The 52,301-nt window shown below is 44.2% G+C and carries 56 protein-coding genes, 1 tRNA gene and 1 other RNA gene (1 of these 58 only partly in view); 31 read left to right on the top strand and 27 right to left on the bottom strand.

Annotated elements, in window-relative coordinates:
• Positions 1 to 1,661, top strand: the 3' portion of a protein-coding gene (barA, locus tag ACFI6G_RS10595; protein WP_462710269.1) for a two-component sensor histidine kinase BarA. 1,153 nt of this gene lie to the left of the window's left edge; 1,661 of the gene's 2,814 nt are visible here — the last part of the coding sequence; its start codon lies beyond the left edge, outside the window; its stop codon occupies positions 1,659 to 1,661.
• A gap of 115 nt (positions 1,662 to 1,776) precedes the next feature.
• Here the strand turns inward: barA and acpS are convergent, their stop codons facing one another.
• The 11 genes from acpS to rpoE all read right to left on the bottom strand — a co-directional run bounded on the left by acpS (position 1,777) and on the right by rpoE (position 11,066).
• Positions 1,777 to 2,157, bottom strand: a complete 381-nt coding sequence (gene acpS, locus ACFI6G_RS10600) for a holo-ACP synthase (RefSeq protein WP_010435769.1) — start codon at positions 2,155 to 2,157, stop codon at positions 1,777 to 1,779.
• Between the two features lie 95 nt (positions 2,158 to 2,252).
• Positions 2,253 to 2,990, bottom strand: coding sequence for a pyridoxine 5'-phosphate synthase (gene pdxJ / locus ACFI6G_RS10605; RefSeq protein ID WP_009847651.1), 738 nt, complete (start codon positions 2,988 to 2,990; stop codon positions 2,253 to 2,255).
• Positions 2,987 to 3,715, bottom strand: a complete 729-nt coding sequence (gene recO, locus ACFI6G_RS10610) for a DNA repair protein RecO (protein WP_010435765.1) — start codon at positions 3,713 to 3,715, stop codon at positions 2,987 to 2,989. The genes pdxJ and recO overlap by 4 nt, the downstream gene beginning before the upstream one ends.
• Positions 3,716 to 3,818: 103 nt before the next feature.
• Entirely contained in the window at positions 3,819 to 4,790 is a 972-nt protein-coding gene (era, locus tag ACFI6G_RS10615) for a GTPase Era (protein ID WP_010435762.1), read from the bottom strand.
• Entirely contained in the window at positions 4,783 to 5,460 is a 678-nt protein-coding gene (rnc, locus tag ACFI6G_RS10620) for a ribonuclease III (RefSeq protein WP_010435759.1), read from the bottom strand. Before rnc ends, era begins: the two co-directional genes overlap by 8 nt.
• A gap of 26 nt (positions 5,461 to 5,486) precedes the next feature.
• Positions 5,487 to 6,383, bottom strand: coding sequence for a signal peptidase I (lepB, locus tag ACFI6G_RS10625; RefSeq protein WP_016790040.1), 897 nt, complete (start codon positions 6,381 to 6,383; stop codon positions 5,487 to 5,489).
• 97 nt (positions 6,384 to 6,480) lie between these two features.
• Complete coding sequence (gene lepA / locus ACFI6G_RS10630; protein WP_010435753.1) at positions 6,481 to 8,274, bottom strand: translation elongation factor 4; 1,794 nt, start codon at positions 8,272 to 8,274, stop codon at positions 6,481 to 6,483.
• 137 nt (positions 8,275 to 8,411) lie between these two features.
• Positions 8,412 to 8,882 (bottom strand): SoxR reducing system RseC family protein, encoded by a 471-nt coding sequence (locus tag ACFI6G_RS10635; RefSeq protein WP_010435750.1) that lies wholly within the window; start codon positions 8,880 to 8,882, stop codon positions 8,412 to 8,414.
• Positions 8,879 to 9,841 (bottom strand): sigma-E factor regulatory protein RseB, encoded by a 963-nt coding sequence (gene rseB / locus ACFI6G_RS10640; protein WP_010435746.1) that lies wholly within the window; start codon positions 9,839 to 9,841, stop codon positions 8,879 to 8,881. Before rseB ends, ACFI6G_RS10635 begins: the two co-directional genes overlap by 4 nt.
• Entirely contained in the window at positions 9,838 to 10,461 is a 624-nt protein-coding gene (locus ACFI6G_RS10645) for a sigma-E factor negative regulatory protein (RefSeq protein ID WP_010435744.1), read from the bottom strand. Before ACFI6G_RS10645 ends, rseB begins: the two co-directional genes overlap by 4 nt.
• 26 nt (positions 10,462 to 10,487) lie before the next feature.
• Positions 10,488 to 11,066, bottom strand: a complete 579-nt coding sequence (gene rpoE, locus ACFI6G_RS10650; protein ID WP_008223963.1) for an RNA polymerase sigma factor RpoE — start codon at positions 11,064 to 11,066, stop codon at positions 10,488 to 10,490.
• Between the two features lie 389 nt (positions 11,067 to 11,455).
• Here rpoE and nadB point away from each other — a divergent pair, with 389 nt between their 5' ends.
• Complete coding sequence (gene nadB, locus ACFI6G_RS10655; protein ID WP_010435737.1) at positions 11,456 to 13,072, top strand: L-aspartate oxidase; 1,617 nt, start codon at positions 11,456 to 11,458, stop codon at positions 13,070 to 13,072.
• A gap of 82 nt (positions 13,073 to 13,154) precedes the next feature.
• Here the strand turns inward: nadB and ACFI6G_RS10660 are convergent, their stop codons facing one another.
• A complete protein-coding gene (locus ACFI6G_RS10660; RefSeq protein WP_315897535.1) occupies positions 13,155 to 13,595 on the bottom strand; it encodes a protein YgfX in 441 nt (146 codons plus the stop codon).
• Positions 13,543 to 13,803: an FAD assembly factor SdhE gene (locus tag ACFI6G_RS10665; protein ID WP_004735374.1), complete on the bottom strand. Its 261-nt coding sequence runs from the start codon at positions 13,801 to 13,803 to the stop codon at positions 13,543 to 13,545. The genes ACFI6G_RS10660 and ACFI6G_RS10665 overlap by 53 nt, the downstream gene beginning before the upstream one ends.
• Before the next feature lie 167 nt (positions 13,804 to 13,970).
• Between ACFI6G_RS10665 and ygfZ the strand changes: the two genes are divergently transcribed.
• The 3 genes from ygfZ to ACFI6G_RS10680 all read left to right on the top strand — a co-directional run bounded on the left by ygfZ (position 13,971) and on the right by ACFI6G_RS10680 (position 16,178).
• Positions 13,971 to 14,942 (top strand): tRNA-modifying protein YgfZ, encoded by a 972-nt coding sequence (gene ygfZ, locus ACFI6G_RS10670; RefSeq protein ID WP_010435735.1) that lies wholly within the window; start codon positions 13,971 to 13,973, stop codon positions 14,940 to 14,942.
• A 4-nt stretch (positions 14,943 to 14,946) separates the two neighbouring features.
• The gene (locus tag ACFI6G_RS10675; protein WP_016768186.1) at positions 14,947 to 15,408 is read left to right on the top strand and encodes an aminoacyl-tRNA deacylase; all 462 of its coding nucleotides are present in this window, start codon (positions 14,947 to 14,949) and stop codon (positions 15,406 to 15,408) included.
• Positions 15,409 to 15,971: 563 nt separating this feature from the next.
• Entirely contained in the window at positions 15,972 to 16,178 is a 207-nt protein-coding gene (locus ACFI6G_RS10680) for a DUF1107 domain-containing protein (protein ID WP_010435728.1), read from the top strand.
• Between the two features lie 120 nt (positions 16,179 to 16,298).
• Here ACFI6G_RS10680 and ACFI6G_RS10685 read toward each other — a convergent pair whose 3' ends face one another.
• The 3 genes from ACFI6G_RS10685 to ACFI6G_RS10695 are packed head-to-tail and all read right to left on the bottom strand — an operon-like array spanning position 16,299 to position 19,313.
• Complete coding sequence (locus ACFI6G_RS10685) at positions 16,299 to 17,522, bottom strand: FAD-dependent 2-octaprenylphenol hydroxylase (RefSeq protein ID WP_016783762.1); 1,224 nt, start codon at positions 17,520 to 17,522, stop codon at positions 16,299 to 16,301.
• 12 nt (positions 17,523 to 17,534) lie between these two features.
• Positions 17,535 to 18,713: a 2-octaprenyl-6-methoxyphenyl hydroxylase gene (gene ubiH, locus ACFI6G_RS10690; protein ID WP_010435721.1), complete on the bottom strand. Its 1,179-nt coding sequence runs from the start codon at positions 18,711 to 18,713 to the stop codon at positions 17,535 to 17,537.
• Positions 18,714 to 18,737: 24 nt separating this feature from the next.
• Positions 18,738 to 19,313, bottom strand: coding sequence for a YecA/YgfB family protein (locus ACFI6G_RS10695; RefSeq protein ID WP_010435718.1), 576 nt, complete (start codon positions 19,311 to 19,313; stop codon positions 18,738 to 18,740).
• 309 nt (positions 19,314 to 19,622) lie between these two features.
• Here ACFI6G_RS10695 and zapA point away from each other — a divergent pair, with 309 nt between their 5' ends.
• From zapA to serA, 5 genes are all read left to right on the top strand, one after another.
• Complete coding sequence (zapA, locus tag ACFI6G_RS10700) at positions 19,623 to 19,931, top strand: cell division protein ZapA (protein ID WP_004735366.1); 309 nt, start codon at positions 19,623 to 19,625, stop codon at positions 19,929 to 19,931.
• 11 nt (positions 19,932 to 19,942) lie between these two features.
• Positions 19,943 to 20,126, top strand: a non-coding RNA gene (ssrS, locus tag ACFI6G_RS10705) — 6S RNA.
• Positions 20,127 to 20,132: 6 nt separating this feature from the next.
• The gene (locus ACFI6G_RS10710) at positions 20,133 to 20,732 is read left to right on the top strand and encodes a 5-formyltetrahydrofolate cyclo-ligase (RefSeq protein ID WP_016768182.1); all 600 of its coding nucleotides are present in this window, start codon (positions 20,133 to 20,135) and stop codon (positions 20,730 to 20,732) included.
• A 102-nt stretch (positions 20,733 to 20,834) separates the two neighbouring features.
• On the top strand, positions 20,835 to 21,491 hold the full coding sequence (gene rpiA / locus ACFI6G_RS10715; protein ID WP_009847664.1) for a ribose-5-phosphate isomerase RpiA: 657 nt from the start codon (positions 20,835 to 20,837) through the stop codon (positions 21,489 to 21,491).
• A gap of 261 nt (positions 21,492 to 21,752) precedes the next feature.
• The gene (gene serA / locus ACFI6G_RS10720) at positions 21,753 to 22,982 is read left to right on the top strand and encodes a phosphoglycerate dehydrogenase (protein WP_010435707.1); all 1,230 of its coding nucleotides are present in this window, start codon (positions 21,753 to 21,755) and stop codon (positions 22,980 to 22,982) included.
• Between the two features lie 119 nt (positions 22,983 to 23,101).
• Here the strand turns inward: serA and ACFI6G_RS10725 are convergent, their stop codons facing one another.
• Together ACFI6G_RS10725 and ACFI6G_RS10730 are read right to left on the bottom strand one after the other, a co-directional pair.
• Positions 23,102 to 23,815 carry an oxidative stress defense protein gene (locus ACFI6G_RS10725; RefSeq protein ID WP_016798247.1) on the bottom strand — a complete coding sequence of 238 codons (714 nt, stop codon included), beginning with the start codon at positions 23,813 to 23,815 and terminating at the stop codon, positions 23,102 to 23,104.
• Between the two features lie 110 nt (positions 23,816 to 23,925).
• Positions 23,926 to 24,822 carry a LysR family transcriptional regulator ArgP gene (locus tag ACFI6G_RS10730; protein ID WP_010435702.1) on the bottom strand — a complete coding sequence of 299 codons (897 nt, stop codon included), beginning with the start codon at positions 24,820 to 24,822 and terminating at the stop codon, positions 23,926 to 23,928.
• A gap of 142 nt (positions 24,823 to 24,964) precedes the next feature.
• Between ACFI6G_RS10730 and ACFI6G_RS10735 the strand changes: the two genes are divergently transcribed.
• A complete protein-coding gene (locus tag ACFI6G_RS10735; protein WP_462710270.1) occupies positions 24,965 to 25,594 on the top strand; it encodes a LysE/ArgO family amino acid transporter in 630 nt (209 codons plus the stop codon).
• 99 nt (positions 25,595 to 25,693) lie between these two features.
• Here the strand turns inward: ACFI6G_RS10735 and mscS are convergent, their stop codons facing one another.
• The 5 genes from mscS to tkt form a co-directional block, all read right to left on the bottom strand.
• Entirely contained in the window at positions 25,694 to 26,560 is an 867-nt protein-coding gene (mscS, locus tag ACFI6G_RS10740; RefSeq protein WP_010435697.1) for a small-conductance mechanosensitive channel MscS, read from the bottom strand.
• A gap of 376 nt (positions 26,561 to 26,936) precedes the next feature.
• Entirely contained in the window at positions 26,937 to 28,013 is a 1,077-nt protein-coding gene (fbaA, locus tag ACFI6G_RS10745; RefSeq protein WP_010435694.1) for a class II fructose-bisphosphate aldolase, read from the bottom strand.
• Between the two features lie 155 nt (positions 28,014 to 28,168).
• Positions 28,169 to 29,332: a phosphoglycerate kinase gene (locus ACFI6G_RS10750; protein WP_010435691.1), complete on the bottom strand. Its 1,164-nt coding sequence runs from the start codon at positions 29,330 to 29,332 to the stop codon at positions 28,169 to 28,171.
• 166 nt (positions 29,333 to 29,498) lie between these two features.
• Positions 29,499 to 30,548: an erythrose-4-phosphate dehydrogenase gene (gene epd / locus ACFI6G_RS10755; RefSeq protein WP_462710271.1), complete on the bottom strand. Its 1,050-nt coding sequence runs from the start codon at positions 30,546 to 30,548 to the stop codon at positions 29,499 to 29,501.
• A 214-nt stretch (positions 30,549 to 30,762) separates the two neighbouring features.
• Positions 30,763 to 32,757, bottom strand: coding sequence for a transketolase (tkt, locus tag ACFI6G_RS10760; RefSeq protein ID WP_010435685.1), 1,995 nt, complete (start codon positions 32,755 to 32,757; stop codon positions 30,763 to 30,765).
• A gap of 389 nt (positions 32,758 to 33,146) precedes the next feature.
• Here tkt and metK point away from each other — a divergent pair, with 389 nt between their 5' ends.
• The 9 genes from metK (at position 33,147) to ACFI6G_RS10805 (ending at position 40,123) form a co-directional block, all read left to right on the top strand.
• A complete protein-coding gene (gene metK / locus ACFI6G_RS10765; protein WP_010435682.1) occupies positions 33,147 to 34,301 on the top strand; it encodes a methionine adenosyltransferase in 1,155 nt (384 codons plus the stop codon).
• A 369-nt stretch (positions 34,302 to 34,670) separates the two neighbouring features.
• Positions 34,671 to 35,468 carry a DUF2189 domain-containing protein gene (locus ACFI6G_RS10770; RefSeq protein ID WP_010435681.1) on the top strand — a complete coding sequence of 266 codons (798 nt, stop codon included), beginning with the start codon at positions 34,671 to 34,673 and terminating at the stop codon, positions 35,466 to 35,468.
• A 79-nt stretch (positions 35,469 to 35,547) separates the two neighbouring features.
• Positions 35,548 to 36,048: a SprT family zinc-dependent metalloprotease gene (locus ACFI6G_RS10775; RefSeq protein ID WP_010435678.1), complete on the top strand. Its 501-nt coding sequence runs from the start codon at positions 35,548 to 35,550 to the stop codon at positions 36,046 to 36,048.
• 96 nt (positions 36,049 to 36,144) lie between these two features.
• Positions 36,145 to 36,876: an endonuclease gene (locus ACFI6G_RS10780; protein ID WP_010435675.1), complete on the top strand. Its 732-nt coding sequence runs from the start codon at positions 36,145 to 36,147 to the stop codon at positions 36,874 to 36,876.
• Positions 36,877 to 37,020: 144 nt separating this feature from the next.
• Positions 37,021 to 37,752: a 16S rRNA (uracil(1498)-N(3))-methyltransferase gene (gene rsmE / locus ACFI6G_RS10785; RefSeq protein ID WP_010435671.1), complete on the top strand. Its 732-nt coding sequence runs from the start codon at positions 37,021 to 37,023 to the stop codon at positions 37,750 to 37,752.
• A 9-nt stretch (positions 37,753 to 37,761) separates the two neighbouring features.
• The gene (gene gshB, locus ACFI6G_RS10790; protein WP_462710272.1) at positions 37,762 to 38,712 is read left to right on the top strand and encodes a glutathione synthase; all 951 of its coding nucleotides are present in this window, start codon (positions 37,762 to 37,764) and stop codon (positions 38,710 to 38,712) included.
• A gap of 116 nt (positions 38,713 to 38,828) precedes the next feature.
• The gene (locus ACFI6G_RS10795) at positions 38,829 to 39,392 is read left to right on the top strand and encodes a YqgE/AlgH family protein (RefSeq protein WP_010435668.1); all 564 of its coding nucleotides are present in this window, start codon (positions 38,829 to 38,831) and stop codon (positions 39,390 to 39,392) included.
• 48 nt (positions 39,393 to 39,440) lie between these two features.
• Positions 39,441 to 39,863, top strand: coding sequence for a Holliday junction resolvase RuvX (ruvX, locus tag ACFI6G_RS10800; RefSeq protein WP_004735480.1), 423 nt, complete (start codon positions 39,441 to 39,443; stop codon positions 39,861 to 39,863).
• A 98-nt stretch (positions 39,864 to 39,961) separates the two neighbouring features.
• Entirely contained in the window at positions 39,962 to 40,123 is a 162-nt protein-coding gene (locus ACFI6G_RS10805) for a hypothetical protein (protein WP_016785941.1), read from the top strand.
• A 56-nt stretch (positions 40,124 to 40,179) separates the two neighbouring features.
• Here ACFI6G_RS10805 and ACFI6G_RS10810 read toward each other — a convergent pair whose 3' ends face one another.
• Both ACFI6G_RS10810 and ACFI6G_RS10815 read right to left on the bottom strand, forming a co-directional pair.
• Positions 40,180 to 41,289 (bottom strand): PilT/PilU family type 4a pilus ATPase, encoded by a 1,110-nt coding sequence (locus tag ACFI6G_RS10810; RefSeq protein WP_010435664.1) that lies wholly within the window; start codon positions 41,287 to 41,289, stop codon positions 40,180 to 40,182.
• 14 nt (positions 41,290 to 41,303) lie between these two features.
• Positions 41,304 to 42,341 (bottom strand): type IV pilus twitching motility protein PilT, encoded by a 1,038-nt coding sequence (locus ACFI6G_RS10815; protein ID WP_010435660.1) that lies wholly within the window; start codon positions 42,339 to 42,341, stop codon positions 41,304 to 41,306.
• 26 nt (positions 42,342 to 42,367) lie between these two features.
• Here ACFI6G_RS10815 and ACFI6G_RS10820 point away from each other — a divergent pair, with 26 nt between their 5' ends.
• From ACFI6G_RS10820 to hemW, 7 genes are all read left to right on the top strand, one after another.
• Positions 42,368 to 43,072 (top strand): YggS family pyridoxal phosphate-dependent enzyme, encoded by a 705-nt coding sequence (locus tag ACFI6G_RS10820; RefSeq protein ID WP_010435657.1) that lies wholly within the window; start codon positions 42,368 to 42,370, stop codon positions 43,070 to 43,072.
• Between the two features lie 112 nt (positions 43,073 to 43,184).
• The gene (gene proC / locus ACFI6G_RS10825; protein ID WP_010435654.1) at positions 43,185 to 44,003 is read left to right on the top strand and encodes a pyrroline-5-carboxylate reductase; all 819 of its coding nucleotides are present in this window, start codon (positions 43,185 to 43,187) and stop codon (positions 44,001 to 44,003) included.
• Positions 44,004 to 44,079: 76 nt separating this feature from the next.
• Complete coding sequence (locus ACFI6G_RS10830) at positions 44,080 to 44,637, top strand: YggT family protein (RefSeq protein ID WP_372039411.1); 558 nt, start codon at positions 44,080 to 44,082, stop codon at positions 44,635 to 44,637.
• Between the two features lie 29 nt (positions 44,638 to 44,666).
• Complete coding sequence (gene yggU / locus ACFI6G_RS10835; protein WP_010435651.1) at positions 44,667 to 44,957, top strand: DUF167 family protein YggU; 291 nt, start codon at positions 44,667 to 44,669, stop codon at positions 44,955 to 44,957.
• Positions 44,958 to 44,987: 30 nt separating this feature from the next.
• On the top strand, positions 44,988 to 45,419 hold the full coding sequence (locus ACFI6G_RS10840) for a DUF4426 domain-containing protein (RefSeq protein WP_016768173.1): 432 nt from the start codon (positions 44,988 to 44,990) through the stop codon (positions 45,417 to 45,419).
• Positions 45,420 to 45,467: 48 nt separating this feature from the next.
• Entirely contained in the window at positions 45,468 to 46,067 is a 600-nt protein-coding gene (locus tag ACFI6G_RS10845) for an XTP/dITP diphosphatase (RefSeq protein ID WP_010435646.1), read from the top strand.
• Positions 46,067 to 47,254 (top strand): radical SAM family heme chaperone HemW, encoded by a 1,188-nt coding sequence (gene hemW, locus ACFI6G_RS10850; RefSeq protein WP_016788326.1) that lies wholly within the window; start codon positions 46,067 to 46,069, stop codon positions 47,252 to 47,254. The genes ACFI6G_RS10845 and hemW overlap by 1 nt, the downstream gene beginning before the upstream one ends.
• Before the next feature lie 253 nt (positions 47,255 to 47,507).
• Here the strand turns inward: hemW and glsB are convergent, their stop codons facing one another.
• Positions 47,508 to 48,428: a glutaminase B gene (gene glsB, locus ACFI6G_RS10855; RefSeq protein WP_462710273.1), complete on the bottom strand. Its 921-nt coding sequence runs from the start codon at positions 48,426 to 48,428 to the stop codon at positions 47,508 to 47,510.
• Positions 48,429 to 48,611: 183 nt separating this feature from the next.
• The gene (trmB, locus tag ACFI6G_RS10860; protein WP_010435641.1) at positions 48,612 to 49,331 is read right to left on the bottom strand and encodes a tRNA (guanosine(46)-N7)-methyltransferase TrmB; all 720 of its coding nucleotides are present in this window, start codon (positions 49,329 to 49,331) and stop codon (positions 48,612 to 48,614) included.
• A 165-nt stretch (positions 49,332 to 49,496) separates the two neighbouring features.
• Here trmB and mutY point away from each other — a divergent pair, with 165 nt between their 5' ends.
• From mutY to ACFI6G_RS10880, 4 genes are all read left to right on the top strand, one after another.
• Positions 49,497 to 50,558, top strand: coding sequence for an A/G-specific adenine glycosylase (gene mutY / locus ACFI6G_RS10865; RefSeq protein ID WP_010435640.1), 1,062 nt, complete (start codon positions 49,497 to 49,499; stop codon positions 50,556 to 50,558).
• A gap of 28 nt (positions 50,559 to 50,586) precedes the next feature.
• On the top strand, positions 50,587 to 50,859 hold the full coding sequence (locus ACFI6G_RS10870) for an oxidative damage protection protein (RefSeq protein ID WP_010435637.1): 273 nt from the start codon (positions 50,587 to 50,589) through the stop codon (positions 50,857 to 50,859).
• A gap of 69 nt (positions 50,860 to 50,928) precedes the next feature.
• Positions 50,929 to 52,062: a membrane-bound lytic murein transglycosylase MltC gene (gene mltC / locus ACFI6G_RS10875; protein ID WP_010435635.1), complete on the top strand. Its 1,134-nt coding sequence runs from the start codon at positions 50,929 to 50,931 to the stop codon at positions 52,060 to 52,062.
• Positions 52,063 to 52,165: 103 nt separating this feature from the next.
• A tRNA-Phe gene (locus ACFI6G_RS10880) sits at positions 52,166 to 52,241 on the top strand.
• The last annotated feature ends 60 nt before the right edge of the window (positions 52,242 to 52,301 follow it).

Here is a 52,301-nt window from a genome sequence, read left to right on the forward strand (position 1 = left end):
GGCTAGAGCTGACGCTTAAGATCGATCCGAAAGTTCCACCAGGTGTGGTAGGAGACCCACTCCGAATCCAGCAAATTCTAACCAACCTAGTAGGTAACTCAATTAAATTCACTGAGCGTGGCAACATAGACATCAGTGTTGAACTACGCTCTCAAACCGAAGATAGCATTGAGCTACAGTTCATGGTTCGAGATACCGGCATTGGTATCTCTGAGCGCCAACAAGCTCAACTATTCCAAGCGTTCAGCCAAGCCGATGCAAGTATTTCTCGTCGTTATGGAGGTACTGGTTTAGGCCTAGTTATTACCCAAAAGCTGGTGAGCCAGATGGGAGGAGAGATAAGCTTAACCAGTCGCCTACACCAAGGTTCTACGTTCTGGTTTACGTTGAGACTTTCTTCTACCGATATGCCAATGACAGAGCTTATCGAAACACAGTGCCTACAAGACAAACAGCTCCTGCTGATCGAACCAAATATGCAAGCGGCATCGATCACTCAGCAGATCTTGACCCAAGAAGGCTTAGTGGTCACTTATCGTTCGGTGATGCCGGACGAGTCTACCTCGTATGACTACGTTCTACTCAACCTTGCTGCAAATCAAGAATACCAATTTGATACCGTAAGTGGTTGGGCTATTGGCGCTAAGAAGATCGCTCAAAATGTAATTATAGGAACACCAAGTACCGAACTCGCGCTGGGTGAGCAATTAATGAAAGAGGTCGATGTTCAGTGCATAACCAAACCTCTCTCTCGTAAAAAACTGTTGCAAACTCTCGTCTCTAATCAGGCGCCAACTTTGATTGCACCAGCGATTGAGACTCACTCGGAAGAGAAGTTGCCGCTCACGGTATTAGCGGTTGATGACAACCCAGCCAACCTTAAATTGATTACCGCGTTGCTAAAAGAACGTGTAGAAACGGTCATAAGTTGCACCAGTGGTCAGCAAGCGATCGACAAGGCAACAGAAACACACTTTGATATCGTCTTCATGGACATTCAAATGCCTCAAATGGACGGTGTAACCGCTTGTCAGAACATTAAGAAACTGGCTAATAATGCGAATACACCCGTGATAGCCGTGACAGCTCATGCCATGATTGGCGAACGTGATCGACTGCTTGCAGCAGGTATGGATGACTACCTCACCAAGCCAATTGAAGAGCACGTTTTACAACAGGTATTGATACATTGGAGTTCGACATCAGAGGTTGAGCACATTGAAAAAATAGATCCAGCGCATCCGGCGGTATCCACTGAAATAGACAGTAACCAAATATCAGAAACAGAAGCGAACGAACATAAGAACATCATCATTGATTGGCAAGCAGCAATGAAACAAGCCGCCAACAAAGAAGATCTCGCACGCGATATGCTGAAGATGCTAGTGGACTTTATCCCTGAGGTTTATGAGGCCGCAGATAAGGCCATTGAAGACAGTGATTACCCAGTTGAACAGTTGATACACATAATCCATAAGATGCATGGCAGCAGTTCATACAGTGGTGTCCCAAGGCTAAAATCGGTTTGTGCGACGATAGAGAAAGAGTTACGTTCCGGCACTTCCGTTGAAGATATCGAGCCAGAACTTTTTGAACTTCAAGATGAATTAGATAAGGTTCAAGCAACCGCAATTCATTATTTGAAACCGGCCAAGAGATAACAGCGGTAGAATGGCTGAGCGCTCTAAATGTAGACCAATAAAAAGCAGAGCCTATGAGCTCTGCTTTTTTTTCTAATTCTGAATTCGAACTAGATTAAGATTAGCGGTAATTTGTTTATGATTCGAGTAAGACCGTTGCTACTGCATAATGCCGCTCGTCGGAAATAGTCAGATGGATCGACTTGGTTCCACTTGCTTCCGCAATTTCACGCGCTTTTTTATGCAGACTCAATACGGGCTTGCCATGCTCATCATTAGAAACCTCAAAGTCGTGAAAGGTCACACCAAGCGCGATGCCGGTGCCTAACGCCTTAGATGCAGCTTCTTTTGCCGCAAAACGCTTCGCAAGATAACGCCCTTTCTGCTTGAGTTGCTGAAATACTTCAAACTCAGAATCCGTCAAAATTCGCTGTGCGAAAGCGTCACCACTTCTCGACAACGCCTTTTCGACACGTTCAATTTCTGCGATATCTGTACCTAGTCCAACAACAGCCATGTTTACCCTACTACCAAATTTCTATCGATTAACTTTAACTATTTTACTGATTAACCGCTTAACGCTTACTACTAAACTACTTACTCGTTAAAGAACTAAGCGTTGTTGCGTGCTGTCTCCATTACGGCTTTCATGTCTGCAACGGCTTTGTTTAAACCATCAAAGACTGCGCGTCCCATGATCGAGTGGCCAATGTTCAGCTCATAGATCTCTGGAAGTGCCGCAATCGGTGCTACGTTGTGGTAAGTCAGACCATGACCTGCATTAACTGTAATACCAAGATCATCAGCGTAGCTTGCGCCTGCTGCAATTTTTTTCAGTTCGTCTTGTTGGTCTTCTTCTGTTTTCGCGTCAGCATAGTGGCCAGTGTGCAGTTCAATGAACGGTGCGCCACACGCTTTTGCCGCATCGATTTGCTCACGGTCAGCATCGATAAACAGAGATACTTTGATACCAGCAGCCGACAGTTTCTCTGTCGCCGCTTTGATCTTTTCAAGCTGACCAACCACATCCAAGCCACCTTCAGTCGTCAGTTCTTCACGCTTTTCTGGAACCAGACAAACAAACTCAGGGTTAGTATCGAGTGCAATTTGAACCATCTCGTCCGTCACTGCCATCTCTAAATTCATACGAGTTTGAATAGTTTCAGCCAGAATACGTACATCGCGATCAACAATATGACGGCGATCTTCGCGCAAGTGAATGGTAATGCCATCTGCCCCCGCACGTTCAGCAATTTCAGCTGCGTGTACTGGATCTGGGTATTTAGTACCACGTGCATTACGCAGTGTTGCAATATGGTCGATATTAACGCCTAAAAGGATTGAGCTCATTTTCCAATACTCCGTGCTCTAGAGAGAGCTATTGTTGGCATAAATAGCTCTCTACTTTTTAATGGTTTGCCGCCAAGATACGGCTTTAAGGCTATGCGTGTAAAGCGTTTTGCCGCTTTTAACTGCTCTTTAGTGATAAACCTACGTTCGCTGATTGCGATAAGTTCATCGCCCATGAATGTCAGGTTATCTCTGCGTATCGAAGCGATGAAGCCTTTCTGTTCTCGATAGCGATAAGTCATACTAGGATCAATCGTTTCACCGGTGCCCGCGCAATGTAAAAAGTCGACGCCGTATCCCATAGCGGATAATAGAGCCAACTCAAAACGACGCAGCGCTGGCTCAGGGTTCTCATTATGAGCCAGTTCTGTTAAAGCATGAAGATAGTCGTGAAAAAGAGCAGGCATGGCGACTTCAGCCATCAATACTCGGCCGATTAACTCGTTCACATACATAGCTGAATACAGATTGATACCGGCGAGGGGAAGCCCTAAGCTAATAGGCTCAGCTTGGCGTAACGTTTTCATTGAACCATTGCCTGACCACTTAAGCAGTAGCGGCGTAAAAGGTTGCAATGCACCTTTCAAATTGGAACGCTTACTTCGAGCGCCTTTAGACATCAACGTCACCCGACCGAACTCTTCACTGAAGACATCCAGAATCAGGCTCGACTCACTGTATGGTCGACGGTGCAACACAAAGCATCGCTGTAACCCTTCGCTCAATCACTTACCCTTATTACAGATACAAAAAGAGAGAGTTCGCACTCTCTCTTGGATTTATATTTAGTTCAACTTTCTTATCGAAGAAAGTGATACTCAGCCTATATTATAGATCGTCGATGTAACCTAGTGAACGAAGTGCACGTTCATCATCAGCCCAACCAGATTTAACTTTGACCCAAGTCTCTAGGTAAACCTTACGACCGAATAGCTCTTCCATATCGATACGCGCTTCACGACCAATCGTCTTGATCTTCTCACCCGCTTTACCAATCACCATTTTCTTCTGACCAGTACGCTCAACAAGAATCAGTGCATTGATATGGAAACCATCGTTATCTGGGTTGTAATCAAAACGTTCGATTTCAACCGTCACCGAATAAGGTAGCTCATCACCTGTAAAGCGCATTAGCTTTTCACGGATGATTTCAGATGCCATAAAACGTTGCGAGCGATCAGTCACATACTCTTCAGGGAAGTGATGTGTCGCTTTCGGTAAATGCTCACGTACGTGCTTACGCAGTACATCAATGTTTTTACCTTGCTTCGCCGAAATAGGTACAACATCAACGAATTCCATCTTCTTAGAGACTTCCATCATGTGTTGCATTACATCTGTACGGTCTTGAACGTTATCTACTTTGTTAATACAAAGTACCACTGGGAAATCTGTTTTTCTCAGCTTATTCAATACCATTTCATCATCTTCAGTCCAATGTGTACCGTCAACAAGGAAGAATACTAGGTTCACATCACTCAGTGAGCTATTCGCCGCACGGTTCATCAAGCGGTTGATTGCACGCTTTTCTTCAATATGAAGTCCAGGAGTATCAACAAAAATCGCTTGGTAATCACCTTCAGTTTCTACGCCCATAATACGGTGACGTGTCGTCTGAGGTTTACGTGATGTAATAGAAATTTTCTGTCCCAGAATATGGTTCAGAAGCGTCGACTTACCTACGTTTGGGCGACCGACAATAGCGATGAAGCCACAGTGTTGGTTTTCCGGTAGGCCCGTTTTTTTGCTATCAGATGAAAAGAATGCATCGATATCGAAATCTTGGTTGTTATCAGACATTGCTTAGTTGCTCTAATGCTGTTTCAGCAGCCGCTTGTTCTGCCTTGCGGCGGCTAGTGCCTTTACCGATAACAGGTTTATCCACACCTGCCACTTCACACTCAACCGTAAACTCTTGGTTGTGTGCTTCACCTTTAATATTAGTCACTGTGTAGACAGGTAGAGGATTTCTTCGACCTTGCAAAAACTCTTGTAGACGAGTTTTCGGATCTTTTTGAGATACTCCAGGCTGAATAGCATCTAGGCGAGATTGGTACCAGCTTAAAATAATGCCGCGAACCACTTCGGTGTCACTATCTAAATAGACAGCACCGATGATCGCTTCGACAGCATCCGCTAGAATAGAATCGCGACGGAAACCGCCACTCTTCAACTCACCTGGACCTAATTTTAAGTAATCTCCTAGTTCGAATTCACGACCTAGTTCTGCCAATGTATGACCACGTACTAATGTTGCGCGCATGCGGCTCATATCACCTTCGTTTACCTTAGGAAAACGGTGGTAAAGATCATCAGCGATAACAAAACTTAAAATTGAATCGCCCAGAAACTCAAGACGTTCGTTATGTTTACCTGCGGCGCTGCGGTGAGTCAGCGCCAAGTGGATAAGATCGGCATCATTAAACTGATAGCCAATCTTTCTCTCTAGTTTATCAATTGGAGAATTCATGCTCTCTCGATGTGTTATGTGATCGATTAATGAATCCCACCGATGCGATTAAAACGCACACCAGTAGGAATCCATGTTGGAAGTATACTGTCTGAACCGCGTTCGAATTCGAAGCTGATCCAAATAGCAACAGCCTTACCAACAAGGTTTGCTTCAGGGACAAAGCCCCAGTAACGGCTATCGGCACTGTTGTCACGGTTATCACCCATCACAAAGTATTGGCCTTCTGGAACGACCCATTCATTAACACCATTGCGAGGCTGATATGCTTGCACACGATCACGACGTAATGGGTTAACTAAAATCTGGTGCTCTACGTCTCCAAGCTGTTCGTTCAGCTGAATCAGAGGCACACCATCTTGAATAAATTGACTTTCTTCAACGTTACTTAGTTTCACTGGTTCACAGCTACTTGTACCCTTCGCCTGAATACAGATCTCTTTACGACTGCTGTAGCGAATCGTATCACCTGGCATACCGACAACACGCTTAATGTAGTCAATGTTCGGCTGAGGTGGATACTTAAATACGATTGAGTCACCGCGTTCTGGTTTGCCTGTTTCTACCAATTGAGTTCGCCATACTGGGTCTTTCAGACCGTACGCGTACTTCTCTACCAAGATGAAATCACCAACCAAAAGGGTTGGCATCATCGAGCCAGAAGGGATTTGAAACGGTTCATAGATGAATGAACGCAAGATCAAAACAAATGCAATTACCGGGAAAATGGACACACTGTTCTCAACCCACCAAGGCTGAGCCGTAACTTTTGCGCTGATTTCAGCGTCTAGGCCATTCGATTGTGCTTCAACGTCAGCAAGCTTTTGCTGGCGCTTCTTCGCCCACACAAACTTTTCCAACGTCCATACAATGCCGGTTACTAGAGTTACGATCACTAAGATAAGCGAAAATGTGTTAGCCATTGATATCCCTTAAATTTCATTTCTTTAAAAATAACGAAAGTGAAAGAGTAGCGAGCTACTCTTTCACTTTCAATTATTCGTTTAATGCTGGATAAAGTTAGTCTTTTCCAACATGAAGGATTGCAAGGAAAGCTTCTTGAGGCAGTTCAACGTTACCGATCTGCTTCATACGCTTCTTACCTTCTTTTTGTTTCTTAAGAAGTTTCTTCTTACGACTGATATCACCACCATAACATTTTGCGATTACGTTCTTACGCAGTTGTTTCACTGTAGAACGAGCAATGATGTGGTTACCAATCGCTGCTTGAATCGCGATATCGAACATCTGACGAGGGATGAATTCTTTCATCTTCTCTACCAGTAGACGACCACGAGACTGGGCAATATCTTTATGCGTAATGATCGCTAATGCATCAACGGTTTCGCCATTCAGCAATACGTCGACACGTACCATGTTTGATGGCTCGTAGCGTTGGAAGTTGTAATCCAATGATGCGTAACCGCGAGACGTTGACTTCAGACGGTCGAAGAAGTCTAGAACGACTTCTGCCATAGGAAGATCATACGTCACAGCAACTTGGTTACCGTGGTAAACCATGTCGACTTGTACGCCACGCTTCTCAACACACAGTGTAATTACGTTACCTAGGTAATCAGAAGGTACCAGAATATTACAGCGTGCAATTGGTTCGCGAATTTCTTCTAGGTCATTAACTGCTGGCAGTTTAGCCGGGCTATCAACGTACAGAACCGTTTTATCTGTTTTTACAACTTCATATACTACTGTTGGTGCAGTCGTAATTAGGTCTAAGTCGTATTCACGCTCTAAACGCTCTTGAATGATCTCCATGTGAAGCATTCCTAAGAAGCCACAACGGAAACCAAAACCAAGTGCTGCTGAACTTTCTGGTTCGTAGAACAACGATGCATCGTTCAGGCTTAATTTGCCTAGCGCGTCACGGAAGTTCTCGTAGTCATCAGATGATACAGGGAATAGGCCTGCATATACCTGAGGTTTCACTTTTTGGAAACCAGGTAGACGTTCAGTGCTGCCGCCTTTAGCAAGCGTCAACGTATCACCAACCGGTGCACCTAGGATGTCTTTAATACCACAAACAACCCAACCTACTTCGCCAGTATTTAGCTCAGTGGTGTCGATTTGCTTAGGAGTAAAGATACCTAGACGATCAACACCCCAAACTTGGTCTGTCGACATAACTTTAATCTTGTCGTTCTTCTTCAGTTTACCGTTTTTAATACGAACCAAAGAAACAACACCAAGGTAGTTATCGAACCAAGAGTCAATGATCAGTGCTTGTAACGGCGCTTCAGGATCACCTTCCGGTGGCGGGATTGCCGTCACGATGTTCTCTAAAACGTCGTCGACACCCAAACCTGTTTTCGCAGAACAGCGAGTCGCTTCCATCGCATCGATACCAACGATCTCTTCGATTTCTTCTGCAACACGTTCTGGTTCAGCTGCAGGTAAGTCAATCTTATTCAAGATTGGCACTACTTCCAGTTCCATTTCAATCGCGGTGTAACAGTTAGCTAGAGTCTGAGCTTCAACACCTTGGCCAGCATCCACTACAAGAAGTGCGCCTTCACAAGCTGCTAGAGAACGAGATACTTCGTAAGAAAAGTCTACGTGTCCAGGAGTGTCGATAAAGTTAAGTTGGTAAGTTTCACCATCTTTAGCTTTATAATCTAAAGTCACACTCTGCGCTTTAATTGTAATACCACGCTCGCGTTCTATATCCATAGAATCGAGGACTTGAGCTGCCATCTCACGTTCACTTAATCCTCCACAAACTTGGATTAAGCGGTCAGAAAGGGTCGACTTACCGTGGTCGATGTGGGCGATAATCGAAAAATTACGAATGTGCTTCATAGGCTTGGTGTGACTAAACTCTTTGAATAGGGATAATAAGAAAGCCGCGACACGTCCAATCTAGATTCAGCATTGGTGGCGGCATTTCAATCAAGTTGGCAGATTCTACCCAATTTAAGGGCAAGAAGCATCATAAATTAGACGAGAGACTCACCTAGAATTCGAATCAATACGACTTCTTGCTTGGATTTGTCTTCCATAGGTTTGGCCAACCGCTTCGCTAAGGCAATCCCACCAGCAGTAAACAGCGCCGCACTGAGTATGACTATCCCCTCGCCCCCTTGGAGCAAGGGTTGTAACAAGAGTTGTCCAAAACCAGCACCAATCATCAACATGAAAAGTGGGATGAGATAAACGATCGCAGCCGACTGAAGTAGGCTTTTTTCTGGAAAGCCAATTTCTACAATTTGTCCTGCTTTGACTAAACTTTTGGTTTTAAGCTGCCAAAACAAAGATTTATTGCCAACAGCCTTAGTCACAATACCCGTGCCGCAGCTTTTTTGAGAAGAGCAACTGCTACAACTAGTTTGTTGTTCACAGCTCAGCTGAACAAAATATTGCTTACCTGTTCGTTCGACCGAGCTAACAGTCGCTAACGCGGTCATCATTGCGTTGACACCTGTTTGTTGAACGTCACAGATTGAGCTATACGTTTGGCGGTTGCTGGCGGAATATCACCAACGACAGAGATTTCTTTATCGCCAATCACTAAGCTGTGTAAGGTTCTGCGCCCTTGGCGTACCAATTGCCCTTTCAATGAATGCTCATCTTTATCGGCGATATACACAGAAAAGCTAAACAACCCATCACTGAACAGCTGACTTTCGACCATTTTATCGGTCGCTGCCATTTGATAACGACTAAGCTCTTTTGACTTAAACCCTTCCGGAATCCAGGCAGCTTGCCAGTTAGTTTCGCTCACAAGACCTTCTGGCAGTGATAGAACCTTAGGTAACTGAGCTTGATTCAAGCCTCCCATAGCCTCGGCAATCTTGTCACTCACCACGAAAGAGATGGTGCGGTACTGTTCAAGCACTTCGCCATCACGGTCAAGAAGGTCTGCACGCAATGGAAGGCTCGTTTTTTCATCAACCCAAACCACGTAAGAGTAACGAAGGCCGTCTTTCGGCACGACACGTAGGACTTGAGTGGTGCTGCCCGCCTCACGAGAACGTCCAACTTTTACAAAGTCGTAGAACTGATTAAGAGATTCGATATCTCGATTAATCATTGGAATAACAGGTGCAACCATACTGCCAGACTGAATAGTAAAAGGCTCTGTTCCCGGTTCGATATAGCTAACTTCATTGCCACGTCGAATGACTTCACGAACAGGGCCACTCAGATAAACAAGGTGTGCAAGTTGTTGGTCGTCTTTAACTGCATGTCGATAAACCAGAGGTTCGATACTGCTCTTCTTTATCAATATGTAGGAGAGTTCGTAATTTAGATGCTGACTGGCCTCGTTCATTTGATGTAACAATGCCTTTGCAGTAGTTTCCTCTGCAAAGGCTGTTGGAGACATCAAGCTGAACAGTGTCAGTGCACTGACCAGGATTTTCTTCATTCAATGTCCGATTCTAGATGTGCATCTTGCATTGGCGATGCATCACTGTTTAATCTTAGTTGTAGCTCATAATCTTCTAGCATTGCATGAACGCGTTTACGCTGCTCTTGCAAGTTAGCTTCAGATGCAGGCTTTTCAACAGAGTCACGAGTCAAGCTTACTGGTTCAGCAGAGCCCGCAAATGGAATCGTTTGTAGCACAGGCAACTGTTCTGGTGCTGCTGGATCGCTACCACCATATTGCTGAACACCTAGAACAACGGCCAGAGAAACACACGCTGCCACGGCAACTTGTCCAAACTGTTGTAACCACGCAGGAAGCTGACGCTTCGCTTGCTGAGGTTTGGGCTGCTCTTCAATTGGAGTAACAGCCGGTTCTAAATTCACTTGGTGCAGATTCGACATTGAACCATGAGCAGGCTCATTATCAAGCGCTGCCGCAACACTGTTAGCAATGTTCCACTCTGGAGTTTCTGGCGCATCCCCACGCATAACATCACCAATTAAATGGTAACTCTGCCAGGTATCCATGCTTTCTTGATCAGATTCTAAGTCTACTATGAGAGCTTTATCGATCGTTTCACCATCCATGAGTGCCGAAAGCTTTTCTTTATCAGCCATTATTTTCACCATAATTATTACAAGTTCTAGCGTTGCAAAAGAGGCTTAATTTTCTTTTCCACCGCTTCACGAGCTCGGAAAATACGCGAACGTACGGTTCCTACAGGGCAATCCATTACTTCTGCAATCTCTTCGTAGCTCAAACCTTCAAGCTCACGTAACGTCATTGCAGTTTTTAAGTCTTCTGGTAACGCTTCAATCGCTCCAAAAACGACTTGTTTCAATTCTTTTGACAGCGTTAAGTTCTCAGGGTTCGATATTTCTTTTAAAGCGCTGCCTGTTTCGTAATATTCTGCATCTTCTGCATCTACATCTGTTGCTGGCGGCCTACGGCTTTGGGCAACAATATGATTTTTAGCGGTGTTCACGGCAATTCGGTACAGCCATGTATAGAAGGCACTCTCGCCACGAAAGTTAGGTATCGCGCGGTAAGCTTTAATAAAAGCTTCTTGTGCTACATCAGGTACATCACCGGAATTATTCACGTATCGAGAGATAAGATTACAAACTTTGTTTTGATACTTAACCACTAGTAAGTTAAATGCCTGCTTATCTCCACTCTGAACTCGCTCAATCAACACTTGATCGGTTAGCTGCTCGTTCATTCGAGCGGGTACTCCTATTGTTATAACCCTTACCTTCACAGATATGGGTACTAATTATGCGAAATGTAGTATTGACACCACCGTCTACAAGAGCACTATTGTGACTGAGCCAAATACCGAAAGTTCCAACTTTCTTAAAATTATTTGCCATTATTGTTTCACAATGTGATGTAATAAAAACAGCTATCCCTATAAATTTGGGGAAACTTGAGCAAAAGCAATGGTATTGAGCAATTAAATATTTCTAGATAGCTGTCTATATCTTGATTTTGCATAGCGTTTTAGGATGGCTCAAGGAAGATTATAACAGTCTTAGCGCATCTCCTAGAACAAGACAAAGTCAATTGAGAGTGGACAACTCGACTATAGCCCGGGATTGAATAAGTGTTATGAACGCAAACCGTGAACATCAGTGTGATGTATTAGTGGTAGGAAGTGGTGCGGCAGGCTTGTCATTAGCCTTACGTGTAGCTGAACATGCAAAAGTAATTGTATTGAGCAAAGGACCACGCAGCGAAGGATCGACGTATTACGCACAGGGTGGTATCGCCGCGGTGTTCGATGAGTCGGACAGTATTGAGTCTCACGTAGAAGATACTCAAATTGCTGGGGCTGGGTTATGTGAAGAAGATACCGTTCAATTCATTGCTGAAAATGCAAAAGAGTGTGTTCAGTGGCTGATTGATGGCGGCGTTCCATTTGATAAAGATGAGAACAGTACCGAAGGTCAACCGAAATACCACCTCACTCGTGAAGGTGGTCACAGCCACCGAAGAATTCTGCATGCGGCCGATGCCACTGGCATGGCGATGCAAACCTCACTACAAGATAACGTCAATAATCACCCAAACATCGAGATCTTCGAGCGCCACAATGCACTTGATTTGATCACTGAAGATAAAGTTGGTGGTTCAAAAGACAAGGTTATCGGTGCCTACATCTGGAACCGTAACCAAGAACACGTGGAAACCGTGCGCGCTAAATTTGTTGTACTAGCAACTGGCGGCGCTTCAAAGGTTTATCAATACACGTCTAACCCAGATGTTTCTTCAGGTGATGGTATTGCTATCGCTTGGCGCGCGGGTTGTCGAGTAGCAAACCTTGAATTCAACCAATTCCACCCAACTTGCTTGTTCCACCCAGAAGCACGTAACTTCTTGCTAACGGAAGCACTGCGTGGTGAAGGCGCTTACTTGCGTCGCCCAGATGGTTCTCGTTTCATGAAGGACTTCGATGAGCGCGGTGAACTGGCGCCTCGCGATGTAGTCGCTCGTGCGATTGACTTCGAAATGAAGCGCCTAGGTGCTGACTGCATGTATGTCGATATCAGCCACAAGCCTGAAGATTTCATCACAACGCACTTCCCAATGATCCACACTCGCTTGATGGACCTTGGTATCGACATGACCAAAGAGCCTATCCCGATAGTGCCTGCAGCGCACTACACTTGTGGTGGTGTCATGGTCAATAAGCAAGGTCAAACTGACCTAACCAATCTATATGCTATTGGTGAAGTGAGCTATACCGGCCTACACGGTGCGAACCGTATGGCTTCTAACTCACTGCTTGAATGTGTGGTTTACGCCTGGGCTGCAGCCAAAGACATCGTTGAAAACATCGATCAGTCTCAGCTTTGTGCTGAACTGCCAGCATGGGATGAAAGCCAAGTCACCAACAGTGATGAAGAAGTTATCATTCAACATAACTGGCACGAACTACGCCTGTTCATGTGGGATTACATGGGCATTGTTCGAACCGATAAACGACTAGAGCGAGCTTTACGTCGTATCCAAATGTTGCAACAAGAAACTCATGAGTACTACAGCTACTTTAAGGTTTCAAATAACCTGCTAGAGCTGCGTAACTTATTACAAGTTGCTGAACTGATGGTGCGTTGTGCGATGCAGCGTAAAGAGAGTCGCGGTTTACACTACACATTGGATTACCCTGAGCTTGCAAAAGACAGTGGCCCAACGATTCTGACGCCAGAGAAAAACCAGTCATAATCATTATTTAAAAGCGACTAGTGAATCAATTATTTAACTAAACGCAATCAAACGAAAAGGAGCCTAGTGCTCCTTTTTCTTTTTATCGAGTGTTCTCATTAACCTCATGCGGTCGTTGTAAGTTCGTCAGAAAATGGCGATATTCACGTTCGCAACAGCTATCACGCCAAAGCAGTACCGAGTGCCCACATTCAAATTTTAACTTAACGAAAAACTGTGCCCAGGTCTTATCGACTGACTTTAATTTGTAGGATTGATCATTCAGGCGAATCTCACCATCTTCTTTGTAATCAAAGTATCCATGTGCGGTATTAAGGATCACATGATCGGATCTAAACAAGCTGAAAATTAGAGATAAACAATAGAGAGCGACAACGAGCGGAATAGAAGATAGGACAATGAAAAACAAAAGGCACCCAAAAATAGTGCCTTTTGCAAATAATGCGAAATACGAAGGGTTAAGCTGAAGCTTAACGAACCTTGCTGAGGTTGTGTGCGACAATTTTATCAACCATTGATGCATGGCCTAGGTTTTCACTGCGTCCGTGTCCCATCACCCAAGTAAACAAATCTGGGTCATCACACTCAAGTAGAGAAACAAACTCACGCTGCTCCTGCTCTTGCAATGAATCAAAACACTCTTCAAAAAATGGCATGATGACAACATCAAGTTCTAACATGCCACGACGGCAACCCCATTTAATTCGAGCTTTCTGCTCTGCAGTGTACATTGGCTATCCTCACCTATAATTTTTCTTTCTCCGAGTGTAACAAGTCATACGCTCTGCAACTACTATGTGAGTCACAGTCCCTATCTAAGCTCACAAAAAAACCTAGGCTGACAAAGAAACAGAACCGGATTAACATAGAGCCAAATAAAATTCTTAGGAAAGATAAAATGGATTGGAAAAACACATTTCAGCCGCTCGCTCATACGCAAAATGAATCGCTTCCAGAACTGATGATGACACACGTGTCGGATTGGAGCGCAATTACCATGATAGGCGATGACAAAAAATCATACCTACAAGGTCAAGTTACATGCGATGTCGTCACTCTTCCTAATGATGAATCTACATTAGGTGCACATTGTGATGCGAAAGGGAAGGTATGGAGTATCTTTCGTTTGTTCCACCACAACGGTGGCTACGCACTCATGCAGCCTAAATCTGCGATTGAAGTAGAGCTCGTTGAAATCAAAAAGTACGCGGTGTTCTCTAAGGTCGATATCGAGCAAACGTCTGACGTTGTTATCGGTGTGATGGGTGCGTCTGCTAATCAATACATTGATTCCATTTCAGAAAGCCAAGGTAATGTACGTGCTATCTCTGGTGGTACGGCTGTTCTAGTATCAGATAACCGCTGGGCTCTACTTGTTACAGAAGAAGCCGCTGAAGCCTTGGTATCAAACAGCGCTGCGGAGAAAGTATCAGAAGCGCTATGGCAGTATCATGAAATTCTTGATGCTCAGCCTAACCTATCGAAAGCAGAGCAAAACGAACACATTCCTCAAGCACTTAACCTGCAAGCGATTGGCGGTATCAGCTTTTCAAAAGGCTGCTACACAGGTCAAGAAACGGTTGCTCGTGCTAAGTATCGTGGCATGAACAAGCGTGAAATGCGCATTGTTTCAGGAACGACTTCAGATGTACTGTCTCTTGAGAATACGATTGAACTAGAACGCAGCGTGGGTGAAAACTGGCGTGGTGCAGGTCGACTATTAAACGTGTATCAATTTGCTGATAACTACGCGATTGGTTTGATGGTGCTACCAAACAACCTTGATGACGATGTTCAGCTTCGATTGACAGCACAACCTGACCAAGTGTGGAACATTCTGCCACTGCCTTACAGCCTTGACGAAGAGTGACCACGTGGAAACACTGATAACACAATGGTTAGATCAACAGCAGGTGGACTATCGCCTGCTGATGCAAAGCAAACCAACCACCAGCATTGAAGAGACAGCGCAAGAACGAAGCATCGATGCCTCTCAAATGGTCAAGTGCATCCTGCTCAAGGATATGGGAAACCAGTATGCGTTAGCTTGTATTGCTGGTGATCGCTCTATCGACCCGAAGAAAGTACGCTCGGTACTGAATTGCCGTCGAATGACCTGCGTATCACTGAAAGATGTTGAAGCCATCACCGGCTTTAAAGCTGGATGTGTCGGGCCGATTGCTCTGAAGAGACACATGCCGATCATTTTTGATCCTTCCATTCAAAAAAACTCGACCGTTACTATTAGCTCCGGTGACCGAATGGCTGGAGTTGCGCTGAATCCCAATGATCTAATGGCACTTTGTGCACCAATCGTTGCAGACATCAGTCGATGATCTTTTCGATCGCGCCTTCGCTCTCAAACTTAACTACAACTTTGCATTGAGTACATTTTTAGTGTGAAGTTTGTCATAAGAAGAGCACTGTAGTAGTAAATATTTAATCAAAATAAAAGCATAAGTAGTCACAGGGGTGGATTTGCGTTATTGTGGGTTTACTGACTCGCCTTAAGGCAAATCAGTACAAGTGAATCCACTGAGTAACATCAGTATCCACTTTTGTGTAATGCATCTGTGACTATTCGCCCGTTTTAGACGGGCTTTTTTTATACTTAAAATTTACAATTTGATTACACAAACAAAAAAATCCCGCCTATTCTTATACTTGTAACATTACCACTGCTTAATACCGGACAGGAAAGTTCACAGCAGTTCACTACTCAGTATTATTTTGGGGAGGAGCTCACGTAAAAATAGATATTTACTGAAGAAAGTGCCTAGAGCAGCACAAATATCTAATTCACGTTAACTCTACTGCATATAACTCCATACTTGTCACACTTATTATCTCGGAGTTTTTCTATAATATGCAGGCTAGGTAAATATAAGGATAATTTAGAATGAGACTGTTTAAGCGCTATACACCGGGTATGATTGCTAAACATGTAAGTCGACTTTTCAAAGGACGAATCTACATTTACGGCGTAGGAAAATTTGAGTTTGATAACGGTAAACTAGTGCTGCCAGATCGAGCAGAAAAACGTCACTTTCAAACTGTGAAAGAGATAAATAGTGAAATTATGAAACTGCGCTGCGCATACGCATGATCTGATTACCTAAAGAATTAAAAACAAAAAGGGTTGGCATTATGCCAACCCTTTTTTCGTGTTTGTGATGCAATGACTAAAATCTTCTATTTGCTATCAACAATGACTCGTCGTGCGCGACTATCGTTGCGATACGGGACGTTTGGCTAAATCAGGAAGATTACCTGATAAGCCAAGTGCCCGCTTCATGATTTCATCTTTCGCGCCAGGCAGTTGACCCGCTAGCTTCATACCGATGCCACGAATCAACTTCTTGGCTGGATTATCGCCTTCAAACAGATCTTTAAAGCCCTGCATTGAAGCAATCATTTTCGCCGCCTCTGCTTTTCTCCAGCGCTCATAACCACGAAGATTGCGCTTGGTACCAATATCCTCACCAGCACCCCATAACGTTAATAGCTCTTGCGCTAAGCTTGCTGCGTCTAATAGGCCAAGGTTCACGCCTTGCCCTGCTAACGGGTGAATCGTATGAGCAGCATCACCCACCAAAGCAACACGATCTACAGCAAAGTCACGTGCATAACGCATGCGCAGAGGGAAGGCAAAACGATCACCAACCACTTCGCATAAGCCAAGTTTTGAGTCAAATTCAGCAGTCAGTTGCTTGTTAAAATCAGCATCTGACATTGATACAAGCTTCTCTGCACGATTAGGATCCGTTGACCAAACAATCGAGCTCATATGGCTTGGCTGCATTGGTAGGAATGCCAAAGGCCCTTGTGGTGTGAATATCTGACGAGCAACGCTGTGATGCGGCTCTGTGGTCTTGATATTCGCGACAATCGCACTGTGGCCGTAATCCCAATGTGTCAGAGGGATGTCTTGCTGCTTACGAACCCAAGAATTTGCGCCGTCCGCTCCAACGACCAACTTGGCTGTCAGTGCTTGTCCATTATCTAATGTTAACCATGCTTCGCTTTCACCAATCGCCATCGTTTTGCAGATTGCAGGCATGTATAGGCTAACGTTGTCTTGCTTCTTAACCTGCTCAAGCAAAGCTAATTGGATCACACGGTTTTCAACAATGTGGCCAAGATTAGGCTGAGCCAAGCGCGTTGAATCAAACTCAATGCGAGCAAAGCTGTCTTGTTCCCATACTTCCATCGCTTGGTAAGGTGCAGCGCGCCTTTGTTCAATGCCTTGCCATGCGCCTAAATTACGAAGAATCAATTCGCTCGAACGACTCAGAGCCGAAACTCGAACATCAGGTAATTCACTAAGCCCTTCGCTAGGTGCCTTGCCTTCAATAACAGCAATTCTTAAGTCACTGTCTTTCAGTGCTGCAGCGAGTGCTAAACCAACCATGCCACCGCCAACAATGGCGATATCAACACTTTGCATCATTATTTTTCTACCTTATCTTTCTACTAGGCCAAGCGTATGACGCAAAAGTGGACCTTTAAGAGGTGGGAGGTTATCGATGACAGCTAACCCAAGATTTCGCCCAATACGAGCAGTCAAAAAATCGTTTGAAAACAGGTGGACTAGGCTTGATGTCAGCGTTATCGTGGTATCTCTGTCTTGTTCTCTACGCTTTCTAAAGTTAACAAGACCGGTATAACGACCCACGTCATCCAATTGAGAACACAGCTCTTCAGCTAATGAAGCGACGTCACGAATACCGAGGTTAAAACCTTGCCCGGCAATCGGGTGAAGAGTTTGAGCTGCATTACCTATAATCGCGAATCGATGAGAAATATTTTGTTGGCGGTGGCGAAGAATCAATGGGTAGTTAGCACGCTTGCCTACCTTCTTTAATCGGCCAAGTCGCCAACCAAAGTCATTCTGCAACTGCTCAAGAAATTCGTCATCGTTTAAAGCCATAACTTGATGTGCTTGTTCCGGTGACAAACACCAAACCAGCGACAAACGGTTGTCATTCATCGGTAATAGAGCGACGGGCCCATGATGAGTAAAACGCTCAAATGCTCGACCTTGATGGGGTTCACTCGCCACAATATTAGCAATCACAGCGACTTGCTCAAAGTCATGTTCACTCAATGGTATATTCAGTTGCTGGCAACAGGTTGAGATAGCACCATCAGCAGCAACCAATAATTTGGTTGTGACTGTCTTTCCACTTGTCAGTTCAATGGTAGTTAGTGCTTCATCACGTACCACGTTACTGACAGACTCAGGGCAAAGCATCGTAATTGTGGCTTCTGATTCAAGCTTTTGCTGATAGATTCGCCCCACATCCGCCAATTCAACCACATAGCCAAGTGCATCTACCGCAAGCTCTTCACTGTAGATATCTGTCATTCCGGCATGACTTCGATCCGATACGTGAATATCTTTAATCGGAGTCGCAACCGGAGCAATAGCTTGCCACAAGTGCAAAGAATCGAGGATCTGTACCGTGCCATAAGACAAAGCAATCGAACGAGAATCAAACCCTGGATGAGCTTGATGGTTAACCTGATAAGGCTCCACTACCGCAATCGACAAGGAACCTTGACTTAATTGGTTCAGAGCAAGAGCTAACGTAGCCCCTGCCATTGCACCACCAGCAATTACAACATCATACTGAGCCATCATAACCTCAAACCGACAAACGGATTAATGAATGGTTGGAGCCACATCTTCAGATGGGCGAGCACCGAATTCAGCATGAATTGTCAATGCACACGCTTTTACGTGCTCAATAACATGCTCTAGCAACTGTGCTTGCTCTTCTAGATCATCTTCTTCGTCGATACCGAGCTTTGCCATCTCTTCAAGATCAGCTAATGCTTCTTTAGTACCGTCAGACGCTTTGTTTAATTGAGCGCCAACCAGACCTAAACCAGAAATAAAGTGGTTAATCCAGTCAGAAACGCCATCCGCCAAATCAAACAAGCTTGCACTTGCATCTTCATCAGGCAGCAACATAGATAGTTCCATACCTGAACCTGTGATTTCACTGGTCGTTACTTTTAGTGTCGCTTCCGCTAATGTCAAAGCACGATCTGGCCATCCCATACCTTCGTTGGTGTAATCAAAGATAAGTGGTTGCCAGCTTTTATCTGTTAGGTTTAAGCCTCCGCTCAACATACCCGTTAATAAACCATGCATCTCAGCAGGGGTTACGGCTAGACTTGCCGATTGAAGTTCAGTCGCAACCGTTAGGTAGTCAGGTAAAGTAGTTTCGCTCATCAGATAGCTCGCTCAGTTATTCTTTATATCGATAGTTTAATCGTACCACTTCACCCCAATTCTGGTAAGCATCGATCCTGAGCAATTGAAGGATGACTGACTACCAATTGTTCAATTTGCTGAATTACTGTGTGCTCAAGCTCTCATTTACAAACAGTCACTCTGAAAAGCTTGAATCTTAATAGCGGTTTACCTATAGTTTCTCCCTCAGAGGAGATTGCTTCCTCATCGGTACTTGCACTTTTTCTTTTAAAAAAAATGATAAAGAGCAGCAGCCTTAAAAATAGCGCGTTAAAGAGTTCATCCATCATGAGTAATCAAGCGGTAGACGTTGAAATATTAGGAAAACTGACTCGAGTGAATTGTCCCCCAGGGCAAGAAGAGTCATTGATTGCAGCGGCGGCCGATCTTGATAATCGATTGAAAGAGATGGCTGAACGTACTAAGGTAACCAATGAAGTGAAGCTGCTAACGATTGCAGCTCTGAATATTTGCTACGAATTACAAACCAAGAAGTTTGAAGCAAATGACGAACAAAACGCACTGACCGAGCGAATGGAACAGCTCACGACATCACTTTCAGATGTTCTCAGTAAAGTTAAGCACGGACAGCAATAGCGTACACAAAATTTACCCTGGAGTGTTTGTCAGAGGATTCACGTCCCCGAGCCGATAAGCAATCCCTAAGGGTTAGTACTTGAGTGCTATTGAGCATGCTCGGCCTGACCGAGAAGCCTACGGTAATCATTGCTGATCCGCCTTGAACTCGCTGGTTCAAGGGCCATCTATTCTCAACGGCACTTTGGGGTATCCCTTCTTATGAAGACGCTCACACGCAGCGAATTTCGCAAACAGATCCGTATCAAACGCAATGCCTTATCTGGCGAACAACAAACTCAATCCGGTATCGACTTAGTAAAGCAATGTTCTCAACTCAATGAGATTCAGTCAGCTCAACATATTGCCCTCTATATCTCCATTGATGGCGAACTCGATACTCAGCCTTTAGTCGAATGGTTATGGGCGCAAGGTAAGCAAACTTATTTACCAGTATTACACCCCTTCTCTGCCGGACATCTTCTGTTCCTGCACTACTCGCCAACCACACCCACTGTGTTGAATAAATACGGCATTGTCGAACCTCAGCTCAATCAATTGCTCGTTAAGCCGTGCCAACAACTAGACCTTATTCTTACGCCCCTTGTCGGCTTTGACTCCCATGGCCATCGCCTAGGTATGGGCGGCGGATATTACGATCGCACCTTGGCGAAGTGGTTCGAGACAGGGGAAGGCGCAACTCCCATTGGTTTAGCTCATGATTGCCAGTATGTTGATACCCTACCGATTGAAGAATGGGACATTCCGTTACCTAAAATCGTGACTCCGAGTAAAACTTGGCAATGGGAAAACAACCATTAAAGCGCTATAATCGCGCCGCAAACGTTAACCTCGATATATAAACGTTAACTTCAATACGCGAACGATTAATTCAAAGCGCAAGACCTTATTCAGGAGAATGGCATGACTCAAGATGAAATGAAAAAAGCAGCTGGCTGGGCAGCACTTCAATATGTTGAAGAAGGCAGCATTGTCGGCGTAGGTACTGGCTCTACAGTAAATCACTTCATCGACGCACTTGGCACAATGAAAGATAAAATCAAAGGTGCGGTTTCAAGCTCTGTAGCCTCTACTGAAAAATTAGAAGCACTAGAAATCAAAGTTTTTGAGTGCAACGACGTGTTCAAACTAGACATCTATGTCGACGGCGCAGATGAGATTAACGGTTCACGTGACATGATCAAAGGCGGCGGCGCTGCACTGACCCGTGAAAAAATCGTAGCGGCGATCTCTGATAAGTTTATTTGTATTGTTGACGGTACTAAAGCCGTTGATGTATTGGGTAAATTCCCACTGCCTGTTGAAGTTATCCCGATGGCACGTTCATACGTTGCACGTGAACTAGTAAAACTTGGTGGTGACCCAGTTTACCGCGAAGGCTGCACAACCGATAACGGCAATGTGATCTTAGATGTTTACGGCATGGCCATCGAAAATCCAAAACAACTGGAAGATATCATCAATGGTATCGCAGGTGTGGTGACGGTTGGTCTTTTTGCTCACCGTGGTGCTGATGTGGTAATCACTGGCACACCTGAAGGTGCAAAAATCGAAGAATAAATAATAGAAAATTGAGTTTTTCTGTTACTTCATTACATACGGTGCCCAAGGGCGCCGTTTTTTTTGCTTTCTGTCTGTAAAATTATGTCTTATTCCGTAATTTTCTTACCCAAAACATTTTTTTTTTGTTACTTTATTGTTCAGAAGACGCACAGGGAAAACGTTTGTCTCCTGACAAAGTGGTGAATTTGTTCCCCTTTCAGCCATTTTGTAGCACGTGCGCCGCATTTGCCCAACCTTTCCATTTTAAGGACGAGAACAATGGCCAAAGTTTCACTGGAAAAAGAAAAGATTAAAATTCTACTTCTGGAAGGTCTTCACCCTTCTTCTGTAGAAGTACTGCAAGCCGCTGGTTACACAAATATTGAGTACCATAAAGGCTCGCTACCTGAAGATGAACTTCTTGAAGCAGTTAAAGATGCTCATTTCATTGGTATCCGTTCTCGCACAAACATCTCCCAAGAAGTGATTGATGCCGCTGAAAAGCTAGTTGCAGTCGGTTGTTTCTGTATTGGTACTAACCAAGTCAATCTTCAAGCGGCAGCAAAACGCGGTATTCCTGTTTTCAATGCACCGTTCTCAAACACTCGAAGCGTGGCTGAGCTGGTTCTTGGCCAGGTTCTACTACTATTACGTGGTATTCCTGAAAAGAACGCACTTGCTCACCGCGGCATTTGGAAAAAGAGTGCCGATAACTCAAACGAAGCTCGTGGTAAGCGTCTCGGTATTATTGGTTACGGCCACATTGGTACTCAGCTGGGGATTATTGCGGAAAACCTTGGCATGCGCGTTTACTTTTACGATATTGAAAACAAACTATCTCTAGGTAACGCAACTCAAGTCCATACCATGACTGAATTGCTGAATAAGTGTGACGTGATCTCTTTACACGTACCTGAAACCAATGAAACGAAGAACATGATGGGTAAAGAAGAGTTCGAGCGCATGAAGCCTGGCTCTATCTTTATCAATGCAGCACGCGGTACTGTAGTCGATATTCCGGCTCTGTGTGGCGCTCTAGATTCTGGTCACCTTTCAGGTGCAGCAATTGATGTATTCCCAACAGAACCAAAAACCAATGCCGACCCATTTGAGTCGCCATTGATGCAATTCGATAACGTGATTCTTACTCCTCATGTAGGTGGTTCAACACAAGAAGCACAAGAGAATATCGGTGTAGAAGTTGCAGGTAAGTTAGCTAAATACTCAGATAACGGTTCAACACTATCAAGCGTTAACTTCCCAGAGGTATCATTGCCACTGCATACAGGTACTTCTCGCCTACTTCACATTCACGAAAATCGCCCAGGAATCCTAACTCAAATTAATACCATCTTCGCTGAAGAAGGGATTAACATCGCAGGTCAGTACTTACAGACTGCAGCAGATATGGGTTATGTGGTTATTGATGTAGAAGCAAACCGTTCAGAAGAAGCACTGCTTAAGTTGAAAGAAATTGAAGGCACAATCCGCGCTCGTTTACTTCACTAATCATCGAATTAGATCTTAAGTAACAACAAAAAGGCTCTCACAATGAGAGCCTTTTTAGTATTTAGTCTACCGTAGGTAAATAGATCATGATGATCTAACGACTCTTTGAAGTACGCTCACTACTCTTCTAGTTGGTAGATCACATTCACTCGGTCACGAATGGTGATCGTCGAATCTTCATAAGAATTCGACTCGGTTCTTGCATCCATCGCCATTGAACGCATCAATACAGGCTGAGAAGATTGTGCGTTGTAATCTACGCGCCAAACGTCACCTAACTCTCGTTCAAAACCGCTCGCTAATGATTTGGCTTTTGATCTTGCATCTTTGATTGCTTCTAAACGCGCTTGCTCTTGATACTTAGCTTGGTCACGAACTTGAAGCTGGATGTTATCGATCTGGTTAATGCCCTGCCCAATAGCAATATCCATATACTCATTGAGATTTGCTAACTCATTCACTTGAACTGTCACATTACGTGAAGCTCTATAGCCCACCAATTCAGGCTTACCATCTTTAGGGTAATGGTACTGAGGCGATAAATAGAGGTTCGAGCTGTGCACACTCGCCTCATCTACACCAGCTTGATGCAGCTTGTTAAGAAAACCAGTCACCACTTTATCAACGGTATTTTTAGCCTGTTCAGCAGTCATCGTCGATTCTACGACTCTCACGGAAAATGTCGCCATATCTGGTGTTGCGATCACTTCACCGTAGCCCGTCGTTGAGATATGCGGAAAAGATGGTGAGTTAGCCAATGATGGAAAACTCACAGTACTCAACGCAGCAGTAAGAGTAAGAGACGTTGCTAACATCTTTGGTACAAACTTCATTAGGTAGACCTATGCTGAACAAATGTTCTTTTATCATAGAGCAATTTGTCACATAACCAATCCCACGGCAGGACTTCTAACACAACTTTGACGCTGCAAAAACCAACAGCTTACTGAGGTAAGTGATTGTGGGTATAGCTTAATATCGCTTGAGATATCTCTTTTAATACCCCGCTCTCTAGTTGCCAATGGTGCCAATAGATTCGATAAGACAACAAGAAGCCGGGAGTAATATCAATCAAAGCACCAGATTCCAACTCCTCAATAATTTGCAATCGAGGGATCAAGCAGTAAGCGACACCCGACAACGCCAAGCGAACAAATGCTTCTGAACTACCAACCGTATGGTTTATCACACTGTCTCTCGGCACATTAAAATGATCATGCAAAAACTTCTTATGTAGATCATCGTATTGATCATAAGAAACAGCCGGAGCTTTACTGAGCGTTACGTAATTTACACCCTCAGAAAAATAGCGTTCATGGAAATCCGGACTAGATACACACACATAATCCATCCTACCCAGATAGTCTGCACTGCAGCCCGGAATCGCTTGGGACTCTAAACTGATCGCCCCTGCAACCTCACCGCTTTTAATCTTCTCAATGGTTCTCGATTCACCATGAATCGCAAGATTCAATTCAACCTGACGCGACGTCATTACATCCGATAATGCTGGTAACAACCAAGTTGCTAAGCTATCAGCGTTGGTTGCGATAGAGATCGATAATGGTTGAGAACCCTCTTCATTCATTAGCTCAGGTACAAGCTCATGCTCTAGTAAGCGAACTCGACGATATAAACCCAAAAGCTTTTTACCTGCCGGTGTCGGCCTTGGTGGATTTTCTCTCACTAAAGCCGGCTGTGCTATCCACTTTTCGAGCTGCTTGATACGCTGTGACACCGCTGATTGAGAAATATATAACTGCTCAGCGGCCCTTTCGAAACTGCGTTGTTTTACCACAGCATCGAGTGCTTCTATCCACTTATAGTCCAACCCACGCATCAACTTGCTTCCTTTTTAACCTAATCATCCTTTACATTAGCAACTCTAATAATAGATTAAAATCATTAATTATACTTATTCAAAGGGTCAGAGTATCTTCGCCATATAGCACATAAATATCGTTAAATAAGTGGAGGTTAAAATGAATTTTTGGGTTTTATTACAAGGTTTTGGTCTAGGGGTGAGCATGATCATCCCTATTGGCGCTCAAAATGCGTACGTCCTAAATCAAGGGATAAAGCGCAATCATCATTTAACGACAGCGACAATTTGTAGCCTGCTCGATACCTTATTTATCTCATTGGGTATTTTTGGCGGAGGAGCGATCCTTTCGCAAAATGAATTGTTGTTAACCTCTGTCACTTTGGGTGGTATTACCTTTCTAACGGTCTATGGGTTGTTATCACTACGTAGTGCATTTAGAACACGTACAAGTAATGAATCAAAGGGTGAGATACTGGCTCGTGGCAAGCGTACCGTTGTTTTAGGTGCGTTAGCGGTGACCGTGTTAAACCCGCACCTCTACTTGGATACCGTAGTGATTCTAGGTTCAATCGGTGGGCAATTTGAAGGTAATGACAGAATTGCGTTTGCTATGGGGACGATCTTGGCTTCATTCGTGTGGTTTTACTCATTGTCACTAGGCGCTGCAAAATTAGGCCCAACGCTATCTAAACCGAATGTTAAGAAAGGCATCGATATCGCAGTAGCGGCTATGATGTTTGCTATTGCGTTTGTACTTGCCAACGGACTAGTTGAACAATACGTGTAACCTGATTTCAAAACAAAACGTAGCCCACAAAAAAGGCGGATAACTTAAGTTATCCGCCTTTCTTTATAAAAGCTTATCGCTATAAAAACGAACTAGAGATTAAGCTTCTACTTTATTCATGTGTACATCCATTTGCGGGAATGGAATTTCGATGCCTTCATTATCCAAGCCTTCTTTGATTGCTTGCATCAGGTCGAAATAAACACTCCAGTAGTCAGCCGTGCTAACCCATGGACGAACTACGAAATTAACTGAAGAATCAGCAAGTGTATGAACACCAACTTGAACGCCAGGTTCTTTTAGTACACGCTCATCAGATTCACAGATCTTAGTCAGTAGCGCTTTTGTCTTCTGAAGATCAGCGTTGTAAGAAACACCAATCATTAGATCAATACGTCGCGTCGCATGACGAGAGTAGTTTGTGATTGGACTACCGATAACACTGCCGTTAGGTACTACAACCATTTTGTTGTCTGGCGTTGTTAGGATTGTTTGGAAGATTTGAATAGAATCAACCGAGCCTGCTACACCACCAATCTCTACATAGTCACCTGACTTGAATGGACGGAATGCAACAATAAGTACACCGGCAGCAAAATTAGATAGCGAACCTTGTAGTGCAAGACCTACCGCTAAACCAGCAGCACCAATAACAGCGACCACAGATGCAGTTTGAACACCTAGACGACCAAGTGCAGCAATAAGAACAATAACAAACAACAAGTAACGAACTAAACCGTGGATAAACTCCACAACAGCTCGGTCCATTTTCTTCTTCTCAAGAACCTTGGACACGCTATTCGCTATTGCTTTAACGATGATGTTACCGATAAATAAAATTATCAGTGCAGAAATGATATTTACGCCATATTGGATAAATAGGTCTGAATTATTTGTTAACCACTGCTCAGCGTGAGACAAGCCGTCCACAAGTGGGGTTTCAATTGCTGTCGAACTATCAGCCATAATGTGCATCCTCTATATAATATGCTATGGGCTAAACTGCCTTAAGCCAAACTTACTCTACGATAACGAAAAAGATTAACCTCTGTTAAGTCATTGTGTTAAAAGTAAATTAAAGCCAAGTCCTTTTTATAAACTGAACCAAGTTCAGTTTTTCGGCACGATATCCTATCTTTGACAGATTGCAAAGTCATATTTATGTAAGCTTTTGAATTAATAAAACTTACTAATAAACACAAATACCGATAACTAAAAGACTACGAAATTTATTCACCGTAGGCTAGGTTTTTCACATATTTAATACAAGTTTTTATCAGACATAAAAAAACCCGCTCTATGAGCGGGTTTTAAAAACTTAAAGAGTACTTAATTCAAAGAATTATAGTACGTCTACAGCGTTAAGGTCAGCAAATGCTTTCTCTAGACGAGCAACCATTGAAGCTTGACCAGCACGTAGCCATACGCGTGGATCGTAGTACTTCTTGTTTGGAGCAGCTTCGCCAGTTGGGTTACCAATTTGACCTTGTAGGAAGTCGAAGTTGTCAGCAGAGTACTGACGGATACCATCCCAAGTTGCCCACTGTGTATCAGTATCGATGTTCATTTTGATAACACCGTAGCCGATAGACTCTTGGATTTCTGCTTCAGAAGAACCAGAACCACCGTGGAATACGAAGTTTAGAGCGTTAGGTGCAATACCGAACTTCTCTGCACAGTATGCTTGAGAGTCACGTAGGATAGTTGGAGTAAGTACAACGTTACCAGCTTGGTAAACACCGTGTACGTTACCGAAAGAAGCAGCGATAGTGAAACGTGGGCTAACAGCCATTAGTTTCTCGTATGCGTATGCTACGTCTTCTGGAGAAGTGTAAAGCTCAGATGCGTCCATATCAGAGTTATCAACGCCGTCTTCTTCACCACCAGTACAACCAAGTTCGATCTCGATTGTCATGTTCATTTTAGCCATGCGCTCTAGGTACTTAGCACATGTTTCGATGTTCTCTTCTAGAGACTCTTCAGAAAGGTCTAGCATGTGAGAAGAGAATAGAGGCTTACCAGTTTGTGCGAAGAACTCTTCACCAGCGTCTAGTAGACCGTCGATCCATGGAAGAAGTTTCTTAGCAGCGTGGTCAGTGTGCAGGATAACTGGAACACCGTAAGCTTCAGCTACAGCGTGTACATATTTTGCACCAGCTACAGCGCCAAGAACTTGTGCGCCTTGACCTTCAAGTTTAACGCCTTTACCTGCGAAGAATGCAGCGCCACCGTTAGAGAACTGAACAACTACTGGAGCTTTAACTTTAGCAGCTGCTTCTAGTACTGCGTTTACAGAGTCAGTACCAACAACGTTTACAGCAGGAAGAGCAAATTTGTTTTCTTTTGCTACTTCAAATACTTTCTGTACGTCATCGCCAGAAATCACACCAGGTTTTACAAAATCGAAGATCTTAGACATGGAAATAGTCCTATTTATTCTATCGTTTTAAGATTAAAAAACTTAAGTTCAAAAACTTGCAATCGTTTGCTCACAACTTGTGCCATTCTAGCAAAAAAGTGTGATATGCCGCAAACGTTAAAAGGCGAGATTCACATCTCGCCTTTCTGAATCAATTATGCTTTAGCACGCTCTTCAAGCATTGCTACTGCAGGAAGTACTTTACCTTCAACGAACTCAAGGAAAGCGCCACCACCAGTAGAGATGTAAGAAACGTCAGCTTTGATACCGAACTTGTCGATAGCTGCTAGCGTGTCACCACCACCGGCTACAGAGAAACCTGCAGATTCAGCGATTGCTTTAGAGATACCAGCAGTACCCGCTTCGAAGTTCTTAAATTCGAATACGCCTACAGGGCCGTTCCAAAGGATAGTTTTTGCATTGCCGATGATTTCAGCAAGAGCAGCCGTTGAATCTGGACCAAGGTCGAAAATCATGTCGTCGTCTTGAACTTCAGAAACGTGCTTGATTTCAGCTTCAGCGTTTTCATCGAAAGCTTTAGCACATGCAACGTCAGTTGCTACTGGAATAGCACACTCTTTCATTAGCTTCTTAGCTGTCTCAACTAGGTCTGCTTCGTATAGAGACTTACCTACGTTGTGGCCTTCAGCAGCGATGAACGTGTTCGCGATACCACCACCAACAACAAGTTGGTCAGCAATTTTAGAAAGAGACTCTAGAACCGTTAGTTTAGTAGAAACTTTAGAACCACCAACGATAGCAACTAGTGGACGAGCCGGGTTGTCCATTGCTTTGCCAAGAGCTTCAAGTTCAGCAGCTAGAAGAGGACCAGCACATGCTACAGGTGCATAAGTACCAACACCGTGAGTAGAAGCTTGTGCACGGTGAGCTGTACCGAATGCATCCATTACAAAGATGTCACATAGTGCAGCGTACTGCTTAGAAAGTGCTTCTTCGTTTTTCTTCTCGCCTTTGTTAAAGCGAACGTTTTCAAGAACAACTAGTTCACCAGCGTTTAGCTCTAGGCCGTTAACGTAATCTTTCGCTAGCTTAACTTCGCAGTCTAGTGCGTCGTTTAGGTAGTTAACTACAGGTGCTAGAGAGAACTCTTCGTTGTATTCGCCTTCAGTAGGACGACCAAGGTGAGAAGTAACCATAACTTTTGCGCCAGCTTCTAGGCAAAGTTTGATAGTTGGTAGAGATGCAAGGATACGTGCATCTGAAGTTACTTTACCGTCTTTTACTGGTACGTTTAGGTCAGCACGAATAAATACGCGTTTACCTGCAAGTTCCAGGTCAGTCATCTTGATCACAGACATGTTTTGTCCTCTCAAATTTAAATAAATATAAAGTTTTGGAAACTCAGCAACCCTGCTAAGCCTATAAATTATTCAACTGGTAATTCTTTAACTACTCATAATATGTGGATACTTTGTATTTATTTCAAGCTAAAAAATAAATAATCCGCACATTTGCTTCTAGGTCTTACTTCTTGCTTTCAGAAGCTTGCATTGCAAGAACCGTATCCAGCATTCGGTTCGCAAAGCCCCATTCATTGTCACACCACACCAGCATTTTCACTAGGTGGCCGTTGCTCACTCGCGTTTGTGAACCATCAACAATTGCGCTATGGGGATCGTGATTAAAGTCGATGGAAACGAGCGGCGCTTCAGTATAGTCAACTATATTGTGTAATGTACACTGGGACGCATTAACAATGGTTTGATTTACGTCATTAACTTTCACATTTGTATTAATTGTGACACTTAAATCCATCGCAGTTACGTTTACCGTAGGCACACGCACAGATATCGCTTCGAACTTGTTAGAAAATTTCGGGAAGATCCTTTCAATACCTTTGTGCAATTTGGTATCAACAGGAATGATGGATTGGCTTGCAGCTCGAGTACGGCGAAGGTCGCTATGATATGCATCGATCACTTGTTGATCATTCATTGAAGAGTGAATAGTCGTGATGGTCCCAGACTCAATACCAAAAGCGTCATCAAGTACCTTGATGATAGGGACAATACAGTTAGTCGTGCATGAACCGTTGGAAACAATTCGATGGTCAGCTGTGATAGTGTCGTGATTCACACCGTAAATAATGGTGTTATCAAGGTCATTCGCACCAGGATGTGAAAATAGAACTTTTTTAGCCCCTGCAGCGATGTGCGCTAGGCCATCATCTCTACAACCGTAGACGCCAGTACAATCGAGAACAATATCCACCTCAAGGTCACGCCAAGGCAGCAGTTCAATATCAGCAAGATGTAAGATACGAATAGTATCAAACTCGCCTTTATCTTCTGCACCAATACCATGGTGGATATAGATGTGCTCTTGATCGTTGGAGATCTTCTTACCAAAGCGACCGTGACTGGTGTCGTATTGTAATAAGTGAGCCATAGCGTCAGGCTGAGCAAGCTCATTGACAGCTACCACTTTGATTTGTTGGCTTTTGCCACTTTCATAGACAGCGCGCAATACATTACGCCCTATTCGTCCAAATCCATTTATCGCGACTTTTAGCATAGTTCCGTACATCTAACCAAAATTTCGTGCAACAGATGATAACTGAATCCTACCCAAAAGGCATTACTTGAATACCTCAGTCTACTTAGGACAGGTTGATCTGCTACTTATAAAGATGAGTCTAGGAGAAAACAAATCCCAGATACAAAAAACCGAGCTCAGCGCTCGGTTTTTTCCTTCATTTAACTGTTAGCACAAGGCCATCAGTCAATGATTAAGCAAGAAGCTCTTTCGCTGTGTTTACTACATTTTCAGTAGTGAAACCGAACATCTTGAATAGCTCACCCGCTGGTGCAGATTCGCCGAACGTTGTCATACCGATGATCTTGCCACCGAAACCAACGTACTTGTACCAGAAGTCAGCGATGCCAGCTTCTACAGCGATACGTGCAGTTACGTCAGATGGAAGTACAGATTCGCGGTATTCAGCGTCTTGCTTATCGAATGCGTCAGTTGCAGGCATAGAGACTACGCGTACTGCTTTACCTTCAGCTGTTAGTTGTGCTGCTGCTTCAACAGCAAGCTCAACTTCAGAACCTGTAGCAATGATGATTAGCTCTGGCTTACCAGCACAATCTTTCAGGATGTAACCACCCTTAGCGATATTAGCTACTTGCTCTGCGTTACGATCTTGTTGTGCAAGGTTCTGACGAGAGAAGATTAAAGATGAAGGACCATCTTTACGCTCAATAGCCAGTTTCCAAGCAACTGCTGATTCAACTTGGTCACATGGACGCCATGTGCTCATATTTGGAGTCAGACGTAGAGAAGCGATCTGCTCAACCGGTTGGTGAGTCGGGCCATCTTCGCCAAGACCGATAGAATCGTGCGTGTAAACTTGGATGTTCTGAACTTTCATCAGAGCAGCCATACGCATTGCGTTACGCGCGTATTCCATGAACATTAGGAACGTTGCACCGTATGGTACGAAACCACCGTGCAGAGCGATACCGTTCATGATAGCCGTCATACCGAACTCACGTACACCGTAGTGGATGTAGTTACCAGAGAAGTCAGTTGCTTCAAGAGACTTAGAACCAGACCACATAGTTAGGTTAGAAGGCGCAAGGTCAGCAGAGCCGCCCATGAATTCAGGTAGCATCGCACCGAACGCTTCTAGTGCATTTTGAGACGCTTTACGTGAAGCGATGTTAGCTGGGTTAGCTTGAAGGTCAGCAATGATTGCGTTTGCTTTCTCTTCCCACTCAGCTGGAAGTTCGCCGTTAGTACGACGTTTGAATTCTGCTGCTAGCTCTGGGTAAGCCGCTGCGTATGCGTCAAACTTAGCATTCCACGCTGCTTCTTTCGCTGCGCCTGCTTCTTTCGCATTCCACTCAGCTGCGATATCTGCTGGGATTTCGAAAGGACCGTGTTCCCAACCAAGCGCTGCTTTAGTTGCTGTGATTTCATCTGCACCTAGTGGAGCACCGTGACAGTCGTGCGTACCCGCTTTGTTTGGAGAACCAAAACCGATGATAGTTTTAGTACAGATAAGTGTTGGACGAGGATCTGCTTTAGCCGCTTCAATTGCAGCATTGATAGCGTCAGCATCGTGACCATCAACAGCAGGGATTACATGCCAACCGTAAGCTTCAAAACGCTTAGGTGTATCGTCAGAGAACCAACCTTCAACTTCGCCATCAATAGAGATGCCGTTGTCATCCCAGAAAGCAACCAACTTACCAAGGCCTAGCGTACCCGCTAGAGAACATGCTTCGTGAGAGATACCTTCCATCAGACAACCATCACCCATGAATGCATAAGTGTAGTGGTCTACGATGTCGTGGCCTTCTTTGTTGAACTGTGCAGCCAGTGCTTTCTCAGCCATTGCCATACCAACAGCATTAGTGATGCCTTGACCTAGAGGGCCTGTCGTTGTTTCGATACCAGGAGCGTAACCGTACTCAGGGTGACCAGGCGTCTTAGAGTGCAGCTGACGGAAGTTCTTAAGGTCTTCAATTGAGAGCTCGTAACCTGCCAGATGAAGCAGAGAGTAAATCAACATTGAACCATGCCCGTTAGACAAGATAAAACGGTCGCGGTCAGCCCACTCTGGGTTTCCTGGGTTGTGGTTCAAGTGACCACGCCAAAGAACTTCAGCGATGTCAGCCATACCCATAGGTGCGCCAGGGTGGCCTGAATTTGCTTGTTGAACGCCATCCATGCTAAGTGCGCGAATTGCATTGGCTAGATCTTTACGAGAAGGCATGTCTGCTCCTGAGTACATAAGCGATTTAAAAAAGAGATTAATGCTAAAATTTTCATTCTTATTAGCGCGGGTATTCTCTCAAACGACTTTAGCGACTGCAAACGTTTTACTGGCATTTTAACAGTCATTTTTCGCAATTTTCGAACATTTACATCGCTTGGCAATGGCTTATCCCGACCGATACGCAAACGTTTAGTTATGACATATCATAAAAAAGAGCTTGTAATTCGACCGCTGGAATTTAGAATAGCCGTCTAGATGTAGAAACACCTACAAAATATACTGTATTTAATGGCAGCGCTTGCTAGCTTGCGATGCCTAAAATTATTTGCATTTAACTGTTTGCAACTAAAAACTAATTGCAACTAAAAACTAAAAGTGGAGCTCTCATGGCTAAGCACCTATTCACTTCTGAATCTGTTTCAGAAGGCCATCCAGATAAAATTGCAGACCAAATCTCTGATGCTGTTCTTGATGCCATCTTGGAACAAGATCCAAAAGCACGTGTTGCTTGTGAGACTTACGTAAAAACCGGCATGGTTATGGTTGGCGGTGAAGTAACAACGTCTGCATGGGTTGATATCGAAGAAATCACTCGTGAAACAGTACGTGAAATTGGTTACGTTCATTCTGATATGGGCTTTGACGCTGACTCTTGTGCCGTTCTAAACACAATTGGTAAGCAGTCTCCAGACATCAACCAAGGTGTCGATAAAGCAGACCCTAAAGAGCAAGGCGCTGGCGACCAAGGCATCATGTTTGGTTACGCGACTAACGAAACACCAATCCTAATGCCAGCTCCAATTACTTACTCTCATCTTCTTGTTAAGAAGCAAGCTGAAGTACGTAAGAGCGGCAAACTTGACTTCCTTCGCCCAGATGCGAAATCTCAAGTAACATTCCAGTACGACCAAGGTAAGATTGTTGGTATTGATGCTGTTGTTCTTTCTACTCAACACTGTGATTCAGTAACAACTCCGGATCTACGTGAAGCGGTAATGGAAGAGATCATCAAGCCAGTACTTCCTGCTGAATGGATCAACAAAGACACTAACTTCTTCATCAACCCAACAGGCCGTTTCGTAATCGGTGGCCCAATGGGTGACTGTGGTTTAACAGGTCGTAAGATCATTGTTGATACCTACGGCGGCGCAGCTCGCCACGGTGGCGGTGCATTCTCTGGTAAAGATCCATCGAAAGTTGACCGTTCTGCAGCTTACGCAGCGCGTTACGTTGCGAAAAACATCGTTGCTGCTGGTATGGCTGATCGTTGTGAGATTCAACTGTCTTACGCTATCGGTGTTGCAGATCCAACATCTATCATGGTTGAAACGTTTGGTACTGAGAAAGTCGCTCACGAAATCATTATTGAAGCGGTTCGTCAAAACTTCGACCTACGTCCATACGGTCTTCAAGAAATGCTGAACCTTCTTCAACCTATCTACAAGCAGACAGCTGCATACGGCCACTTCGGTCGTGAAGAGTTCCCTTGGGAAGCGACTGACAAAGCAGCAATCCTTGCCGACTTCGCCGGTCTAAAATAATTTAGCCACTGCGATTTGTTTCTTTAAAGCCCTTACTTGTTAGTAAGGGCTTTATTTTTATGTACTTATCTAACCCTTACTCTGCGTAACTCGCTCTACCTGCCTCCTTTACCGTTAACCACTTAGTATAAAAAGCCATTGATAATTTGTGTTTTCTAGTACTAATGACAATAGTTAAGGTAACTCCTAGCAGATCAAGCTCACATTTAACCCCAATGCAGTTAAGCCTAATATCAATAGTTAAGTGAACGCTAGAACAATAACTAGGACGATAACGAGCACTTTAGCTCAATCCCATAATGCTCATTTAAGCCACAATATTGAGCTCTATGGAATTATAACTAGGACGTTATTTAACTAGGGGGATCTATGCCTCGTACCGCGCACCCATCCGAACTGAACGATAAAAAACACAAGGTCAGCGATCAGGATTATGCTCGCACCATTCCTTGCAACCAAATCAGTATTTCTGCACCCTTTCATTGGTTGTCGCTTGCTCTGCATGACTTAGTGAGAATGCCATTAATCAGCGCGTTTTACGGGCTGTGCTTTATGGCTGCGGCAATCGCCATTGTTCAACTTGTCCAGTGGCAAGGAACGCACTTGGTCGTGATGCCAAGTTTGATCGTGTACATGTTGATAGGGCCATTTCTTGCTCTGGGCTTGTATGACGCTGCTTGGGAAAGAGAAAAAGGGCACAACGCTAGTCTATTGCACTCGATGAAAGCCATCACGCGTAATTCTACCCATCAATGGGCCTTTGCGATTGTATTAATGGTCGCGATGATATTCTGGATGCGTATCGCTGCGTTATTGCACGCACTCTACCCTTCAGTACAAGGCGCGCCATTGACCGAATTTGCTCCCTTTTTAATCACGGGTTCTGTGATTGGTTTTGTTATCGCAAGCCTAATATTCAGTATTTCTGCCTTTTCAATTCCATTGATGATGGAGAGACGTGTTGATGTCATGAGCGCTATTTTCACTAGCTTTAATGCCGTGAAATCGAACATCCCTGCAATGGTCGTGTGGGCGAGTATTATTTGTACCGGTATTCTGGTGGGCTTTGCAACCTACGGAATCGGAATGATCGTCACCATGCCGCTACTTGGCTATGGTACATGGCATGCTTATCATGAAATCATCAAAAAGAAACATCACGTATAAATCGTAGAGAGATCGACGAGCAGTGTTATTATGAGGCCTTAGCGTTAATGCTGAGGCCTTTTATTTGGAGTTAACTCGCTTGTCATACACCCCGCAACAACATCGAGCCAATAAGAAATTGGCGGAATGCTTAACCACCGCTAACCAACATTTCTCACGTGTATTTCCATGCCCGCTCATCACTTACAAGTTAAGAGGTAAGGCAGCAGGAAAAGCCTACTTGCAGCTGAATGAAATTAAGCTCAACCAAATACTTTTTACAGAAAATGAAGAAGCCTTTATCAACGAAGTGATCCCTCATGAAGTCGCACACCTGATCACACATCAAGTCTTTGGACGCGTTAGACCGCACGGCAATGAATGGAAGTACGTAATGGAAAAGGTATTTAACGTACCAGCCAAAACCACTCACAGCTTTGAAATCACCTCAGTACAAGGGAAAACCTTTGAGTACCAATGTGAGTGCACCACTTACCCGTTATCCATAAGGCGACACAATAAAGTACTTCGAAACCAATCGACCTACCGTTGCCAACTGTGCCAGCAAACCTTAGCTTTTACGGGGACTCAACTAAGCTAGTTAGGGGTTGATTAACTCAATAGAATAAATCTAATAGAGAGATCTAACATTTGAGTGCTAGACTGATGTTTATCATACTTTTATCAGTCTTTTTCTATGCAAAAAATCACCTTCAAAGCATTTGGCCTACCTGTGTCTTTTTACTTAACGATAGTATTTGGCCTACTGGTAACCCAAAGTGTTTTCGCGGCACCACCGAGCTCATTTTCCAAAGCCAAAAAAGAAGCAGTGAAGATTTATCTCGACCACCCGACCTCATTTTATTGTGGCTGTGACATTACTTGGAAGGACAAAAAGAAAGGTATTCCCGACCTTGATGGTTGTGGTTATCAAGTCAGAAAACAACAAAAGCGAGCGAGTAGAATTGAGTGGGAACATGTGGTCCCAGCTTGGCAGTTCGGCCACCAGCGTCAATGCTGGCAAGACGGCGGACGTAAGAACTGCACTCGAAATGACAAGATATTCAAATCGATGGAAGCCGATCTTCATAACCTGACACCTGCCATTGGCGAGGTTAACGGTGATCGATCCAATTACAATTTCAGTCAGTGGAATGGAATGGATGGCGTGAGCTATGGTCAGTGTGAAATGCAGGTCAACTTCAAACAGCGCAAAGTTATGCCACCGGACCGAGCAAAAGGATCTATCGCGCGAACTTATCTTTATATGAGCCAAGAATACGGTTTTAAACTATCTAAGCAGCAAACGAACCTGATGATGGCATGGAACAAGCAATTTCCCGTAAATAAATGGGAATGTACTCGTGATGAGCGAATCTATGCTATCCAAGGTAATCACAACCCATTTGTCTACCCTGCTTGTAACTAACTTCTACCACACAATCACCTCGAACAAACAAGAGTTTCAAAATTGCCTCTGAAACTCTTGCCCTACCCTTGTTTTTTCGACTAAAAGCATCCATGTTAGGCAGAGATAAAATACCCAAATGAACATATTTATAGGTTTACCAGCATGAGAATCCCTCGTATCCATCACCCAGAACGCATTCATCAGTTAGGTTCACTCGCTTTAGGCGAAGATGCCGCGGGTCATGTTGGTCGAGTCCTTCGCATGAAAGAAGGCCAAGAAGTGCTTCTATTTGATGGCAGCGGCGCTGAATTTCCAGCAACCATTGCAGAAGTATCAAAGAAGAATGTCACAGTTAATGTTACTGAACGTATCGAGCGTAGCAGCGAATCTCCGTTAGACTTGCATTTAGGCCAAGTGATTTCACGTGGTGATAAAATGGAGTTTACGATTCAGAAATCGGTTGAGCTTGGTGTCAACACCATTACCCCACTGATTTCAGAGCGCTGTGGCGTTAAGCTTGATACTAAACGCTTCGAGAAAAAGCTCGCGCAGTGGCAAAAGATTGCTATCGCAGCATGTGAACAATCAGGCCGTAATACGGTTCCAGTTATTCGCCCAATCATGCAACTTGAAGAGTGGTGCAGCGAACCGAGCGAAGCGTTAAAACTAAACCTGCATCCTCGTGCAAAATACTCAATCAATACCCTTCCAGAGCCGATCAGTAAGGTGCGCCTATTGATCGGTCCTGAAGGCGGACTGTCAGCTGAAGAAATCGGTATGACAGAACAATACAAATTTGAAGAGACGCTACTCGGCCCACGTGTACTTCGTACCGAGACAGCAGCTCTAACCGCAATTACTGCCTTACAAGTCCGTTTTGGCGATCTAGGCTAGGAGAAAAAAATGATCAAACTTGGCATCGTAATGGATCCAATTTCATCCATTAACATCAAAAAAGACTCTAGCTTTGCCATGATGCTTGAAGCTCAGCGTCGTGGTTACGAAATCCATTACATGGAAATGGATGATCTACATTTAGATCAAGGCGTAGCCATTGCTGACACTAAGGTTGTTGAACTAAAAGAAGATCCAAACGGCTGGTACGAATTCAAATCAGAACAGACTATCGCTCTCTCTGATTTAGATGCAGTACTGATGCGTAAAGATCCTCCGTTTGATACAGAATACATCTACGCAACTTACATTCTTGAGCGTGCTGAAGAGAACGGCGCACTGATCGTCAACAAGCCACAAAGCTTACGTGACTGTAACGAGAAGCTATTCACGGCTTGGTTCCCTGAACTGACACCAACCACTATCGTGACTCGTAAAGCTGAAAAAATTAAAGCATTCCGAGAAGAGCACGGTGACGTGATCTTAAAGCCACTTGATGGCATGGGTGGCGCGTCTATCTTCCGAGTAAAAGAGGGCGATCCAAACGTATCAGTGATCATTGAAACACTGACTAACCACGGTCAAAATTACGCTATGGCACAAACCTTTGTTCCAGACATCAGCAATGGTGACAAGCGTATTCTTGTGGTTGACGGTGAACCAATGCCTTACTGTCTAGCGCGTATTCCTGCAAAAGGGGAAACTCGAGGTAATCTTGCTGCTGGTGGTACAGGTGAAGCTCGCCCGCTGAGTGAAACAGACTGGGCTATCGCAAGAGCAGTTGCTCCTGCACTTAAAGAGAAAGGCTTAATCTTTGTCGGACTTGATGTTATCGGCGACAAGCTGACTGAAATTAACGTGACAAGCCCTACTTGTATCCGTGAAATTGAAGCTGCTTTTGATGTTTCGGTAACGGGTAAATTAATGGATGCAATCGAGCGTCGCGTTAACGCTAAATAGCCTAAACTAAAGAAAGCCTTAGCTATTCGAAAACACAAAAATATCTAGGCAAAGAACAATGAGCGGCTTTACGCCGCTCTTTTTCCTTTACTGGGAACACACTGGCAGGAGGCTCTATGAATTTAACGAACCACTTTCTGGTCGCTATGCCCGGAATGAAAGATCCATATTTTCAAAATTCGGTGATCTACCTTTGTGAGCACAATGACGAAGGTGCGATGGGCTTGATGATCAACGCCCCTATCGATGTCACTGTCGGCAGCATGCTTAAGCAAGTTGAGGTTGATTCTGAACAGCCGAAACCCAACCAAGCAAGCCTTGATAAGCCAGTACTTAATGGTGGGCCAGTCGCAGAAGACCGAGGGTTTATTTTGCACAAACCCAAAGGCAGTTATCAATCCAGCATCAACATGACGGATCAAATCTCGGTAACAACCTCAAAAGATATCTTGATGGTGTTGGGGACAGAAGATGAGCCGATGAATTATCTAGTCGCACTTGGTTATGCAGGATGGGAACCAGGACAACTGGAAACCGAACTGACTGAAAACTCATGGCTAACCGTTGAAGCCGATCCAAAGGTTATCTTCGATACGCCAATTTCAGAACGCTGGAAAGTTGCCGTGCAGATGTTAGGCATTAATGCAGCTCAGCTTTCAGCAGACGCTGGTCATGCTTAGCCCAAACCAGTAAATAACACCTCAAACACAGACAAATTTGGAAACTTCATGTCACGAACAATTATGGCATTTGACTACGGTACAAAAAGTATCGGTAGTGCGATAGGACAGGAAATCACGGGCACAGCCAGCCCTTTAAAAGCCTTCAAAGCCAAAGATGGTATCCCGAATTGGGATGATATTGAAAAGCAAATTAAAGAGTGGCAGCCAAACCTTATCGTTGTTGGCTTACCAACCGATCTTCATGGTAAAGATTTAGCAGCCATTACACCGAGAGCAAAGAAGTTCGCAAACCGTCTTAAAGGACGCTTTGGTGTGGATGTTGAACTGCATGATGAAAGACTTTCTACGACAGAAGCAAGGGCCGACCTTTTTGAAATGGGCGGCTATAAAGCGCTAAGCAAAGGTAACGTCGATAACCAATCAGCTGTTGTCATTTTAGAAAGTTGGTTTGAAGCGCAATATTCTTAGCAAAAATTAAGTGAGCAAAATTTGAGCTAATTTATGATCCCACACGAATTTAACTCCGTAGTGCCAGAGCAAGTCATAATAAGGACGTGGGAGTTCATATGAAAATTTTTCTAGCAATATTCGCCTCTCTAGCAATCACAGCGTGCAGTTCAATGAGCGGAGGCTCAGCAGGCTATACCGGTGAACAATATCCGACAAAAATTAAATTAGAGAAAGAACGAGGATATTCTGGTAACAACAATAGTTACGGCAATCACTAATTTATCTAGCCAAAAAAACCGCCTTCACAGCGGTTTTTTCAGCATTTAGCATCGATCTAACCCATATCAATTTTAACTCCCGCTAAGGCTCCCACTCCGTAATCGTCATCACCACGTTTAGTCTTGAGCATCAAGCGCAAATCATTAGCGGAATCGGCACTATGGAACGCATCCTCTTCACTGATCTTGCCTGCAACGACTAAGTCATACAAAGCTTGGTCAAAGGTCTGCATCCCAATCTCTTTTGATTTAGCCATTGTCGACTTGAGTTCATGTAACTCACCTCTACGAATCAAATCAGACACCCGTGGGCTGTTGAGTAGGATTTCGAACACACCATGGCGACCACTACCATTCTTATCTCGGATTAATTGCTGAGCAACGACACCACGTAGATTCATCGACAAATCAAATAAGAACTGATCTTTTTGCTCTTTCGGCACCAAGTGAAGAATACGCTCTAGCGCTTGGTTGGCATTGTTGGCATGTAAAGTCGCCATGCAAAGGTGACCGGTTTCAGCAAACGTCATCGCGTACTCCATGGTTTCACGGGTACGGATTTCACCAATCAAGATCATGTCAGGGGCTTGGCGTAACGAGTTCTTAAGCGCGACTTCATAGCTCTCGGTATCGAGCCCAACTTCTCGCTGAGTCACAATGCACTTTTTATGTTCGTGCACGAACTCAATCGGGTCTTCAACCGTCAAGATATGCCCCGAACGGTTGGTATTGCGATACCCCGTCATCGCAGCCATTGAGGTTGATTTACCAGAACCTGTAGCCCCAACCACCAACACAAGTCCGCGTTTTGCGATTGAAAGGTCTTGTAGTACGTCTGGAAGCTTTAATTGTTCGAAGGTTGGGATGTTAGTCTCGATACGTCGAATTACCGCTCCTGGTAGCTCTCGCTGAAAGAATGCGCTAACACGAAAACGACCAAAATCACGCACAATAGCAAAGTTAGCCTCACGCGTTTGTTTGTACTCGTCGCGCCTGTCTTGCTCCATCATCGCATCCAGTAACAGCGCAACCTGAGCCGCATTCAGTTTCTCTCCCTGAGGTCGCAATTCACCATCAACACGAAACAGAACCGGTGCATCTACCGTGATGTAAAGATCCGACGCTTTTTGTGAAAGCATACCTTCAAGAATTTGATTCAATTCCATTTTTATCACCTTGATTAAAACATAGAGGCTTGAATTTCGATCTTTTTCTCGACCTCGTCCGAATCAACCAAACCTTGCGCGATCAATTGCTTCGCATTTTGCTCCATGGTTTGCATGCCATGTGCGGCACCCGTTTGAATGATCGAGTACATCTGCGCGACTTTGTCTTCACGGATCAAGTTTCTAATTGCAGGTGTCGCCATCATTATTTCATGACAAGCCACACGACCACCACCAACACGCTTTAACAGCTTTTGAGCAATCACCGAGCGTAGTGATTCAGATAACATTGAACGAACCATATCTTTGTCGCTACCTGGGAAAACGTCGATAATACGGTCGATAGTTTTTGCCGCAGAGCTTGTATGCAAAGTACCAAAAACTAAGTGACCCGTTTCAGCTGCGGTTAACGCTAAGCTGATCGTCTCTTGGTCACGAAGTTCACCAACAAGAATCACGTCCGGATCCTCACGTAATGCACTGCGCAACGCCGCTTTAAAGCTGTGAGTATCACGATGAACCTCACGCTGGTTTACTAGGCATTTATTATTGGTGTGAACGAATTCAATTGGATCTTCAATCGTCAAAATGTGTTTGTTGTGATTGCGGTTTACGTAATCCACCATCGCCGCCAAAGTTGTCGATTTACCAGAACCTGTAGGGCCAGTGACAAGCACTAAACCTTTCTCGTAGTTCGCAATCTTTTCAAAGATTTCTGGCGCACCAAGCTGATCTAAAGTCGGGATCTCTACAGGGATAGTTCGAAAGACAGCAGCACACCCACGAGCTTGATTAAAAGCATTAACACGGAAGCGACCAACATTGGGTAATTCAAAAGAGAAGTCGACTTCCAATTTTTCCTCAAACTCACCGCGTTGTGAATCGTCCATGATCTCAAAAACTAAACGATGTACATCAGCATGACTCAAAGCTGGTATTCCAAGCTTCCTTACTTCACCATCTATACGTACCATTGGAGATACACCCGCAGAAAGATGTAGATCTGACGCGTTATGCTTTACACTAAAATCTAGTAACTCAGTGATATCCATTTATTTTCCCTTAAGTAAAGTCAGCTATGAGTAGTATTCAACAAAATATCGAACAAATCACCTCACAGATTCGTAGTGCTGAGAAAAAGTGCGGACGAGATCCAGACTCCGTGCAACTTTTAGCCGTCAGCAAAACTAAACCTATTGATGCGATTCTAGAAGCCGCACTCGGAGGCCAAGTTGCCTTTGGTGAAAACTATGTTCAAGAAGGTGTTGATAAAGTAAAACACTTTTCAGAACATCATTCTAATCTAAATTTGGAGTGGCATTTTATTGGTCCAATTCAATCCAATAAAACCCGTCCAATCGCTGAAAGCTTCCAATGGGTTCATTCTGTCGACCGCGATAAAATCGCACAAAGGCTCAATGATCAGCGACCAAGCGAGCTTCCACCTCTGCAAGTTCTCATCCAAGTAAATACCAGCGGTGAAAATTCCAAATCAGGAACGTCAGAAGAAACAGTTTTTGCACTCGCAGAGTTGATTTCGTCGCTCCCTAACCTCACTTTAAGAGGATTGATGTCAATTCCTGCAAACGTCTCTGACTATCAATCACAGCTTAATGCATTTTCTCAATTGGCAAAGCTTCAACAAAAGCTAGTCGCTAAGTATGCAGACATTGATACCCTTTCGATGGGTATGAGTGGTGATATGGATGCAGCAGTTGAGGCTGGTAGCACAATGGTTCGTATTGGAACGGCTATTTTCGGTGCTCGTGATTACGCGAAATAGCACAGCAAGTAACAAGAAATAGCTACAGCAAGCAACAACAAGTAGCAACGAAAAATACAGTATTGATACCGCTTCGCTTTAACCGCGCAGCGACACGCTCAGGATTTTATATATGGAACATAAGAACATCGCCTTTATTGGGGCAGGAAACATGGTTCGCTCAATTGTAGCGGGCTTAGTAGCAAGTGGTTATCCAGCGCAAAAGATTACGGCAACAGCGCCTTCAGAAACCAGAAGGCTGCCGTTAGAGCAAGAATACGGCATCAATACTACCAGCGATAATATTGCCGCAGCTGAGCAAGCAGACGTTGTTGTATTATCAGTGAAGCCACAAATGATGGCTAATGTATGTAACCCCTTACAAAGCATCGACTTTAGTAACAAACTGGTTATCTCAATTGCTGCGGGTATTAATGCGAATCGACTCAATGAGATGTTAAACTGCCAACTGAACCTTGTTCGTGTGATGCCAAACACGCCATCACTGCTTGGTAAAGGGATGAGCGGTCTTTATGCCGACTCAGCGGTCAGCCAAGATGATAAAGACTTCGCTTCTCAGCTGATGCAAGCTGTAGGTGAAGTCAGCTGGGTTGAGCAAGAGTCTGGTATCAACAACATCATTGCGGCAGCGGGGAGTGCTCCAGCTTACTTCTTCCTGTTTATGGAAGCGATGCAAGCTGAGGCAATCAACCAAGGCTTCGACCAAGAAACCGCTCGTAAATTAGTGCAGCAGTCTGCATTAGGCGCGGCAGAGATGGTGGTAGCGAATCCAAATACTGAATTATCTACTCTGCGTGAACAAGTGACTTCAAAAGGCGGAACAACCGCAGAAGCGTTGCGCACGTTCAATGAACATCAACTATCAGACATCGTAGCCAAAGCCATGCAAGCGGCAGTCGCTCGAGCTGAAGAGATGGAAAAACTGTTTTAATACTCGTTACAGTACAAAAGCATTATGTCGTTCGGGTTATACCTAAGCGGCAAGTAAATCCGAAAAAGGAAACAATATGAATTCGATGAGCTTTCTGATCTCGACCGTTTTTGATCTTTACATCATGGTTGTGATCTTGCGTATCTGGCTACAAGCATCACGTGCAGATTTCTACAACCCGTTCTCACAATTTATCGTAAAAGCGACACAACCGGTTGTAGCCCCACTACGCCGAGTGATTCCATCAATCGGCAGCCTTGACTTTGCGACTGTTGTTTTCGCTTATGTACTGTGTGTACTTAAGTTCGTCGCTCTAAACTTGATTATCTCTGGCGGTGCGGCTGTATTTGATATCAGCTTCCTGATCTTTGGCGCCCTTTCTCTGCTCAAAGCGGCGGGAGGTTTAATTTTCTGGGTTCTACTAATCCGTGCAATCCTGAGCTGGGTTAGCCAAGGCCGAAGCCCAATCGAGTACGTGTTCCATCAACTGACTGAACCAATGTTAATGCCTATTCGCCGTATCCTTCCTGACATGGGTGGTTTCGATCTAAGCGTACTGGTTTTGTTTATTGTACTGCAGTTTGCAAACTTCCTAATGGGCGACATGATCGGCCCTATTTGGTATCAGCTATAATTCAAGTACGAACATCAGGTACTTTGACGATGCCAAAAGCCGTTTGGGCCGAGGAGGACGATATTCTTCTTAGGCTTTATATCCAACCCAAAGCAAGCCGCGATAAAATCGTTGGCCTGCACGGCGAAGAACTAAAAATTGCCATTACCGCACCACCGGTTGATGGCAAAGCCAATGCCCACTTAGCGAAATACCTTGCGAAACAGTTTAAGGTCGCTAAAGGGCAAATTAAGATAGAAAAGGGAGAGCTCGGTCGGCATAAGCAAGTTCGAATATGCTCGCCAAGCCAAGTCCCAACTGAAGTCAAAGCCATCCTATGATGGCTTTTTGCTATTTATTGGAGTCACTCTATGCGTCTATGGATTACAGCACTACTCACCGCTCTTGTTGCCCTACCAAGCTCAGCAGGACAATTTAAAAACATTAAGGATGTCGAGGTTCACTACTCGGCTTTTAACTCGACATTTCTAACAGCTCAAGTCGCTAAGCAATATAAGCTTAAGCGAAATGGCTACTCAGCGATTCTGAACATCAGCGTTTTAGACAAAGCTTCCCTTGGCAAGCCAGCAACAACGGCTAAAATCACGGGAACAGCGAAGAACCTTGTAGGCAACACTCGCACGCTTAACTTCCGCGAAATAAAGGAAGGTGATGCGATTTATTACCTAGCTGAGTTCCCTGTAACACACGAAGAAAACATCACTTTTAATATCGATGTTAACGCAGGTTTGAAAGGCACTGGCCCACTGCGATTCACACAAAAATTCTATATAGAAGAGTAGCTTCAACCACCACTTTTCTGTTCACTAACTTATTAGAGCCACATCCCCATGAGTAAGATTGTTTTAGCCACAGGCAACCAAGGTAAAGTTCGCGAGATGGCAGATATTCTGTCTGAGTTTGGTTTTGACGTTGTCGCGCAAAGTGAGTTTAACGTTTCAGAAGTCGCTGAAACGGGAACAACTTTCATTGAAAATGCCATCATCAAAGCTCGCCACGCTGCGAAAGAGACGGGGCTACCAGCCATTGCTGACGATTCTGGCTTAGAAGTTGATTACCTTAATGGTGCACCCGGTATCTACTCAGCGCGTTACTCAGGTGAAGGGGCGACTGATAAGCAAAACATCGAAAAGCTTTTAGATGCTATGCAAGGTGTCGACGTTGAAAAACGTACCGCTCGTTTCCACTGTGTGTTGGTTCTAATACGTCACGAAAACGATCCAACACCATTGGTGTGTCACGGTAAATGGGAAGGTCGTATTCTGACTGAAGAACACGGTGAGAATGGCTTTGGCTACGATCCTGTATTCTTTGTGCCAGAAGATAACTGCGCCTCAGCAGAGCTTGAATCGTCGCGTAAAAAGCAACTATCACACCGTGGTAAAGCCCTCGCGTCATTATTTAAGACTCTCAAAGAGCAAGCTCTGTAATGCACAATACAGCGCTAATTCCACCCGCACTTAGCCTTTATGTCCACATCCCATGGTGTGTACAAAAGTGTCCGTATTGTGATTTTAACTCTCACGCTCTCAAAGCCGAGATCCCAGAAAAAGAGTACATCGATGCACTGCTTGAGGATCTCGACACTGACATTGAGAAATATCAGCTCGATGGTATGCCTCGTCCGCTACATTCGATCTTTATTGGTGGCGGAACCCCAAGCCTGTTTTCTCCTGAAGGAATTGGCCGATTGCTACAAGGCATTGAACAGCGTATCCCGTTCAAACCTGAAATAGAAATCACCATGGAAGCCAACCCGGGAACTATCGAAGCTGAGCGTTTTGCTGGTTACCAAAAGGCAGGGGTGAGTCGAATCTCGGTAGGCGTACAAAGTTTTGAGCAAGAGAAACTGGAAAGGCTTGGGCGTATTCATGGTCAAGATGAAGCGGTCAACGCAGCTCACTTAGCGCATAAGATTGGATTAAATAGCTTCAACCTAGATCTAATGCACGGCTTACCGGATCAAAGCATTGATCAGGCCTTGGCTGATCTAGACAAAGCGATCGAGCTCGACCCTCCACATTTGTCTTGGTATCAGCTAACAATAGAACCTAACACCATGTTCTATTACAAAACGCCCAAACTGCCTGACGATGATGACCTTTGGGATATCTTCGACTTGGGTCATAAGAAGCTCGCAGACGCAGGGTATGTGCAGTACGAAATTTCAGGCTACAGCAAGCCGGGATATCAGTGTCAGCATAATCTCAACTACTGGCGCTTTGGTGACTACCTAGGTATTGGCTGTGGCTCTCATGGCAAGCTGAGCTTTGCAGATGGACGTATTGTTCGAACCACTAAGGTTAAACACCCTAGAGGCTACCTAGCAGCGTATCAGAATTTAGTGAAGCCCTATCTGTCAGATGAACTTGAAGTCACTAATGAAGACCGCCCTTTTGAATTTTTCATGAATCGCTTCAGGCTAATGGAAGCGTGTCCAAAGCAAGACTTCATTGATACGACGGGGCTAGACTTTGACTCGATCCAGCCAACAATAGAGTGGGCAAAAGATCTCGGTTACTTGAGCGAAACCGACACTCATTGGCAGATTACCGAAAAAGGAAAGCTGTTCCTAAATGATTTGCTGGAAGCCTTTATGGCTGAAGAAGACGAATAGTTCGAGATTCGAGAAGTATTGCGTAAGGGTTGGCTTAAGGGTCAACCCTTTTCTAATTTGAGCGCCGACAAATAATAGATTCCCGATTACGCTCCTTCGTCGCTATCGGGAATGACGGGTATCAAGCAAGTCTTATCCCGCAAAAGTTAGAGGTCAGTACGTCGAAAGTTACAAACACACCGTCATCCTCAAGAACGAGGGCGAATGAGTTGGGGATCTCTTGTAAATGTAGAACCCCAGCTTAAAAGCGCTTTTAGAAAATAGAACGACCAATTCGCTCAGAAAGCAGCTCTAGCGCCTGAGTGCCCGCTAACGAGTTGCCCGAAGGATCCAGCTCTGGAGACCACACTGCAATCGTCATTTCGCCAGGAACGATGGCAATAATACCGCCACCGACACCCGACTTGCCCGGCATACCAACGCGGTAAGCAAACTCACCTGCCCCATCGTACAAACCACATGTTGCAAGCAAAGCATTCAACTGCTTGGTTTGCACAGGTGTGATGATCTCTTTCTTGGTCTGAACCGACACACCTTTGTTCGCCAAATAGCTAAAGGTTTTCGCCAAGTCCACACATGTCATTTTAAGTGCACAAGCATGAAAGTAATTGTTGAGTACGGGGATAACATCGTTCTCAAAATTACCAAATGAACGCATCAAGTACGCGATAGCCGCATTACGATCGCTGTGCATCATCTCAGAAGCCGCTACTATCTTGTCATACACAATATGAGTGTCACCCGATAACTGGCGCACAAACTCTAATAAGCGATGTCTCGGTGCTGACAGGCGGCTTTGTAATAGATCCGCTACGACAATAGCACCTGCATTGATAAACGGGTTACGAGGAATACCATGCTCCATTTCAAGCTGAATCATCGAGTTAAAAGCTTGACCTGAAGGTTCCTTGCCTACGCGCTGCCAAATTTCGTCTGGCTTATAAAGCACCATAGCTAAGGTCAAACTCAGTGCTTTCGATATTGATTGCACGGAGAAAGCTTGGTTGGCATCACCCGCTTGAATGACTTCACCTTCATTAGTGTATACCGCAATCGCCAGTTTCTGGTTCGATACGCGAGCCAATGCAGGAATATAGTCAGCGACCTTTCCCTGACCAATTAAGGGACGAACTTCGTCTAAAATCTCGGCTAAAATAGCTTGAGTTGGTTTCATGTGAGCTTACTTCTTATTGTTATTTTTGTAGGGGTATAACATTCAATTTTGTCCTTAAACTTCTAATTTGATAAAAGCCTAAGGACAAAAAAGCCAACACTACAATAATGTTGGCTTTTATCAATCCCACAAAATGTAAGGTTAAGATCTTAATCCGATCTCACCTTCATTTTTTGTTCAGAATTACTTGGTACGCTTGTACTTGATATCCCAAACACCATGACCTAAACGGTGGCCCCGAGCTTCAAATTTCGTTAGCGGGCGCTCATCCGGACGGGGGATGTAATCACCATCTTCAGCAATATTCTCGAATCCTGGAGCTACGTTCATCACTTCAATCATATGTTCTGCGTAGTTTTCCCAGTCTGTTGCCATGTGGAAAATACCGGTATCAAGTTGCAGCTTACCGCGAACCATCTCTGCAAACTCTGCCTTAACGATACGACGTTTATGGTGACGAGCTTTGTGCCATGGGTCAGGGAAGAACAGTTGCAGCGTATGCAGGCTGCTATCTGGAATCATGTGCTCAAATACTTCGACTGCATCGTGACACATTACGCGTAGATTCGTCACACCCGCATCGCGAGCTGTACCCAAACATGCACCAACACCTGGGCTATGAACTTCAATACCTAAGAAGTTTTTCTCAGGCGCATTCTTTGCCATTTCAACCAGTGATGCACCCATACCGAAGCCAATTTCTAGTACAACAGGGTTATCGTTGCCAAATACTTCTTTCCAGTTAAGAAGCTCTGGGTTGTAGTCGATACCCATTGTTGGCCAACATTCGTTCATCGCGTTCTCTTGGCCTTTTGTTAAGCGGCCTTCACGGCGAACAAAACTACGGATCTTACGAACCAGTTTGCCGTCTTCAGTATATTCGTTAGTGGTCACTTCACTCATTGATTTTTGCCTGCACATTGATTAATCAAAGCGGGGATTATCCAAAGAATTGCCTCCGGTGCAAGTCTTTCCGTGGATAAATTCCCACACAATTTGTCTGTTTTACATCCAACCGTAAGTGTGGTGCAATTTCACTCCTAATAATAGCAAAGCATAGAGCATGTCGTGACTCCTTTCGCAACCGCCATATTAAAGTGGTATGACGCCTACGGGCGTAAAGAATTACCTTGGCAACAAAACAAAACCGCCTACACCGTTTGGCTATCTGAAATTATGCTTCAACAGACTCAGGTTGCTACGGTCATCCCATACTACCAGCGCTTCTTAGAACGTTTTCCAACGGTGATTGACCTAGCGAATGCCGAACAAGATGAAGTACTCCACTTATGGACGGGGCTTGGTTATTACGCACGAGCTCGCAACCTTCACAAAGCAGCCAAGATCGTTGCTGAGCAGTATGGTGGAGAGTTTCCGCTATCGATTGAAGAGATGAACGCGCTACCAGGTATTGGGCGCTCTACGGCAGCAGCAGTACTGTCATCCGTTCACAAGCTTCCTCATGCGATTCTTGATGGTAACGTTAAGCGTACACTGGCGAGAAGCTTTGCCGTTGAAGGTTGGCCTGGGCAAAAGAAAGTTGAAAACCAGCTTTGGGAACACGCTGAGGCAAACACGCCCAACCAAGATGTCGATAAATACAATCAAGCAATGATGGACATGGGGGCAATGGTTTGTACTCGTAGCAAGCCAAAATGTACCTTATGCCCGATTGAAAGCATGTGTGAAGCTAAGAAGCTCGATAGACAGCTCGAATTCCCGGGCAAAAAGCCTAAGAAAGAAAAGCCAGTAAAAGAAACATGGTTTGTGATTCTGTATCACGACAACCAAGTGTGGCTCGAACAGCGCCCTCAATCTGGTATCTGGGGAGGACTATTCTGTTTCCCTCAAAATGAAAATGCAGAGGTCGAACACCAACTAGATCTTCGTTCGATCAAAGACAATGAAACCGATTCAATCAAGACAATGATCGCGTTTAGGCACACTTTCAGCCACTACCACTTAGATATCACGCCAGTATTAGTAAAATTAGATAAACAACCAGATTTGATAATGGAAGGGACTAAAGGTCTCTGGTATAACTTATCAAAACCGGAAGAAATTGGCCTAGCCGCTCCTGTAAAGCAGCTTATTGAGAGCCTACCCTTTGAACTAAACGACGACGTTTGAATAAGCGAACGCGATAAGAGGAACCACTATGAGCCGCACTGTATTTTGTGCTCGCCTTCAAAAAGATGCTGAAGGCCTAGATTTTCAACTTTACCCAGGTGACTTAGGTAAGCGTATCTTTGACAACGTCTCTAAAGAAGCTTGGGGACAATGGCAGAGCAAGCAAACTATGCTCATCAATGAAAAGAAGCTAAACATGATGGACCCAGAACACCGTAAACTTCTTGAAACTGAGATGGTTAACTTCCTTTTCGAAGGTAAAGATGTCGTTATTGATGGCTATACTCCACCAAGCGAATAAGACATTTATTTAAGCAATTTTTAATGACATCATAGTTCACGCTACGGTGTCATTTTTGTTTGAGGAACTATGAAAAAGCTAAGTTACTTCCTAATAACCTTGTTATTAACAGGGTGCAGTCGTGAATTTGTCGAAAGCATTTATGATGTTAATTATGAACCGACCAACCGATTCGTAAGTAATTTGGCGGAGCTACCCGGTCAATTTGAAAAAGATACGGGCGCATTAGACTCTTTAATCAATAGCTTTTCAGGCAATATCCAAAAGCGCTGGGGAAGCAGTGAAGTAAAAATAGCGGGTAAGAGTAACTATGTGAAATACATAGATAATTACTTGAGTCGTTCAGAGGTGAATTTTAGCGAAGGCCTCATAACGGTAGAAACTGTTTCCTCCACAGATCCTAAAAAACACCTAAAAAACGCAATAATGACAACGCTTTTAACGCCAGATGATCCAGCGCATGTCGACCTGTTTTCTTCCAAAAGCATCAAGTTAGAAGGTCAACCTTTTCTCTACAATCAAGTTGTAGACCAAGAAAAAAAACCAATCCAATGGACATGGCGCGCGAATAAGTTTGCCGATTATCTGATCGCTAATAACCTAAAAACCAAAGAAATCGACTTTAAAAAAGCTTACTACGTTGAAATTCCTATGGTGGCCGACCACGCCAGTAAACGTAGTTATAAGTATGCTGATATAGTGCAACGAGCATCTCAGCGTTATGACATTCCTGAAGACTTGATTTACGCGATCATCAAAACAGAAAGCAGTTTTAACCCATACGCTGTGAGCTGGGCTAATGCCTATGGACTTATGCAGGTTGTCCCAAAAACCGCAGGTCGAGATGTCTTTAAGCTTGTCAAAAAGAAACCTGGAGAACCAAGTCCTGAGTATTTATTCAATCCAGAAAACAACATAGATGCTGGCACTGCGTACTTTTACATCCTTAAAAATCGTTATTTGAAGGACGTGCAACACCCGACAACTCTCGAATACAGCATGATCTCAGCATACAACGGTGGTACTGGTGGCGTACTCAATACCTTCAGTAAGGACAGAAAGCGGGCAATGCGTGACTTAAACTCATTGCAACCTAGTCAAGCTTACTGGGCACTTACAAAGAAACACCCAAACAAAGAGTCGCGTCGATACTTAGAAAAAGTAACAAAATTCAAGAAAGATTTTAACCAAGGTAAAACGTAAGCCTCACTTTTGAATAAAAAAACAACTAACGAACGTTTTTTTTGATTATTTTCAAAAAAGGTGTTGACGGTTATGCAGAAAATCCGTTTAATAGCGCTCCGTTGCCCGGATAGCTCAGTCGGTAGAGCAGAGGATTGAAAATCCTCGTGTCGGTGGTTCGATTCCGCCTCCGGGCACCACAATTTGATTTGTTGGTGTCATTACTCTTTAACAGGGAGTAACAACACGAACAAAAGCAT

It is taken from the genome of Vibrio sp. PSi01, assembly GCF_054960695.1.

What these genes read in the sequence shown, in the direction of transcription:
- acpS (WP_010435769.1), bottom strand. Translation starts at nt 2,157, where the DNA reads ATGGCTGTTGTTGGACTAGGTACAGATATCGCAGAAATTGAACGTGTC.
- pdxJ (WP_009847651.1), bottom strand. Translation starts at nt 2,990, where the DNA reads ATGAGCTCAATCCTTTTAGGCGTTAATATCGACCATATTGCAACACTG.
- era (WP_010435762.1), bottom strand. Translation starts at nt 4,790, where the DNA reads ATGTCTGATAACAACCAAGATTTCGATATCGATGCATTCTTTTCATCT.
- rnc (WP_010435759.1), bottom strand. Translation starts at nt 5,460, where the DNA reads ATGAATTCTCCAATTGATAAACTAGAGAGAAAGATTGGCTATCAGTTT.
- lepB (WP_016790040.1), bottom strand. Translation starts at nt 6,383, where the DNA reads ATGGCTAACACATTTTCGCTTATCTTAGTGATCGTAACTCTAGTAACC.
- lepA (WP_010435753.1), bottom strand. Translation starts at nt 8,274, where the DNA reads ATGAAGCACATTCGTAATTTTTCGATTATCGCCCACATCGACCACGGT.
- ACFI6G_RS10635 (WP_010435750.1), bottom strand. Translation starts at nt 8,882, where the DNA reads ATGATGACCGCGTTAGCGACTGTTAGCTCGGTCGAACGAACAGGTAAG.
- rseB (WP_010435746.1), bottom strand. Translation starts at nt 9,841, where the DNA reads ATGAAGAAAATCCTGGTCAGTGCACTGACACTGTTCAGCTTGATGTCT.
- ACFI6G_RS10645 (WP_010435744.1), bottom strand. Translation starts at nt 10,461, where the DNA reads ATGGCTGATAAAGAAAAGCTTTCGGCACTCATGGATGGTGAAACGATC.
- rpoE (WP_008223963.1), bottom strand. Translation starts at nt 11,066, where the DNA reads ATGAACGAGCAGCTAACCGATCAAGTGTTGATTGAGCGAGTTCAGAGT.
- nadB (WP_010435737.1), top strand. Translation starts at nt 11,456, where the DNA reads ATGAACGCAAACCGTGAACATCAGTGTGATGTATTAGTGGTAGGAAGT.
- ACFI6G_RS10660 (WP_315897535.1), bottom strand. Translation starts at nt 13,595, where the DNA reads ATGCATCAATGGTTGATAAAATTGTCGCACACAACCTCAGCAAGGTTC.
- ACFI6G_RS10665 (WP_004735374.1), bottom strand. Translation starts at nt 13,803, where the DNA reads ATGTACACTGCAGAGCAGAAAGCTCGAATTAAATGGGGTTGCCGTCGT.
- ygfZ (WP_010435735.1), top strand. Translation starts at nt 13,971, where the DNA reads ATGGATTGGAAAAACACATTTCAGCCGCTCGCTCATACGCAAAATGAA.
- ACFI6G_RS10680 (WP_010435728.1), top strand. Translation starts at nt 15,972, where the DNA reads ATGAGACTGTTTAAGCGCTATACACCGGGTATGATTGCTAAACATGTA.
- ACFI6G_RS10685 (WP_016783762.1), bottom strand. Translation starts at nt 17,522, where the DNA reads ATGATGCAAAGTGTTGATATCGCCATTGTTGGCGGTGGCATGGTTGGT.
- ubiH (WP_010435721.1), bottom strand. Translation starts at nt 18,713, where the DNA reads ATGGCTCAGTATGATGTTGTAATTGCTGGTGGTGCAATGGCAGGGGCT.
- ACFI6G_RS10695 (WP_010435718.1), bottom strand. Translation starts at nt 19,313, where the DNA reads ATGAGCGAAACTACTTTACCTGACTACCTAACGGTTGCGACTGAACTT.
- zapA (WP_004735366.1), top strand. Translation starts at nt 19,623, where the DNA reads ATGAGTAATCAAGCGGTAGACGTTGAAATATTAGGAAAACTGACTCGA.
- ACFI6G_RS10710 (WP_016768182.1), top strand. Translation starts at nt 20,133, where the DNA reads ATGAAGACGCTCACACGCAGCGAATTTCGCAAACAGATCCGTATCAAA.
- rpiA (WP_009847664.1), top strand. Translation starts at nt 20,835, where the DNA reads ATGACTCAAGATGAAATGAAAAAAGCAGCTGGCTGGGCAGCACTTCAA.
- serA (WP_010435707.1), top strand. Translation starts at nt 21,753, where the DNA reads ATGGCCAAAGTTTCACTGGAAAAAGAAAAGATTAAAATTCTACTTCTG.
- ACFI6G_RS10725 (WP_016798247.1), bottom strand. Translation starts at nt 23,815, where the DNA reads ATGAAGTTTGTACCAAAGATGTTAGCAACGTCTCTTACTCTTACTGCT.
- ACFI6G_RS10730 (WP_010435702.1), bottom strand. Translation starts at nt 24,822, where the DNA reads ATGCGTGGGTTGGACTATAAGTGGATAGAAGCACTCGATGCTGTGGTA.
- ACFI6G_RS10735 (WP_462710270.1), top strand. Translation starts at nt 24,965, where the DNA reads ATGAATTTTTGGGTTTTATTACAAGGTTTTGGTCTAGGGGTGAGCATG.
- mscS (WP_010435697.1), bottom strand. Translation starts at nt 26,560, where the DNA reads ATGGCTGATAGTTCGACAGCAATTGAAACCCCACTTGTGGACGGCTTG.
- fbaA (WP_010435694.1), bottom strand. Translation starts at nt 28,013, where the DNA reads ATGTCTAAGATCTTCGATTTTGTAAAACCTGGTGTGATTTCTGGCGAT.
- ACFI6G_RS10750 (WP_010435691.1), bottom strand. Translation starts at nt 29,332, where the DNA reads ATGTCTGTGATCAAGATGACTGACCTGGAACTTGCAGGTAAACGCGTA.
- epd (WP_462710271.1), bottom strand. Translation starts at nt 30,548, where the DNA reads ATGCTAAAAGTCGCGATAAATGGATTTGGACGAATAGGGCGTAATGTA.
- tkt (WP_010435685.1), bottom strand. Translation starts at nt 32,757, where the DNA reads ATGCCTTCTCGTAAAGATCTAGCCAATGCAATTCGCGCACTTAGCATG.
- metK (WP_010435682.1), top strand. Translation starts at nt 33,147, where the DNA reads ATGGCTAAGCACCTATTCACTTCTGAATCTGTTTCAGAAGGCCATCCA.
- ACFI6G_RS10770 (WP_010435681.1), top strand. Translation starts at nt 34,671, where the DNA reads ATGCCTCGTACCGCGCACCCATCCGAACTGAACGATAAAAAACACAAG.
- ACFI6G_RS10780 (WP_010435675.1), top strand. Translation starts at nt 36,145, where the DNA reads ATGCAAAAAATCACCTTCAAAGCATTTGGCCTACCTGTGTCTTTTTAC.
- rsmE (WP_010435671.1), top strand. Translation starts at nt 37,021, where the DNA reads ATGAGAATCCCTCGTATCCATCACCCAGAACGCATTCATCAGTTAGGT.
- gshB (WP_462710272.1), top strand. Translation starts at nt 37,762, where the DNA reads ATGATCAAACTTGGCATCGTAATGGATCCAATTTCATCCATTAACATC.
- ACFI6G_RS10795 (WP_010435668.1), top strand. Translation starts at nt 38,829, where the DNA reads ATGAATTTAACGAACCACTTTCTGGTCGCTATGCCCGGAATGAAAGAT.
- ruvX (WP_004735480.1), top strand. Translation starts at nt 39,441, where the DNA reads ATGTCACGAACAATTATGGCATTTGACTACGGTACAAAAAGTATCGGT.
- ACFI6G_RS10805 (WP_016785941.1), top strand. Translation starts at nt 39,962, where the DNA reads ATGAAAATTTTTCTAGCAATATTCGCCTCTCTAGCAATCACAGCGTGC.
- ACFI6G_RS10810 (WP_010435664.1), bottom strand. Translation starts at nt 41,289, where the DNA reads ATGGAATTGAATCAAATTCTTGAAGGTATGCTTTCACAAAAAGCGTCG.
- ACFI6G_RS10815 (WP_010435660.1), bottom strand. Translation starts at nt 42,341, where the DNA reads ATGGATATCACTGAGTTACTAGATTTTAGTGTAAAGCATAACGCGTCA.
- ACFI6G_RS10820 (WP_010435657.1), top strand. Translation starts at nt 42,368, where the DNA reads ATGAGTAGTATTCAACAAAATATCGAACAAATCACCTCACAGATTCGT.
- proC (WP_010435654.1), top strand. Translation starts at nt 43,185, where the DNA reads ATGGAACATAAGAACATCGCCTTTATTGGGGCAGGAAACATGGTTCGC.
- ACFI6G_RS10830 (WP_372039411.1), top strand. Translation starts at nt 44,080, where the DNA reads ATGAATTCGATGAGCTTTCTGATCTCGACCGTTTTTGATCTTTACATC.
- yggU (WP_010435651.1), top strand. Translation starts at nt 44,667, where the DNA reads ATGCCAAAAGCCGTTTGGGCCGAGGAGGACGATATTCTTCTTAGGCTT.
- ACFI6G_RS10840 (WP_016768173.1), top strand. Translation starts at nt 44,988, where the DNA reads ATGCGTCTATGGATTACAGCACTACTCACCGCTCTTGTTGCCCTACCA.
- ACFI6G_RS10845 (WP_010435646.1), top strand. Translation starts at nt 45,468, where the DNA reads ATGAGTAAGATTGTTTTAGCCACAGGCAACCAAGGTAAAGTTCGCGAG.
- hemW (WP_016788326.1), top strand. Translation starts at nt 46,067, where the DNA reads ATGCACAATACAGCGCTAATTCCACCCGCACTTAGCCTTTATGTCCAC.
- glsB (WP_462710273.1), bottom strand. Translation starts at nt 48,428, where the DNA reads ATGAAACCAACTCAAGCTATTTTAGCCGAGATTTTAGACGAAGTTCGT.
- trmB (WP_010435641.1), bottom strand. Translation starts at nt 49,331, where the DNA reads ATGAGTGAAGTGACCACTAACGAATATACTGAAGACGGCAAACTGGTT.
- ACFI6G_RS10870 (WP_010435637.1), top strand. Translation starts at nt 50,587, where the DNA reads ATGAGCCGCACTGTATTTTGTGCTCGCCTTCAAAAAGATGCTGAAGGC.
- mltC (WP_010435635.1), top strand. Translation starts at nt 50,929, where the DNA reads ATGAAAAAGCTAAGTTACTTCCTAATAACCTTGTTATTAACAGGGTGC.